51 protein-coding genes and 1 pseudogene (1 of these 52 running past the window's edge) are annotated in these 57203 nt (G+C 73.0%); 35 read left to right on the plus strand and 17 right to left on the minus strand.

The window, feature by feature from the left end; genetic code table 11:
* Positions 1 to 52 precede the first annotated feature (52 nt).
* A pseudogene (locus tag ABFX46_RS07295) lies at positions 53 to 994 on the minus strand (RNA polymerase sigma factor); the annotation flags it as partial.
* Positions 995 to 1151: 157 nt separating this feature from the next.
* Here ABFX46_RS07295 and ABFX46_RS07300 point away from each other — a divergent pair.
* Positions 1152 to 1772, plus strand: coding sequence for a TetR/AcrR family transcriptional regulator (locus tag ABFX46_RS07300; protein ID WP_346040560.1), 621 nt, complete (start codon positions 1152 to 1154; stop codon positions 1770 to 1772).
* A gap of 62 nt (positions 1773 to 1834) precedes the next feature.
* Here ABFX46_RS07300 and ABFX46_RS07305 read toward each other — a convergent pair whose 3' ends face one another.
* The 3 genes from ABFX46_RS07305 to ABFX46_RS07315 form a co-directional block, all read right to left on the minus strand.
* Positions 1835 to 5212, minus strand: coding sequence for a pyruvate carboxylase (locus ABFX46_RS07305; RefSeq protein WP_346040561.1), 3378 nt, complete (start codon positions 5210 to 5212; stop codon positions 1835 to 1837).
* Between the two features lie 234 nt (positions 5213 to 5446).
* The gene (locus ABFX46_RS07310; protein ID WP_346040562.1) at positions 5447 to 6199 is read right to left on the minus strand and encodes a hypothetical protein; all 753 of its coding nucleotides are present in this window, start codon (positions 6197 to 6199) and stop codon (positions 5447 to 5449) included.
* Positions 6196 to 6534, minus strand: coding sequence for a PadR family transcriptional regulator (locus ABFX46_RS07315; protein WP_346040563.1), 339 nt, complete (start codon positions 6532 to 6534; stop codon positions 6196 to 6198). Before ABFX46_RS07315 ends, ABFX46_RS07310 begins: the two co-directional genes overlap by 4 nt.
* A gap of 219 nt (positions 6535 to 6753) precedes the next feature.
* Between ABFX46_RS07315 and ABFX46_RS07320 the strand changes: the two genes are divergently transcribed.
* Entirely contained in the window at positions 6754 to 6936 is a 183-nt protein-coding gene (locus tag ABFX46_RS07320; protein ID WP_131943490.1) for a hypothetical protein, read from the plus strand.
* An 84-nt stretch (positions 6937 to 7020) separates the two neighbouring features.
* On the opposite strand, the gene ABFX46_RS07325 is transcribed toward ABFX46_RS07320, so the two are convergent.
* The gene (locus ABFX46_RS07325) at positions 7021 to 7656 is read right to left on the minus strand and encodes a TetR/AcrR family transcriptional regulator (protein WP_346040564.1); all 636 of its coding nucleotides are present in this window, start codon (positions 7654 to 7656) and stop codon (positions 7021 to 7023) included.
* Between the two features lie 174 nt (positions 7657 to 7830).
* Between ABFX46_RS07325 and ABFX46_RS07330 the strand changes: the two genes are divergently transcribed.
* Entirely contained in the window at positions 7831 to 9720 is a 1890-nt protein-coding gene (locus tag ABFX46_RS07330) for a serine/threonine protein kinase (protein WP_346040565.1), read from the plus strand.
* A gap of 145 nt (positions 9721 to 9865) precedes the next feature.
* Here ABFX46_RS07330 and ABFX46_RS07335 read toward each other — a convergent pair whose 3' ends face one another.
* Together ABFX46_RS07335 and ABFX46_RS07340 are read right to left on the minus strand one after the other, a co-directional pair.
* The gene (locus ABFX46_RS07335; protein WP_203596865.1) at positions 9866 to 10117 is read right to left on the minus strand and encodes a DUF397 domain-containing protein; all 252 of its coding nucleotides are present in this window, start codon (positions 10115 to 10117) and stop codon (positions 9866 to 9868) included.
* Complete coding sequence (locus ABFX46_RS07340; protein ID WP_428831225.1) at positions 10117 to 10938, minus strand: helix-turn-helix domain-containing protein; 822 nt, start codon at positions 10936 to 10938, stop codon at positions 10117 to 10119. The genes ABFX46_RS07335 and ABFX46_RS07340 overlap by 1 nt, the downstream gene beginning before the upstream one ends.
* Positions 10939 to 11209: 271 nt before the next feature.
* Here ABFX46_RS07340 and ABFX46_RS07345 point away from each other — a divergent pair, with 271 nt between their 5' ends.
* The 6 genes from ABFX46_RS07345 (at position 11210) to ABFX46_RS07370 (ending at position 18818) form a co-directional block, all read left to right on the plus strand.
* A complete protein-coding gene (locus ABFX46_RS07345) occupies positions 11210 to 11830 on the plus strand; it encodes an ATP-binding protein (protein ID WP_346040567.1) in 621 nt (206 codons plus the stop codon).
* 129 nt (positions 11831 to 11959) lie between these two features.
* Entirely contained in the window at positions 11960 to 12313 is a 354-nt protein-coding gene (locus ABFX46_RS07350) for an anti-sigma factor antagonist (protein ID WP_163059840.1), read from the plus strand.
* Positions 12314 to 12644: 331 nt separating this feature from the next.
* The gene (locus ABFX46_RS07355) at positions 12645 to 13901 is read left to right on the plus strand and encodes a M16 family metallopeptidase (RefSeq protein ID WP_346040568.1); all 1257 of its coding nucleotides are present in this window, start codon (positions 12645 to 12647) and stop codon (positions 13899 to 13901) included.
* Positions 13898 to 15262 carry a M16 family metallopeptidase gene (locus ABFX46_RS07360; RefSeq protein ID WP_346040569.1) on the plus strand — a complete coding sequence of 455 codons (1365 nt, stop codon included), beginning with the start codon at positions 13898 to 13900 and terminating at the stop codon, positions 15260 to 15262. Before ABFX46_RS07355 ends, ABFX46_RS07360 begins: the two co-directional genes overlap by 4 nt.
* Positions 15263 to 15923: 661 nt before the next feature.
* Positions 15924 to 17816, plus strand: a complete 1893-nt coding sequence (locus tag ABFX46_RS07365; protein ID WP_346040570.1) for a sporulation protein — start codon at positions 15924 to 15926, stop codon at positions 17814 to 17816.
* Positions 17817 to 17939: 123 nt separating this feature from the next.
* The gene (locus ABFX46_RS07370) at positions 17940 to 18818 is read left to right on the plus strand and encodes a hypothetical protein (protein ID WP_346040571.1); all 879 of its coding nucleotides are present in this window, start codon (positions 17940 to 17942) and stop codon (positions 18816 to 18818) included.
* Here ABFX46_RS07370 and ABFX46_RS07375 read toward each other — a convergent pair whose 3' ends face one another.
* The 3 genes from ABFX46_RS07375 to ABFX46_RS07385 all read right to left on the minus strand — a co-directional run bounded on the left by ABFX46_RS07375 (position 18819) and on the right by ABFX46_RS07385 (position 24689).
* The gene (locus ABFX46_RS07375; RefSeq protein WP_346040572.1) at positions 18819 to 19505 is read right to left on the minus strand and encodes a hypothetical protein; all 687 of its coding nucleotides are present in this window, start codon (positions 19503 to 19505) and stop codon (positions 18819 to 18821) included.
* A gap of 1854 nt (positions 19506 to 21359) precedes the next feature.
* Entirely contained in the window at positions 21360 to 22199 is an 840-nt protein-coding gene (locus ABFX46_RS07380) for a hypothetical protein (protein ID WP_346040573.1), read from the minus strand.
* Positions 22200 to 22310: 111 nt separating this feature from the next.
* A complete protein-coding gene (locus tag ABFX46_RS07385; RefSeq protein ID WP_346040574.1) occupies positions 22311 to 24689 on the minus strand; it encodes a SpoIIE family protein phosphatase in 2379 nt (792 codons plus the stop codon).
* 209 nt (positions 24690 to 24898) lie between these two features.
* Here ABFX46_RS07385 and ABFX46_RS07390 point away from each other — a divergent pair, with 209 nt between their 5' ends.
* The 7 genes from ABFX46_RS07390 to ABFX46_RS07420 all read left to right on the plus strand — a co-directional run bounded on the left by ABFX46_RS07390 (position 24899) and on the right by ABFX46_RS07420 (position 31687).
* Positions 24899 to 25642, plus strand: a complete 744-nt coding sequence (locus ABFX46_RS07390) for a TetR/AcrR family transcriptional regulator (protein ID WP_346040575.1) — start codon at positions 24899 to 24901, stop codon at positions 25640 to 25642.
* A 68-nt stretch (positions 25643 to 25710) separates the two neighbouring features.
* Positions 25711 to 26073 (plus strand): M14 family zinc carboxypeptidase, encoded by a 363-nt coding sequence (locus ABFX46_RS07395; protein ID WP_346040700.1) that lies wholly within the window; start codon positions 25711 to 25713, stop codon positions 26071 to 26073.
* Between the two features lie 575 nt (positions 26074 to 26648).
* Entirely contained in the window at positions 26649 to 27335 is a 687-nt protein-coding gene (locus tag ABFX46_RS07400) for a sigma-70 family RNA polymerase sigma factor (protein WP_346040576.1), read from the plus strand.
* Between the two features lie 304 nt (positions 27336 to 27639).
* Positions 27640 to 28062 carry a CBS domain-containing protein gene (locus tag ABFX46_RS07405; protein WP_163053130.1) on the plus strand — a complete coding sequence of 141 codons (423 nt, stop codon included), beginning with the start codon at positions 27640 to 27642 and terminating at the stop codon, positions 28060 to 28062.
* A gap of 117 nt (positions 28063 to 28179) precedes the next feature.
* Positions 28180 to 29016: an ANTAR domain-containing response regulator gene (locus ABFX46_RS07410; protein ID WP_346040577.1), complete on the plus strand. Its 837-nt coding sequence runs from the start codon at positions 28180 to 28182 to the stop codon at positions 29014 to 29016.
* 131 nt (positions 29017 to 29147) lie between these two features.
* The gene (locus ABFX46_RS07415; protein ID WP_346040578.1) at positions 29148 to 31112 is read left to right on the plus strand and encodes a SpoIIE family protein phosphatase; all 1965 of its coding nucleotides are present in this window, start codon (positions 29148 to 29150) and stop codon (positions 31110 to 31112) included.
* 65 nt (positions 31113 to 31177) lie between these two features.
* A complete protein-coding gene (locus tag ABFX46_RS07420) occupies positions 31178 to 31687 on the plus strand; it encodes a DUF6328 family protein (RefSeq protein WP_346040579.1) in 510 nt (169 codons plus the stop codon).
* Positions 31688 to 31720: 33 nt separating this feature from the next.
* Here the strand turns inward: ABFX46_RS07420 and proS are convergent, their stop codons facing one another.
* Positions 31721 to 33169, minus strand: coding sequence for a proline--tRNA ligase (proS, locus tag ABFX46_RS07425; protein WP_346040580.1), 1449 nt, complete (start codon positions 33167 to 33169; stop codon positions 31721 to 31723).
* A gap of 58 nt (positions 33170 to 33227) precedes the next feature.
* On the opposite strand from proS, the gene ABFX46_RS07430 reads away from it, so the two are divergent.
* The 3 genes from ABFX46_RS07430 (at position 33228) to ABFX46_RS07440 (ending at position 37314) form a co-directional block, all read left to right on the plus strand.
* The gene (locus ABFX46_RS07430) at positions 33228 to 34928 is read left to right on the plus strand and encodes a proline--tRNA ligase (protein WP_346040581.1); all 1701 of its coding nucleotides are present in this window, start codon (positions 33228 to 33230) and stop codon (positions 34926 to 34928) included.
* A gap of 48 nt (positions 34929 to 34976) precedes the next feature.
* Positions 34977 to 36620 (plus strand): ABC-F family ATP-binding cassette domain-containing protein, encoded by a 1644-nt coding sequence (locus tag ABFX46_RS07435; RefSeq protein WP_346040582.1) that lies wholly within the window; start codon positions 34977 to 34979, stop codon positions 36618 to 36620.
* A 304-nt stretch (positions 36621 to 36924) separates the two neighbouring features.
* Entirely contained in the window at positions 36925 to 37314 is a 390-nt protein-coding gene (locus tag ABFX46_RS07440; RefSeq protein ID WP_346040583.1) for a nuclear transport factor 2 family protein, read from the plus strand.
* A 12-nt stretch (positions 37315 to 37326) separates the two neighbouring features.
* On the opposite strand, the gene ABFX46_RS07445 is transcribed toward ABFX46_RS07440, so the two are convergent.
* Positions 37327 to 38256 carry a rhomboid family intramembrane serine protease gene (locus ABFX46_RS07445; RefSeq protein WP_346040584.1) on the minus strand — a complete coding sequence of 310 codons (930 nt, stop codon included), beginning with the start codon at positions 38254 to 38256 and terminating at the stop codon, positions 37327 to 37329.
* A gap of 178 nt (positions 38257 to 38434) precedes the next feature.
* On the opposite strand from ABFX46_RS07445, the gene ABFX46_RS07450 reads away from it, so the two are divergent.
* Together ABFX46_RS07450 and ABFX46_RS07455 are read left to right on the plus strand one after the other, a co-directional pair.
* On the plus strand, positions 38435 to 39550 hold the full coding sequence (locus ABFX46_RS07450) for a WD40/YVTN/BNR-like repeat-containing protein (RefSeq protein ID WP_346040585.1): 1116 nt from the start codon (positions 38435 to 38437) through the stop codon (positions 39548 to 39550).
* A complete protein-coding gene (locus tag ABFX46_RS07455; RefSeq protein WP_346040586.1) occupies positions 39547 to 39843 on the plus strand; it encodes a MoaD/ThiS family protein in 297 nt (98 codons plus the stop codon). Before ABFX46_RS07450 ends, ABFX46_RS07455 begins: the two co-directional genes overlap by 4 nt.
* Positions 39844 to 39908: 65 nt before the next feature.
* On the opposite strand, the gene ABFX46_RS07460 is transcribed toward ABFX46_RS07455, so the two are convergent.
* The gene (locus ABFX46_RS07460; RefSeq protein ID WP_346040587.1) at positions 39909 to 40283 is read right to left on the minus strand and encodes a hypothetical protein; all 375 of its coding nucleotides are present in this window, start codon (positions 40281 to 40283) and stop codon (positions 39909 to 39911) included.
* A gap of 196 nt (positions 40284 to 40479) precedes the next feature.
* Between ABFX46_RS07460 and ABFX46_RS07465 the strand changes: the two genes are divergently transcribed.
* From ABFX46_RS07465 to ABFX46_RS07495, 7 genes are all read left to right on the plus strand, one after another.
* Entirely contained in the window at positions 40480 to 40968 is a 489-nt protein-coding gene (locus ABFX46_RS07465) for a YcxB family protein (protein WP_346040588.1), read from the plus strand.
* Between the two features lie 64 nt (positions 40969 to 41032).
* Complete coding sequence (locus tag ABFX46_RS07470) at positions 41033 to 41995, plus strand: NAD-dependent epimerase/dehydratase family protein (RefSeq protein WP_346040589.1); 963 nt, start codon at positions 41033 to 41035, stop codon at positions 41993 to 41995.
* Complete coding sequence (locus tag ABFX46_RS07475) at positions 41992 to 43149, plus strand: glycosyltransferase (RefSeq protein WP_346040590.1); 1158 nt, start codon at positions 41992 to 41994, stop codon at positions 43147 to 43149. Before ABFX46_RS07470 ends, ABFX46_RS07475 begins: the two co-directional genes overlap by 4 nt.
* A 22-nt stretch (positions 43150 to 43171) precedes the next feature.
* A complete protein-coding gene (locus ABFX46_RS07480) occupies positions 43172 to 43900 on the plus strand; it encodes a hypothetical protein (RefSeq protein ID WP_346040591.1) in 729 nt (242 codons plus the stop codon).
* Entirely contained in the window at positions 43897 to 44250 is a 354-nt protein-coding gene (locus ABFX46_RS07485; protein ID WP_346040592.1) for a hypothetical protein, read from the plus strand. The genes ABFX46_RS07480 and ABFX46_RS07485 overlap by 4 nt, the downstream gene beginning before the upstream one ends.
* Positions 44250 to 45365: a glycosyltransferase family 4 protein gene (locus ABFX46_RS07490; protein ID WP_346040593.1), complete on the plus strand. Its 1116-nt coding sequence runs from the start codon at positions 44250 to 44252 to the stop codon at positions 45363 to 45365. The genes ABFX46_RS07485 and ABFX46_RS07490 overlap by 1 nt, the downstream gene beginning before the upstream one ends.
* A complete protein-coding gene (locus ABFX46_RS07495; protein ID WP_346040594.1) occupies positions 45362 to 46147 on the plus strand; it encodes a hypothetical protein in 786 nt (261 codons plus the stop codon). The genes ABFX46_RS07490 and ABFX46_RS07495 overlap by 4 nt, the downstream gene beginning before the upstream one ends.
* Here the strand turns inward: ABFX46_RS07495 and ABFX46_RS07500 are convergent.
* From ABFX46_RS07500 to ABFX46_RS07510, 3 genes are all read right to left on the minus strand, one after another.
* A complete protein-coding gene (locus ABFX46_RS07500; protein ID WP_346040595.1) occupies positions 46131 to 46652 on the minus strand; it encodes a YceI family protein in 522 nt (173 codons plus the stop codon). The genes ABFX46_RS07495 and ABFX46_RS07500 overlap by 17 nt on opposite strands.
* 55 nt (positions 46653 to 46707) lie before the next feature.
* Positions 46708 to 47505: a VanW family protein gene (locus tag ABFX46_RS07505; protein ID WP_346040596.1), complete on the minus strand. Its 798-nt coding sequence runs from the start codon at positions 47503 to 47505 to the stop codon at positions 46708 to 46710.
* A gap of 332 nt (positions 47506 to 47837) precedes the next feature.
* The gene (locus ABFX46_RS07510) at positions 47838 to 49409 is read right to left on the minus strand and encodes a bifunctional phosphatase PAP2/diacylglycerol kinase family protein (protein WP_346040597.1); all 1572 of its coding nucleotides are present in this window, start codon (positions 49407 to 49409) and stop codon (positions 47838 to 47840) included.
* Positions 49410 to 49549: 140 nt separating this feature from the next.
* Here ABFX46_RS07510 and ABFX46_RS07515 point away from each other — a divergent pair, with 140 nt between their 5' ends.
* The 7 genes from ABFX46_RS07515 to ABFX46_RS07545 all read left to right on the plus strand — a co-directional run bounded on the left by ABFX46_RS07515 (position 49550) and on the right by ABFX46_RS07545 (position 56396).
* Positions 49550 to 50518 (plus strand): ABC transporter permease, encoded by a 969-nt coding sequence (locus ABFX46_RS07515; RefSeq protein WP_346040598.1) that lies wholly within the window; start codon positions 49550 to 49552, stop codon positions 50516 to 50518.
* A gap of 13 nt (positions 50519 to 50531) precedes the next feature.
* Positions 50532 to 51317, plus strand: coding sequence for an ABC transporter ATP-binding protein (locus tag ABFX46_RS07520; RefSeq protein ID WP_346040701.1), 786 nt, complete (start codon positions 50532 to 50534; stop codon positions 51315 to 51317).
* A 182-nt stretch (positions 51318 to 51499) separates the two neighbouring features.
* Positions 51500 to 52900 carry an ABC transporter substrate-binding protein gene (locus ABFX46_RS07525; protein WP_346040599.1) on the plus strand — a complete coding sequence of 467 codons (1401 nt, stop codon included), beginning with the start codon at positions 51500 to 51502 and terminating at the stop codon, positions 52898 to 52900.
* Positions 52901 to 52904: 4 nt separating this feature from the next.
* On the plus strand, positions 52905 to 54005 hold the full coding sequence (locus ABFX46_RS07530) for an ABC transporter ATP-binding protein (RefSeq protein ID WP_346040600.1): 1101 nt from the start codon (positions 52905 to 52907) through the stop codon (positions 54003 to 54005).
* Positions 54002 to 54937, plus strand: a complete 936-nt coding sequence (locus ABFX46_RS07535; protein ID WP_346040601.1) for a carbohydrate ABC transporter permease — start codon at positions 54002 to 54004, stop codon at positions 54935 to 54937. The genes ABFX46_RS07530 and ABFX46_RS07535 overlap by 4 nt, the downstream gene beginning before the upstream one ends.
* Complete coding sequence (locus ABFX46_RS07540) at positions 54934 to 55827, plus strand: carbohydrate ABC transporter permease (protein ID WP_346040602.1); 894 nt, start codon at positions 54934 to 54936, stop codon at positions 55825 to 55827. Before ABFX46_RS07535 ends, ABFX46_RS07540 begins: the two co-directional genes overlap by 4 nt.
* Before the next feature lie 50 nt (positions 55828 to 55877).
* Positions 55878 to 56396, plus strand: a complete 519-nt coding sequence (locus ABFX46_RS07545; RefSeq protein ID WP_346040603.1) for a YbhB/YbcL family Raf kinase inhibitor-like protein — start codon at positions 55878 to 55880, stop codon at positions 56394 to 56396.
* Between the two features lie 39 nt (positions 56397 to 56435).
* On the opposite strand, the gene ABFX46_RS07550 is transcribed toward ABFX46_RS07545, so the two are convergent.
* Positions 56436 to 57203 carry the 3' portion of an ArsR/SmtB family transcription factor gene (locus ABFX46_RS07550; RefSeq protein WP_346040604.1) on the minus strand. 210 nt of this gene lie beyond the right edge of the window, so the window shows 768 of its 978 coding nt (coding positions 211-978); the start codon falls outside the window, past its right edge; it ends in the stop codon at positions 56436 to 56438.

Genomic DNA, 57203 nt, shown 5'->3' on the forward strand with positions numbered 1-57203 from the left:
CCGGTTCATCACAGGACCGGACCGCGCGGGGCCCCGCGGACGCCGGCGGGCGTCAGCCGAGCAGGTCGGCGAGGGTCTCCCGCCGGGACGGGTGGCGCAGCTTGTGCATGCCCTTCGACTCGATCTGCCGGATGCGCTCGCGCGTCACCCCGTAGACCTTGCCGACCTCTTCGAGCGTCTTCGGCTCGCCGCCGGAGAGCCCGAACCGCATCGAGATCACGCCGGCCTCGCGCTCGGTGAGCGTCTCCAGGACGGCGTCGAGCTTGCCGCGCAGCATGGAGGACGCGACGACGTCGGCGGGGTCGCCGCCCTCCGGGTCCTCGATGACGTCGCCGAGCTCGCCGTCGCCGTCCTCGCCGAGCGGGGTGTGCAGGGACAGCGGCTCGCGGGCCTGCCGCCGCAGCCACTCCACCTTCTCGGGGGTGATGTCCAGCTCGACGGCCAGTTCGCGCGAGGTGGGCTCGCGGCCGAGGTCCTGCATCATGCGCCGCCGGACGCGCGTCATCCGGTTGAGGACCTCGACGACGTGCACCGGGATGCGGATGGTGCGGCTCTGGTCGGCGAGCGCGCGGCTGATGGCCTGCTTGATCCACCAGACGGCGTAGGTGGAGAACTTGAGGCCCCGGCGGTACTCGAACTTCTCCACGGCGCGGATCAGCCCGAGGTTGCCCTCCTGGACGAGGTCGTTCAGCGGCAGGCCGTGGCCCATGTAGCGCTTGGCGAGCGACACGACGAGGCGCAGGTTGGCCTCGACCATGTGCTGCTTGGCGCGTGCCCCGTCGGCGGCGATCCACTCCAGGTCCTCCTTGTCCTGGAGGCTGAGGTCGTCGCCGAGGGTCTCAAGGCGCTCGCGGGCGAACAGGCCGGCCTCGATGCGCTTGGCCAGGTCGACCTCCTGCTCGGCGGTGAGCAGCGCGGTGCGCCCGATGCGGGACAGGTAGTCCTTCATCGGGTCGACGAGGTTCACGGTGGCGCGGGGGGACGCGCTCGGCGCGTGGCTGGCGTTCAGGGCGGTGTCCTTTGCTCGTCCGGCCGGGGGAGGGAACGGGGTCACGCGATCTCGGTACCCGCCTGCCCCGCGACATAAACTTAGGACGAACCTAGAACTAGGTCAAGCACAAATTTAGGTCGAACTATGCAATGATGGCCGCATGGGACTGCGGGAGATGAAGAAGCAGCAGACGAGGCAGAACATCTCGGACCAGGCGACGCGCCTCTTCCTGCGGCACGGCTTCGACCGGGTCACGATCGCCGACGTCGCCGCGGCGGCACAGGTCGCGAAGATGACCGTGACGAACTACTTCCCGCGCAAGGAGGACCTCGCACTCGATCTGCACGAGGAGTTCGTCGGCCTGCTGGGCCGCACCGTCGCCGGCCGGGCGCCCGGCGAGTCCGCGCTCGCCGCGCTCCGCCGCGCCTTCCTGGACGCCGTCCACCGGCACGACCCGGTCATCGGCTTCTCCGGCCCCGACTTCGCCCGCATGATCACCGAGAGCCCGGCGCTGGTCTCCCGGCTCCGCGAGTTCCACGAGGAGCGCGAGGACGCCCTGGCCGCCGTCCTCGCGCGGGAGACCGCCGCCGCCCCGGACGACCCGCTCCCCCGCCTGGTCGCCGCCCAGCTCGGCGCCGTCCACCGCGTCCTGTTCCAGGAGACCCTGCGCCGCACCCTGGACAACGAGCCCCCGGACCAGATCGCCGCCGTCCTCGCCAAGTCCGCCCGGACGGCGTTCGACCTCCTGGCCCCCTCGCTGAACGACTACGCGGTGCGCTGACGCACGGCCCCCGGGGTCTTGCGGCGCCGCCCTGAGCGCCGCAAGACCCCGCCGGGCCGTGCTCACCCCTCCTGGATGACCAGCAGCAGGTCGCCGGCCTGGACGGGGGTGGCCGCGGGGACGGCCAGGCGGGCGACGGTCCCGGCGACCGGGGCGGTGATGGCGGCCTCCATCTTCATGGCCTCGATCGTGGCCACCACATCGCCGGCCGCGACCCGGTCGCCCTTGGCGGCGCGCAGGGTGACCGAGCCGTCGAACGGGGCGGCGACGTGGCCCGGTTCGGACGGGTCGGCGCGCTCGACCGGCGGCGCGTCCGACACGACCGACTTGTCGCGGACGGACAGGGTGCGCAGCTGGCCGTTCACCGAGCAGATGACCTGCCGGACGCCCGCCTCGTCGACGGCGCCGACGGCCTCCAGTCCGGCGAGCACGCGGACGCCGGGTTCGAGGTCGAACGCGACCTCGTGCCCGGTGCGGAGCCCGTAGAGGAACGGGCCGGTGGGCAGGACGGACAGGTCGCCGTACGCGGCGCGGGCCTCGCGGTAGTCCTTCGCGGGACCGGGGAAGAGCAGGCGGTCGAGGGTGTCGCGGACCTCCGGGCCGGCCAGGGCCTTCTCCTCCGCGCCGTCCAGTTCCGCCCTGGCGGGCGTGTACTGGCGTCCGGCGAGGGCCTTGGTGCGGAAGGGCTCGGGCCAGCCGCCCGGCGGGTCTCCCAGCTCGCCGTTGAGGAACCCGATGACGCTGTCGGGGATGTCGTAGCGGTCCGGGTTCTCGGCGAAGTCGCCGGGGTCGGCGCCCGCGGCGACGAGGTGCAGGGCGAGGTCACCGACGACCTTGCTGGACGGCGTCACCTTCACGAGCCGTCCGAGGATCGCGTCGGCCGCCGCGTAGCAGCGTTCGATCTCCTCGAAGCGGTCGCCGAGGCCGAGCGCGACCGCCTGCTGCCGCAGGTTGGACAGCTGCCCGCCCGGGATCTCGTGCCGGTAGACGCGGCCGGTCGGCGACGGGAGCCCCATCTCGAACGGCGCGTACAGCTTGCGGACGGCCTCCCAGTACGGCTCCATCGCGGTGAGCGCGCCGAGGTCGAGCCCGGTGGCGTGGTCGGTGAAGTCGGTCGCGGCCACGATCGCCTGGAGCGGCGGCTGGCTCGTGGTGCCCGAGAGCGGCGCGGCGGCTCCGTCGACCGCGTCGACTCCGGCTTCGATGGCGGCGATGTAGGTGCCGATCTGTCCGCCGGCCGTGTCGTGGGTGTGGAGGTGGACGGGCAGGTCGAAACGCTCGCGCAGGGCCTTGACGAGGGTGCGCGCGGCAGGCGCGCGGAGCAGGCCGGCCATGTCCTTGATGCACAGGATGTGGACGCCCGCCTCGACCAGTTCCTCTGCGAGCCGCAGGTAGTAGTCCAGCGTGTAGAGGTTCTCGCCGGGGGACGAGAGGTCGCCCGTGTAGCAGAGCGTCCCCTCCACCAGGGCGTGGGTCTGGAGCGCGGCGTCGATGGCCGGGCGCATGCGTTCCACGTCGTTCAGCGCGTCGAACACACGGAAGATGTCGACGCCCGTACTGGCGGCCTCCTTCACGAAGGCGCGCGCCACCGAGTCGGGGTACGGCGTGTAGCCGACGGTGTTGCGTCCGCGCAGGAGCATCTGGATGCACAGGTTCGGCGCGGCCTCGCGGATCGCGGCCAGCCTGTCCCAGGGCGACTCGCCGAGGAAGCGGAGCGCGACGTCGTACGTCGCCCCGCCCCACGCCTCGATGGAGAGGAGCTCCGGTGTCATGCGGGCCAGGTAAGGCGCGGCCGTGAGCAGGTCGTAGGTGCGTACTCGCGTCGCGAGGAGCGACTGGTGCGCGTCCCGGAACGTGGTGTCGGTGACGGCCAGCGCGCTCTGGTTCCGGAGCCGCTCGGCGAACGCGCGCGGGCCGAGGGCCAGCAGCCGGTCGCGCGACCCCTCCGGGAAGGGGCCGGCCAGGTCGAGGGGCGGCAGCTTCGCCGCCGGGTCGAGGTCGGTCGGCGCCTCGCCGTGCGGCTTGTTGACGGTCACGTCCGCCAGGTACCGGACGAGGCGGGTCGCGCGGTCGCCGCTCGACCGGGCCGTCAGCAGCTCCGGGTGGTCGGCGATGTAGGACGTCGTGACGCCGCCCGCGCGGAAGTCGGGCTCGTCCAGCAGCGCCTGCAGGAACGGGATGTTCGACGCGACCCCGCGGATGCGGAACTCGGCGACGGCCCGGCGCGCCCGCCGCACCGCCTCCTCGAACGTCCTGCCGCGGCAGGTCAGCTTGACCAGCAGCGAGTCGAAGTGCGGCGACACGATCGCGCCGCCGTAGGCGGTGCCGGTGTCGAGCCGCACCCCGGCGCCGCCCGGCGACCGGTACGCCGAGATCTTCCCGGTGTCGGGGCGGAAGCCGTTCGCCGGGTCCTCGGTGGTGATGCGGCACTGCACGGCGAAGCCGCTGACGGTCACGTTCTCCTGCGCGATGCCGAGGTCGGCGAGCGTCTCGCCGCCCGCGATGCGCAGCTGGCTCTGCACGAGGTCGACGCCGGTGACCTCCTCGGTCACGGTGTGCTCGACCTGGATGCGCGGGTTCATCTCGATGAACACGTGCTCGCCGCGCTCGTCCACGAGGAACTCGACGGTGCCCGCGTTCTCGTAGCCGATCTCGCGGGCGAACGTCACGGCGTCCTCGCAGAGCCGCGCGGCGACGGCCGCGTCCAGCCGGGGCGCGGGCGCGATCTCGACGACCTTCTGGTGGCGGCGCTGCACCGAGCAGTCGCGCTCGCGCAGGTGGACCATGTGCCCGGCGCCGTCCGCGAGGACCTGCACCTCGATGTGGCGGGGGCGGTCGACCGCCTGCTCCAGGAACACGGTCGGGTCGCCGAACGCGCTCTCGGCCTCGCGGCGCGCCGTGTCGACGGCGGCCTCCAGGTCCTCGCGGTGGTCGACGCGGCGCAGGCCGCGCCCGCCGCCGCCGGCGGCGGCCTTCACGAACAGCGGGAACCCGACCTCGTCGGCCGCCGCCAGCTCCTCCCCCGGCGCGGGCGTCGCCGACCGCAGCACGGGCAGGCCCGCGCGACGCGCCGCCGCGACCGCCTCGATCTTGTTGCCGGCCAGGCTGAGCACGCGGGACGGCGGGCCGACGAACTTGATCCCGTTGCGCTCGCACGCCTCGGCCAGCTCCGGGCTCTCCGACAGGAACCCGTACCCGGGGTACACGGCGTCGGCGCCGACGCGCAGTGCGGTCTCCACGATGCCGTCGACGTCGAGGTACGCGCGGACGGGGTGGCCGTGCGTCCCGATCTCGTACGCCTCGTCCGCCTTCTGCCGGTGCAGGGACAGCCGGTCCTCGTGCGCGTAGACGGCGACGCTGGCGATGCCGAGTTCGTAGGCCGCGCGGAAGGCGCGCACGGCGATCTCGCCCCGGTTGGCGACGAGCAGCTTTCTGATCAACGTATCTCTCCCAGGAGACGCTCGGGCGCGTCCGCCCGCGTCCGAGGCCTCCCGGGCTCCACGCTGAGCCGCTCAGGGCGCGGCCACCCCGGCGGGCGAACCGAATCTTGCGATACCTACCCAGTTGAGCGGTCGGAGCAGCCTCGCAGAGCGGCCGAGATGTGTGAACAAAGTGATAGATAGCACTTAGAGGGAAAAACGCACGATTGTTCCTATCGCGGGGCGTTACCCCTTCTAGCGCGCGCGGTCGCGCCAGAGGCGCAGGCCCAGCAGCCCGGCGGCGATGACGGCGCCGGCGACGAGGCCGCCGAGGAGGGCGACCGGGAGGTCGTCCATCGCCAGGGCGCCCCACGCGACCGCGAGGAGGACGAGAAGGGCGAGGTAGCAGACGACGAACAGGTGGAAGCGCCCGCTCCAGAAGGCCCGCCGGGCCGGGGCCTCCGGCGGCAGGGCGACCTCGCCCTCCAGGCCGAGCATGACCGCCTTGGGCCGCTTGAAGTACTCGAAGTGGAACCAGGTGCCGCACGGCTCCCAGCCGTCCGGCGCGAGGCGCTCGGCGACGGCGGCGCGGGTGCGGGGCAGCGCGATCTCGCGGCGGTACTCCCAGCGCAGCGGGTGGTCGCCGGCGCGGCGGCTGACGAAGCGGCCGGCCGGGTCGACGCGCTCGACCTCCCATCCCTCGTCGCCGTAGCGGTTCAGCACCTCGCGCTCGTGGAACGCGTCGGCGCGCCATGTCCAGGTCTCGGCCGCGTCCGGGGGGACGGCGCCCGCGCTCGTCCCGGCACCGGGGCCGGCATCGGGGTCGGGGTCGGTGTCGCGGGCGAGCCGCGCGGCGAACTCCTCCGGCGCGCCGAACTCGCGCACCGGATCGGTGCCGGACTCGGCCGCGAAGGCCGCGAGGTCGGCCACGGTCCGGTCGACCTCGGCGGCGGGGAGGCCGCGGCCGCGGAGCCGTTCCGCCAGCTCGTCGAAGTAGGGGTGCGTCATCGGTCGGCTCCCTGGGTGAGCATCGTCCGGACTGATGCGTCGAACTCCAGCCACAGGCCGCCCTGCTCGGCGAGCGTCCGGCGCCCCGCGCCGGTGAGGCGGTAGTAGCGGCGGCCGGGGCCGCGCTCGGCGGCGCGGAACTCCGCGGCGACCAGCCCCGCCTCCTCCAGCCGGTTGAGGACGGGGTACAGCGTGCCGCCCTTGATCTGCCCGAGGCCCGCGCCCGCGAGCGTCTTGGCGATCTCGTACCCGTAGCTCTCGCCGCCGGTCAGGCTGGCGAGGACCAGCAGGTCGAGGACGCCCTTGAGCCAGCTGGCGCGGCGATCAGCGGCCACTGCGGTCACTCCCGGAGGGTGTGTCGGTTCAACGAGCTAGACCGTACTGCTAGCTAGTTAGCATTGCAACCTAGAGAGCGGAGCGGTCGGCCGCGTCCGGATCCGGACGTGAATAAAAGCGCCGATCGCTCGGAATAGCGAGAAGGATCTTGCGGTTGCAACTACCGTGCGAACACCGGCGATCCGGGTAGCACCCGTCCACGACCCACGGAGGTGACCGTGCCGAGCAGCATCCCCCGCACCCGTTCCAATCGCGAACGCAAACATCTGAAGACGACGTCGCTGCGCGCCCTCGCGGTGGCGGCCCAGTTGGAACGCAACCACGCCCTGGAGGGTCCACCGGGCACAGAGAACGGCCGGGTGGAGTCCGTCCCTGAGCGTCGGACGCCCGACCCGGCCTGACACCCGCTCCGCCTGGACCGATCTCCGTCTGGGCGCCGCAAGCCCCCGTGCACCGCGCACGGGGGTTTCGTCGTCTCGGAGGGTCTAGGCAGTGGCCGCGTTGAAGAGCGTGTGGACGGCGGCGCGCGCGCGTTCCCTGCCCACGCTCTCGACCATGGCGGCGATGTGCTCGGCGCCGAGCACGGCCAGAAGCGCGTGCGCGGCCGCTTCGCTGTCCGGGACGGCGTCGCCCATCTGATCGAGCAGGATCACCACGTGCCGATGCCAGAATCTGTAGGCACCGATGCGGTACCGCGCCCCAGGCGAGGCGGTCTCGGACATGCGCACCAGGGAGAGATGGTCCAGCGCGTAGTCGAGATAGGCGTCGGCGAAGGCGTGCAGACGGTCGGACGGCGAGACCGCGGCGTCCCCCTTACCGGGGCCGAGCGGGGCGGGGCCGGACAGGATCGCGTCCTGCAGGTCGCGCTCGCGCTGGTTCAGCAGGGCGGCGGCCAGCCCCGCCTTGTCGCCGAACCGGCGGAAGAGGGTGCCCTTGCCGACGCCCGCCGCGGCGGCGACGGCGTCCATCGAGACCGACTCGACCCCGTGCCGCGCGAAGAGCACGGCCGCCGCGTCCAGCACCTTCACGCGGTTGCGCGCGGCGTCGGCGCGCTCCTTGGGCGGCGGCGTCCGCATCAGCTCGAGGTCGACGCGCCGCCCGGTCGCGGCTCCGCGGTCCATCGGCGGCCTCCTCGTCGGGGTCAACCGGACTATAGTCCTATTCGATCTCGGCGGTCGCGCGGGCCGGGATGCCGCGGACTGGAGATCACGTACGGCGCGGAGCGCCTACCATCGTGTGGCCATAGTCTTGCCCAAGGTGTGCGGACGAGGCGCGAGCGACGGGGAGCGAGTGGTGTGACGGACAGGACGATGCCGGACGCCCTTCCACTGCGGTCGGGCGACCCGACCGAGCTGGGCGGATACGAGATCCTCGGCCGCCTCGGAGAGGGCGGCCAGGGCGCGGTCTTCCTGGGCCGTAGGGCCGGCGAGACCGGAACGGTCCGCGCCGCCGACCACGTCGCCATCAAGCTGCTGCACGGCGGGCTCACCGGCGACGAGTCCGCCCGCGCGCGCTTCGTCCGCGAGCTGGAGGTCGCCAAGCGGGTCGCGCGGTTCTGCACCGCGCAGGTGCTCGACGCGGACGTCGCCGGCGACCAGCCCTACATCGTCAGCGAGTACGTGCCCGGCCTGTCCCTGCACCACGTCGTGCGGTCGGAGGGCCCGCGCACGGGCGGCGCGCTGGAGCGGCTCGCCGTCAGCACCCTGACCGCGCTCACCGCGATCCACCAGGCCGGGATCGTCCACCGCGACTTCAAGCCGCACAACGTGGTGATGGGCCCGGACGGCCCGCGCGTCATCGACTTCGGCGTCGCGCGCGCGCTCGGAGCGGCCGGCGAGACGCAGAACGTCGGCACGCCCGCCTACATGTCGCCCGAGCACTTCACCGGCGGCGAGGTCGGGCCCGCGTCGGACATGTTCGCGTGGGGCACGACGATGGCGTTCGCCGCGACCGGGCGTCCTGCGTTCGGCAACGACGAGATGGCCACGGTCATGCACCGGATCCTGACCATGGAGCCCGACCTCGGCGACCTGCCCGAACCGATGCGCGAGCTGGTGCTGGCCTGCCTGAACAAGGAGCCCGCGCAGCGTCCCACCGCGCGCCAGGCCCAGGAGCGCCTCGTCGGCGCGGCCAGCGGCATGACCTCGGCGGGGGTGCCCGTGCCGCCGCTGCCCGCCTTCCCCGGGCTGCCGGTGGACCCGGCCGCGTCCGGGGGCGCCGGGACGCCGCACAGTGCGACGGACCCGCACGCGTCGCCGTCCGCGATGGCGGGCGCCCTGCTGCCTCCCGACCACGTCACGGACCCGTCCGGCATCAGGCACAGGACCGCTCCGCAGCCGCCGCCCTACGACGCGCTGACCCCGCCTCCGGGCGCACCCGGCGAGATGCACGGCGGCATGCCGGGCGGGATGTCGGGTGGGATGCAGAATGTGCCGCCGGCGATTCCGCCCGTCCCGCCAGGGCCTCCCGGGGCATCACATCCTGGCCGGCCGGACGGCAGGAGGCGCGGGCGGCTGATCGTGCCCATCGCGGCCGCGGCGGCCGTCGCGGTCGTCCTGGGAGGCGGCGCGGCCTGGGCCGCGACCCGGGGCGGCGACGACCAGGGCAAGAAGCAGCAGGTCGCGGCGGCGGATCAGAACCACGACGCGCAGGGCGGCGCCGGAAGCTCGGACGGCTCCGGCAACGCGGCCGAGAACCCGGCCAAGAAGAAGAGCGGGCAGCCGCAGACCGGCAAGAGCGGCGTGCCCGCGTCCCCCGGCACGTCCAAGAAGCCCGGGGCACCGCAGCAGCCGAGCGGGTCGAAGCCCACGACGGGCACGGGCGGCACCGGAGGCGGAGGCTCCACGCCCGTCCAGGAGCCCGCCAACAAGTACACCCCGCAGCAGGCGTGCAACAGCGGCGGCCACGGGGGCGGCTACTACGTGCAGCGGTCGCTGAGCGTCTCCGGGGGCGTGGCCTACCTGCTCTACAACAGCTCCGGCTACAACTGCGCGGTCACCATGAAGACCAAGAACGTCGGCAAGGCGTCACCGGTCTCGGTGTGGATCCAGAGGCAGGGCGGCAGTTCCATCGCCGACAGCGGATCGTTCGCCTGGTATGCGGGGCCCGTATACGTGAAGGCCCCCGGGGTGTGCGTCAGGTTCGGCGGCAACGGCCGCAGCGCGCCCTACGGGAACTGCGGGTAAGTCTCCCGGGCAAAGCGAAAGGCCACCCTCGCGCCTGGGTGGCCTCTTGTTCTCTGTCGGCGGGTTCTTCCGGACGGACGGGCCGACGTTCGGTGTTCCGGTGCCGACCCGCCGCTGTTCACCTGTTTGGCGGTTTTCCGATGGTTCAGTTCCGGGAGGCGATGAGATGGTCGAAATCGCCGTCCTTGGCGCCAAGGATCAGCGCCTCGATCTCGGGGCGGGTGTAGATCAGGGCGGGACCGTCGGGATGGCGGGAGTTCCGCATCGCCACCCGCCCACCGGGCAGTTCGGCGATTTCCACACAGTTCCCCTGGGAGTTGCTTCGCCGGGACTTCAGCCACCGCGCTCCGGCGAGGTCGGCGGCCGGCATCCCGTTGTCGTAATCGGTTTGGAGCATCATGTCTCTCTGAGAAGATCACCGAGAAGCTCGACGGTGCGTTCCGGGGTCGCACTGTCGACGCACAGGCGTTCCATCGCCTGCAGATAGGTGTCGACGTCGTCGCGCTTGTCCAGGTACATCGCGCCGGTCAGGTTCTCGACGTAAACCACGTCCGGCAGGTCCTGCTCGGGAAAGCGCAGGATGGTGAAGGCCCCTCCCTCGGCGGCGTGGCCGCCGAACCGGAACGGCATGATCTGGATGGTGACGTTGGGCAGCTTGGACATCTCGATGAGGTGCTCGAACTGGCCCCGCATCACCTCCGGACCGCCGATCGGACGGCGGAGCGCGCCCTCGTCCACCACGGCCCACAGCCGCGGGGCGTCCGGGCCGGTGAGGCGTTCCTGACGTTGCATGCGCAGTTCCACGCGCTGGTCGATCTCGTGTTCGGCGGCACCGGCGTTGCCCAGGCGGATCACCGCTCGCGCATACCCCTCCGACTGCAGCAGTCCCGGGACGAACTGCAGTTCATACGTGCGGATCAGCGCCGCCGACTCCTCCAGGCCCACATAGGTCTGGAACCAGCCGGGCAGCACGTCGTTGTACCGGTGCCACCAACCGGGGGTGTTGGCCTCCCGCGCAAGCTGTAGCAGCGCCTCGCGTTCCGTCTTGTCGCTGACGCCGTACAACGTGAGCAGGTCGTCCACGTCGCGTTCCTTGAAGCTGACACGTCCGAGCTCGAGGCGGCTGATCTTCGACTCCGACGCACGGATGACGTAGCCGGCCTCCTGACGGGTCACTCCCCGCTGCTCGCGCAGACGGCGCAGCTGGGACCCGAGCAGGATCCGACGAACCGTCGACCCGCTTCCCGGCGTCTCTGGAGTCACGCCCAACCTCCCGGCTATTCGGCGGACAGCGAACCTAGTGTGCCACTGGCCTGAGTGTCCTGCGGTTACCTCCGTTCACCCGGACGCGATCCGCGTCGCCCCACACCCTCACAACGCGGATGCACGTGCATTGGGCCTTGCATTCGCACGCTACGATGCGCAGGATAACGCACGAGACTTCCGAGCCACGGCTGCACAACGAGATCACTCTGCGGGGTCCGGTGGAATGACGTCACGCCACGCGCACGACGACACGCGGTGGGAGCTCGGCCCCCTCGCGGGGCCGGTCGACCCACGGGACCACGCTGGGCGTTCGACGCCCGTCCCGGAGTCGGTGGACCTGCCGCCGCGGCTGGAGACGGCCGTCACGGCGCTCACCCGGCTGCGCGGCTCGACCGTGTCGTTCACCGTGGAACCCGATCCGGAATCGGTCACCGCGGCCCGCCACTTCGCGCTCTGCCGGCTCGCCGAATGGAACCTCTCCGAACTCGCCGACGACGTCGGCCTCGTCGTCTCCGAACTCGTCACGAACGCGCTGCGGCACAGCGGAGGGGTGAACTCCGGCGGGCGGCCGGGCGTCGACGTGCACCGCGAGGGCGTGTACGGCGACCCGGCCGACCCGCTGGGCTCCGCACCGTCCGCGATCCGGCTGCGGCTGGGGCACGAGGCCCCGTGGCTGCTCTGCGGGATCATGGACGCCAGCCGCACCGCGCCGCGCCGCAAGGAACCCGACTACATCGCCGAGACGGGACGCGGGCTGCACCTCGTCGAGTCGTTCAGCGTCCGGTGGGGGTGGCGTGCACTGCACCAGGGCAAAGTGGTGTGGGCGCTGTTCCGTTCTCCTTGAACGGGATGCGCCCGAAGTGGGATGCGCTTGACCTGAGGGCGTAACGGAGCGCGACTGGGGTAACTATCCATTTCCCCCGGCGGGCACCCGCGATGGGCCCGACGAGACGCGCGGACGAAAGGAGCACCGGTGGACTTCGCCGTCGAGCACCGCGTCGAGAAGGGCCTCACGGTCGTCAAGATCAGCGGTGAGATCGACGTCTTCACCAGCCCCCGGCTGCGGGAGGCGCTGCTCGACATCATCGACAACGGCGGCACGCACCTCGTCATCGACCTCGGCGAGGTGACGTTCCTCGACTCCACGGGCCTCGGCGTGCTGGTCGGCATCTACCACCGGCTCCGCGCACGCGACGGCTCGATGTCGTTCATGGGCGTGAACGACCGGGTGCGCCGGGTCTTCCACGTGACCCAGCTCACCAAGATCTTCGTGCTGCACCGCTCCCTGGAGGACGCGATCGCGGCCCACGAGTCCGCCGCCCCCTGACCCCTTAACTCCGGCTCCTTCACGCCGACTCCTCTACTCCGGCTCCTTCACGCCGACTCCTTCACGCCGACTCCTTCACGGCGGCTCCCGAACCCTGCTCCCCTCGCTCCTCCGACACCCCCGCCCCGCCCCTCCGGCACCGCGCCGAGCTCCCTTTTGCCCCTGCCCGTCCTGCTTTGCCGACGGAGTTATCCACAGGTCGCGATGGACGCGCCCGAGGCGCGACGTACCCGGTACGGTGAGACCGAGATCAAGCCCGCCGCCCGGGCAGGTCCCGCCGACGCGCGCGGTGCTGTCCGCCGGGGAACCATCGAACGGACGGGAGCGCTCCGTGGCAGAACAGCCGCTGCATGAGCACACGCTCGGCAATGGCCTGCGCGTGGTGGTCTGCGAGGACCACGTCGTACCTCTGGCCGCCGTGAACATCTGGTTTGGGGTGGGCTCGCGGCACGAGCGGTCCGGCCGGACCGGCCTCGCCCACCTCTTCGAGCACCTGATGTTCCAGGGCTCGGCGAACGTCGCCGAGGGCGAGCACGCCGCGCTGCTGGAGAGCGCGGGCGCCGCCTTCAACGCCAGCACCTCGTTCGAGCGCACGAACTACTACGAGACGGTGCCGGTCAGCCACCTGGAGCTCGCGCTCTGGCTGGAGGCCGACCGCATGGGCACGCTGCCCGCCGCGCTCACCCAGGCCAACCTCGACAACCAGCGCGACGTCGTGAAGAACGAGCGCCGCCAGCGCTACGACAACCAGCCCTACGGGACGGCGTTCGAGCGGCTGTGCGCGCTGACGTTCCCCGAGGGCCACCCCTACGCGCACACGCCGATCGGCTCCATGGAAGACCTGGACGCCACCACCCTCGACGACTGCACCGACTTCTTCGCCACCTGGTACGCGCCGGGCAACGCCGTCCTGTCCGTCGTCGGCGACGTCGACCCCGCCGCGACCATCGAGGCGGTCGAACGCTACTTCGGCGGCATCCCCACCGGGCCGCAGAAGCCCGCCGCCCGGCCCGGCGAGCTGGGGCCGCTGGCCGGCGTCCGCGAGGAGACGCTGACGGAGGACGTCCCCTCCCCCGCCTACTTCGCGATGTTCACGCTGCCGACCGACGGCGGTGACGACGTCGAGGCCGCCGAGCTCGCGGTCGAGATCCTCGGCGGCGGCTCCGGCTCCCGCCTCTACGACCGGATGGTGCGCCGCGACCAGATCGCCACCGAGGTCTGGGCGGGCGTGACCCGGCTCGCCTCCGGGCCGTCCCTGGCGATCGTCGACGCCATCGGGCCGGAACCGGACAAGATCGCCGCCGTCCTGGACGAGGAACTGGAGCGGTTCGCCAACGAGGGCCCCTCCGCCGACGAGACCGCCCGCGCCACCGCGCAGGCCGAACGCGGCTTCCTGGAGCAGACCGAGACGGTGACCGGCCTCGCGAACGCGCTGTCGCAGAACGCCACCCAGTTCGACGACCCGGCCCGGGTCTTCACCGCCCCCGGGCGCGCCGCCGCCGTCACCGGGGACGCGATCAAGCAGATGGCGGGCCGCTGGCTCGCCCCGGGCGGCCGCACCGCCCTGACCTACGGAGGCACCTCGTGAGCAGCGGCCTGGCACTGCAGCCCCGTCCCGTCCCCGGTCCCGTCCCGGCCTGGGCGTTCCCGGCCGGCACCGAGGGCCGCGTCCCGGCCGGCCCGGCGACGCTCCGCTGCGACCTGCCCGGCCGCCGGCTCGCCGCGGTCCGGCTCGTGCTGAACGCCGGCGCCGGCCGCGAGCCCGCGGGCCTCGACGGCGTCGCGACCCTCACCGCGCACGCCCTGATGGAGGGCACCGAGCCGGGCGGCGGCACCGCGCTCACCGCCGCGTTCGAACGCCTCGGCGCCAGCTTCTACGCGCACGCCGACCTGACCGCGCTGCGCATCGCCCTCGACGTCCCCACCTCCCGCCTCGGCGCCGCCCTCGACCTGTTCTCCGACGTCGTCCGCCGCCCGGCGCTCGACGACGGGGACGTCCGGCGGCTCGTCCGCGAGCGCCTGGAGGAGATCGCCCAGGAGGACGCCGACCCCGCCTCGCGCGCCATGCGCGAACTGCGGGCGGTGATGTTCCCGTCCGAGGCCCGCGCGTCCCGCCCGACCGGCGGCACCCGCACCTCGGTCGGCGGGCTGCAGGGCTCCGACATCCGCGCCTTCTACGGCTCCGCGGTCCCGGCCGAGGCCACCGCGGTGGTGACCGGCGACCTCTCGGGCACCGGCGCCGACGCGGCGCTCACGGAGGCCCTGCGGTCCTGGGCGGCCACCGGCGAGCCGCTGCCGACCGCCGACCGCGTCCTGCCCGAGTCGGCGGCCCGCATCGTCGTCGTCGACCGTCCCGGGTCCGTGCAGACCTACCTCAGCTTCGGGCACGGCGTCCCCGACCGCTCGCACCACGACTGGCCGTCCCTGACGGTCGCGGCCCACGTCCTCGGCGGCGGCCTCACGTCCCGTCTGAACGCCGTCCTGCGCGAGGAGAAGGGCTACACCTACGGCATGCGGGCCGGGCTGCTGCGCATGCGGCACTGCGGCCTCTTCATCGCCCAGGGCTCCGTCCACACCGAGGTCACCGCAGACGCCGTCGCCGACGCGCTGACCGAACTGCGCGGCGTCGTCTCCCGCGGCATCGACGCGGAGGAGCACGGCATGTCCGTCCGCGCGCTCGCCGACCGGGCCCCCGCCGAGTACGAGACGGCCCGCGCCGTCGCCGCCGAACTGGCCGACGCCTCCGCGAACGGCCTGGGCTCCACCTACCCGAGCGCCTACCTGGCCGCCGTCCGCGCCTCCACCCCCGACGGCGTGGCCCGCGCCTACCGCAAACACGTAGACCCGGAAGCCCTGACCGTCATAGCCGTAGGCGACGCCGCCCAGATCCGCGAGCCCTTGGAGAAGCTCGGCTACGCCACGGTGACCGTAACCGCAAAGGAATCCTGACCCCGAGAACCAGCCATCCGCGGGGGCGCCGGCACCCCCCACCGGCACCCCCGCGGACCACCGCTCCCCAGCGGCGTAACACCAGACGGCGCAGCCACACCAGCCCACCCCCACACCAGCCCACCGCCACACCGGGCCGCCCCGAACCGGGCCGCCCCGAACCGGGCCACCGCCACACCGGCCCGCCCCCAGACCGGCCCACCGCCACACCGGCCCGCCCCCAGACCTGCCCACCGCCACACCGGGCCACCGCCACACCGGGCCACCGCCAGACCGGCCCGCCCCGAACCGGGCCGCCGCCAGACCGGGCCGCCGCCAGACCGGGCCGCCCTCGGACTGGGCCGCCGCCGGAACGGGCTGCGGCCCACGGTGCATCCGCTCCAGCCGACTCGACCACCACCGCGCCAACCGCGCCCGCATGAAGGCCGGAGAGCGATGTGTGGGCGCGGAGAGGTCTTCGGTGGGGGTGGGGCGGGCTGCGGATGGGTGAGGTGATGGTGAGTGTTCTGTTGGAAAAAGGGGTCGGGTTCCGGTTCGTGGCGTGAACCGATGGCATGGTGAAGTAGGTCTAACTTGTATGGGCCAACGCGCGCGGTCTAGGTTGCGGCGGGCCGACTTGCGCGGGGAGGACGTCCTCGCGGGCGGGAGAAGGGAACGGCCGGTGTCCTACGGGCAGATGGCGGGTGGCGGGCCGTCCGTCGACACGATCCTCGCGGAGCCGAACTGCAAGCCGGGCGGGGTCGTGGCGGGCAAGGTGCATCTGCGCGGCGGCTCCGGGCCCGTGGAGATCCGGCACGTGACGCTGGCGCTGATGCCGCGCATGCGGAACGGCTACGGCGGCGAGACCGCCGGGCCCGAGGTGTACCGGGGCGCCCTCACCCGCGGGTTCCGGCTGGACGCGGCGCAGCAGCGCGACCTGGCGTTCTCCATCCCGCTGCCGTACGAACTGCCGTTCACGACCGTCCTCGGCCACGAGCTGCCCGGCTTCACGATCGGGATGTGCACCGAGGTCGACGCGGCCGGGCAGCCCGACCCCGGCGACATCGACCCGATCTCGGTGGAGCCGCTGGAGTCCCAGCAGTGGGTGCTCGCCTCGATCGCACAGCTCGGCTTCCAGGTCGCGAACGTGACGTTCGAGGAGTCGAAGCTGCGCGGCGTCGCCCAGCAGCTCCCGTTCCACCAGGAGATCCACCTCAACCCGCCGGCGGCGTACCAGGGCCGGATCGACAAGGTCGGGCTGAGCTTCGTCGCCAGCCCGCGCAGCATGGCCTTCGTCCTGCGCGCCGAGGACCGCGACACCCCGCGCGACGAGTCGTTCGGCGTGTTCCAGGTCGCGCACGCCGAAGCCGCCGAGACCGACTGGAACGCCAAGATCGGCGAATGGCTGGAGGCCGCGGCGGCGCTGCCGCGCTCGTCCGCCGGGCAGGGCGGGGCCCCGCTCCCGCCGCCCGGCGGCGCGACGCCCTTCCCTCCCCCGCCGCCATCACCGTCGCCCGAGCCGGCGGCGTCCTACGGGCAGGCGGGCAACGCTCAGTTCCCGCCGCCTGCCCCCGCCCCCGGTCAGGCGCCCGGCCCCGCGTACCCGGCGGACCCGGGCCTCGGCTACCCCGGCGGACCGGCCCCCGCCTACCCGGGCGCCAACGCGCCCATGCCGGGCCACGGCGCCCCTGCGCCACTGGGCCAAGCCGCGAACTCCCCCATGCCGGGCCACGGTGCACCGCCTCCGGGCGGAGCCCCGGCCCCCGGCCCCCTTACCCCACCGCCCGGCGCCTTCCCGCCTCCCGGCGGACCGACACCCGGTCATTCCCCTCATGGGGCCACGCCCCCCGGCGGCTTCGGCCATGGCGCGCCGCCGCTGACGCCGGGCCAGCCCCCGTACGGTTCAACGCCCCCGCCCGGCCCCAACACCCTGCCGCCTCCGCCCGGCCAGTTCCCGTACGGGGCGCCGCCGCCGCCGGCACCCGGTGGCATGTCCGCTCCCGGCCACGGCGGCCCACCACCCGCGCCCGGCGGACCGTCCGTCCCCGGCGGGCCGCCCGTGCCGGGGCAGGTCCCGCACGGCGCCGTCCCTCCGCCGCCCGCGCCCGGTGGGCCGTATCCTCCGGCGCCGGGTCCCGTCGGTCCGCCGCCGCCCGCTCCGCCCGGCCCGGCGGGCTACCCGCCTCCACCGGCGCACGGTCAGGCCGGGCCACCGCCCATGCACGTGCACCACGGCCCGCCCGGCTACCACGGGCACCACCGGCACGGGCACCACGGCATCGCCGCGGCCGGCCTGGTCGGCGGCGCCGCAGTGGCCGGTGTCGCCGGAGGCATGGCGATCGGCGCCATGGGCGACGCGGCGGGCCAGGCCGCGAACGTGGCGGGCTACGTCGCCGGCGCCCCGGTGGACGCGTTCGGCAACGCCGTCGCCGGATACGCGGGCAACGTCGCCGGCGGCATGATCGCGGACGCGGCCGGCGGCGTCGCCGGGGACATCGCGGGCGACGTGGCCGGGGAGATCGCCGGCGGCGCCGCGGAGGTCCTCGGCGGCCTGCTGGGCGGCCTCTTCGGCTGACCGCCCGCGCCCTCCCCGGCGACGGGAAATGCGGGACCATTCGGACGAGATGCGCCGCGTCCTCGTCCGATCCGGCCACGTCTGGTTATCGTCGAGAGCGCAGCCCGCTTCCCGAGGAGTCCGATGACCACCGTGATCCTGGTTCTGCTCTGCCTCGCGATCGCCGGACGCGAGCTCTACCTGGCGTCCGACAAGCGGCTCCCCCGCGCCCAGGAGGACCTGCGCATCCTGCAGGACCGGCTGGACAGGCTCGCCCGCGACCACCAGGACCTCAAGACCGTGGTGGACAACGCCACCGAGCCGGCCGGCATCCCCATCCCGCCCCAGCCGGAGGAGCCGCCCGCCGCCGTCCTGGAGAAGCTGGACTCCGTCACCGGGCGGGTGGAGCGGCTGGAGAAGCAGTTCGGCGACATCTCCGAGGAACTGGCCGGCATCGACCTCGACCGCGACGCCCAGCGCGCCCTGGCCCGCTCCCTCGACGCCGTGGAGCAGGACGTCCTGGAACTGCACCGCGAGATGCTCGACCGGCTGGACCGCGAGGAGGGCGTCGTCACCGGCGTCCTGCTCAGCGAGGAGGGCGAGGGCGAGGCGCTGCTCGCGGAGGCGTACGAGAAATGCGCGGCCGAGTGCGGGCTGCGCGTCCGCATCCGCGACCAGCGCTCCGCGCAGGCCACCGGCACCTACTGGGGCACCGTCTACCACATGTCGGGACGGCGGCCCGACGTCCTCGCCGAGGACCTGTTCTCCTACGTGCGCGGCCTCTACGACCCGCAGGACGCGTCCGCCGTCAACGCGCTGCTGACCGAACTCGCGTCGCTGCGCGGCGGAGGAATCGCCCAGTTCGGCCCGTTCGTCGCGGTCAGCACGCAGAGCGCGCTGCTCTGCGGCGTGCTCCCGGACGAGGAGAGCACGCCGCCGGAGCCGTGGCAGCTCGTCGACCACATCCGCGAACTGCCCGCCGACCGGCAGCGCGACCTGACCTGGCTGCGCTCGGACGACTGATCACGGCCGGACGAACCGGACCACCCCGTCCTCGTCCACCCCGAACGCGAGCAGGCACCGCGGCACCCGCGCCGCGTCGATCTGCAGGCACAGGCCGAGCCGCAGATCCGGGTCGACGAACACGACCCGCCGCAGCGCCCGCAGCGCCCGCCGCACCCGCGCCCGCTCCGGTTCGCGCAGCGTCCCGGTGACGACCCGGCCCGCGTACCGCCACAGCGCCGCCGAGTCCAGCACCCGCACGCCCGCCTGCGTGAGGTTCGCGACGATCACGACGCCGCTGTCGTCCTCCTCCGTCCCGGACGGCACCGGCAGCGCGCCCTCCCCCGGCAGGTCGCGCGGTGCCCTCGGCCCGCCGACCGCCCGGTGGTAGCGCAGCGGATCGAGCGTGTCGATGACGAACGCCCCCGCGTAGGGCCTGGACGCCCGCGCCGTACCCGTCCGCGCCCGCGCCCGGACGGTGCGCACACCGAAACGGGCGCTGAGGTCGAACACCATCCCGGGGTCGTCCGTCCACACCGGCACGCCGAGCTTCGCCGCCGCCTTCCGGTCGAGGACGTCCATCGCCACATCACTGCGCCGCGCGAGCGCCGACGCGATCCCCATCCCGGGGAACGCGCCCTCCAGCACCGCGAGCATCGCCCGCCACGTCGCCCCGCCGACGAACTCGCCCACGAACGCGTCCACCATGCCCCTGCGATCCAGCGTGCGCCCGGGCCGAGGCACAACGGCATCCGCAACGACCGGAGGCCCGGCAGCCAACCCTTTCCCAGGCAAGAACGGCTCGTCCCTCCCATCCCACGTCGGACGCCCCACACCGGCACCGGCACCCGAACCCCCCGCAGACAACTCACCCTCCACCGCAGCCACGCCCGACTCTGGCCGCGCCCACGACGCCCCAGACTCGCCCCCTACCGAACGCTCCGCAGAGACCTCACCCTCCCCCTCACGCGCCCCCGCATCACGGCGCGTCCACGACGATGCAGGTTCGCCTGCTGCCGGACGAGCCCAGGGTGATTCACCCTCTGCCTCACCCGCCCCGGCATCATGGCGCGTCCAAGACTCCCCGCTCCCGGTTGGCGGACGTCCAGCGGCGGCCTCCGGCTCCGGCTGCGCCCACGATGACTCGGACTCGCCCACTACCTGAGGGTCCGCAGGTGATTCACTTTCCGCATCCCGACCCTCCGCATCGTGGCGCGTCCGGGACGCCCCACCACCGGCCGGAGAACCACCCACAGCCGCGCCCGACTCCGGCTGCGTCCACGACGGCTCGGGCTCACCGACTACCGGACGGTCTGCAGGTGATTCACCCTCTGCCTCGCGCGCCCCCGCATCATGGCGCGTCCAAGACTCCCCGCTCCCGGTCGGCGGACGTCCTACGGCGGCATCCTGCTCCGGCTGCGGCAACGATGACTCGGGTTCTCCTGCCGCCGGACGGTCTCCGGCTGAGCCGCCCTCCATCGCTGGGGCACTCGCATCATGGCGCGTCCACGATGCCCCACTACCGCCCGACGAACCGCTCGCAGCCGTTCCCGACTCATGCTGCGTCCACGACGGCGCAGGTTCGCCCGGTGCCGGACGGTCTGCGGGTGGCTCGCCTTCCGCATCCTGCGGTGCTGCATCGTGGCGCGTTCTGGGTGGCGGGTTCGTGGGTGTGGACGAGGACGCCGGGCGGCTGGTGGCGGAGTCGTGTGGTGCCCAGGGCTGGGTGGTCGCGCCCGGCGACTGTGGCGACGTTCCGGGGGGCGGTGTTTCCTCGTCCTGGTACGGGGTCCAGGTTGGGACGGGGTCGGCTGCCGGGCCCTCCGATGCGGGTCCGCCAGGGGCGCCGGCTTCTTGTCGTTGCCACGACGGCGGCTCGCCTGGCGGGGTGTGGCCTTCGGCGGCGCTGCCCGGTGGCGATGACTCTTGTCTGGGGCCAGGTGCGCTCGCCGTCCAAGGTCGTGTTGTGGACGCCGATGGGCCTGGTGCGGTCGGCTTCGGCGGCTCTGGCCACCCCGTCCCCTCGGGCGAGGTTGGCGGACGACCTGTCGAGCCACCGCCTGTGCCGTGCGGCTCCCACTGTGGCCCGGACGGCGTTGGGCTCGTCGGTGGCGGTGGCTGTGGGGTCTGCCGATCCTCGGGCGGGGTCGTCGGACGGCGCATGGGCCTGTCGGTCCAGGGCCGGCGAGGTGCCGGCGGCCTCTGGGGTGGGGGCTGGTGCTCGGGGCCCGGTACCGGGCCGGCGGTCCGGTCGTGCTGCGGCGCGCCCGGCAGGGGCTGGGGGCGGGTCGGTTCGGGAGGTGTCCAGGACGGCCTTCGGGGGGCCGGGGGGCGCTCGTGGCGGGGGGACGGCCGGGGTGGGGCCTCCGGGGCCGGGGGCACGGGGGTGTCCGGCGGGGGCGGCGTGGGGTGGGGGGTCCAGTCGGACGTGCTCCTGCCCGCCACGTGGACGTCGCCCGGGTGGGGAGGTTCGACCTCCGGGGGCGGATGGTCCTCGGGCTCGGGGCTGGGGCGGTCACGCGGGCCGAATCTCACGGTGTCGATCCTGCGCTCTCTTCAAGATCATCGGCAAGGTGGGGTACCGAAGAGGGCCGTGCACAGGGCCTGCGGGTCGTCGCCGGCGGTGAGGACGGGGCCCGGGGCCGGGCGGAGGCGGACGGGCACCTCGCGGTGCGACGGGTCCTCGGCGCCCTGGGCGGCGGCCACGTCCCGCAGGCCGACGGTGATGGTCCCGGGGATGTCGGCGGTCAGCGCGTCGACGGGGAGTTCGTCCAGCCAGAGGTCCAGAAGGCGGTGCGCCAGGCCGTTCAGGAGGCGGCCCCAGGGTTCGACGAGGCCGGCCGGGACGTTCTCCGTCCGCAGTTCCGGGAGGCCGAAGCGGGCGAGGCCCTTGGTGGTGACGAAGAAGCCGCCCGGCCCGGACGTGTGCGGCAGCAGCATCCAGTCGGTGAGCCGGAAGGTGCCCAAAGAGCGCCGCAGGTGGGACGGTGCCAGGACCTGCGGGGTGAAGACGTCGACCACCGGGGCGCGGGCGATCGTGCCGAGGGCGCCGGCGACGGCGCGGGACGCCAGTTCGTGCGCGGGCGGGCGGCCCGGGCGGTAGGCGGCGCGGACGGCGATCACGTGGGCGGCGGATGCGATCGCCTCCAGGTCGGGTGCGGCGGCGCCGTAGGCGGCGAGGAGGTCGGCGGGCAGCGGCGGGAAGTCGGCGGTGGGACGCTGGTCGAGGGTCATCATCGGGCTGCCGAGCATGCCGAGGACGAGGTCGCGCAGCGGCGGCGGGGTGTGCCGCGCCACGTGGTCGCGGGCGAGGGACACCGGGTCGGTGAGCGGCTCGGCGAGCGCCACGGCGTAGGTTCCGAAGAGGGTCTCCGGAACGGGCAGCGTCAGATGTTCACCCAAACTCGTCCCCCGCGGGTAGCCGGCACCCTTCGATCACAGCCGATGGGGCCCCGGAGAGTACCTGGCGGCAACGGGACATTTACCTCCCGAACGGGCGAGACGGGCCCACGATCAGCGCGGCAGCCGCTGCTCCACCCACACGATCTTGCCCGCGTCGGTGCGGTGCGTCCCCCAGCGGGTCGCGAGATGGTGGACGAGCTGGAGCCCGCGCCCCGACTCGTCGGTGGCGTCGGCGTGCCGCAGGTGCGGCAGGTCGGTGCCGTCGTCGTGCACCTCGCACAGCAGCGTCCGCCCCTTGATGAGCCGGACCCCGAGGGACCCGGCGCCGTGCACGAGGGCGTTGGTGACGAGCTCGCTGACGAGGAGCTGCGCCGTGTCGGTGAGGCGCTCCAGGCCCCAGCCGGCGAGCCGGGCGGCGACCTGCGCGCGGATCCACGGGACGCTGTTCGGCACGGGTTCCAGCTCCCACGTGACGACCTCGTCCAGGGGGATGCCGTCGAACCCGACCGCGACGATGGCGATGTCGTCGGCGGCGGTGTCCGCGGCGAGCGTGTCGAGCAGGTCGTCGCAGGTGCCGTCGAGGTCGGCGGACGCCCCGGCGAGCCGGGCGCGCAGCGCCTCCAGGCCCTCCTCGATGTCGCGGCCGCGGCGTTCGAGGAGCCCGTCGGTGCACAGCAGGAGCTGCGACCCGTCCTCGACCTTGACCTCCATCGTCTCGAACGGCTCGCCGCCCACCCCGATGGGCACGCCCGGCGGGACGGCCAGGACCCGGCTCTCGCCGTCCGCCGCGACGAGGACGGGCGGGACGTGCCCCGCATTGGCGAAGGTGCACCGCCGCTCGACCGGGTCGTACACCGCGTACAGGCAGGTGGCGAGGTAGTCCTCGCCGAGTCGGCGGGCGAGCCCGTCGAGCCGGCGCAGCAGCCGGTCGGGCCGCATGTCGTCGCCGGCGAGGGTGCGCACGGCGGTGCGCATCTGCCCCATGATCGCGGCGGCGGTGAGGCCGTGCCCCATCACGTCCCCGACGACGATGCCGAGCCGGCAGCCGGGCAGCGGGATGGCGTCGAACCAGTCGCCGCCGACCTGCGCGGCCTGCTCGGCGGGCCGGTAGCGGTAGCGGACGCGGGCGCCGGCGACGTCCGGCGGGTCGTCGGGCAGCATGCTGCGCTGCAGTTCCTCGGCGACCTGGACCTCGCGCCGGTACAGCCGCCCGTTGTCGATGCACAGCGCGGCGCGGCGGGCGAGCTCGTCGACCATGGCGAGGTCGACCTCGTCGAACCAGGGCCGGTCGGACTTGCGCAGCAGCTTGAACGTGCCGAGCACCCGCCCGCGCGCGATCAGCGGGGCGATCAGCAGCGCCCGCCCGGTGAACAGCGGGCGCAGGTCGCGGTCGCCGAACGCGGCGGCGAGCCGGGCGGCCTGGGCCGGGCCGACGCGCCGGATGTGGACCGGGCACCCGGTCCGCATGGCCTGGACGAACGGCGTCCCGGACGGCAGGAACAGCGCCTCGCCCTCGGGGACGTCCTCGTCCCAGCGTCCGGGCTCGTCGTTGTGGGCGACGGCGACGCGGCGCATCAGCGTCGGCTCGTCGATCTCGTCGGCGGGCGGGGCCGAGTCGGCGACGACGCGTTCGAGCAGTTCGACGGCCGCGAAGTCGGCGAGCCGCGGGACGAGGACCTCGGCGAGCGTCCGGGCGGCCTGCAGGTGGTCGAGCGAGCTGCCGATCTGCTGCCCGGCCTCGCTGAGGTAGGCGAGCGGCTCCAGGGTCTCGGGGACGCCGCGCGGGAGCGGGCGGGACCGGCGCGCCCGCGCGGGCCGCGGCGGCGGGACGACCGGGGACGCGGCGACGGGCGGCACGACCGGCAGCCGGATCGTCAGCCCGAGCGAGACGGCCGGGCAGCCGAGCCCGAGCACCCGGGAGGCGATCTTCTCGGACGCGGCCGGGTCGAGCGCGGGCAGCAGCCCCGCGATCCGGTCGGCGAACGCGGCGGTGGACGCGTCGCGCCCGTTCCCGGCCGGCGGGGTGAGCGCGGGCTCGACCCGCAGCAGCCGGCCCGCGGGCCGGCGGACCGCGGTGGCCGCGGCACCCGGCCGGTCGGACGGGGCGAGCGGCAGGTCGCCGATGGTGACGCCGAGCCCGTTGCGGCGGAGCCGGCGCAGGTCGGCGGCCAGCGCGAGCACGCTGACGCCGTGCTCGCCGGGCGCCCGCTCGATCGGGTAGACCCACCAGCCGACCTCGGCCGGTTCGCCGGTGTCGACGCGCGGCAGGGTGCAGGCGCCGCACCAGACGTGCCCGAAGCTCTCCGGCTCGAAGACGCCGCGGTGCTCGCGGGGCAGCCGCAGCAGCGCGGCGGGCGTCCGGCCGAGCGCGCGGGGCGGGCCGACGCCGAACAGCTCGGCGGCGGTCTCGTCCCAGTGGCTGATCCGTCCCCGTTCGTTCAGGGTGATGGCGGCCATGCTCGCCACTCCCAGCAAGTCCGCGATGACCATGCGGTCCCCCTCCCGGGCGAGCGACGCCCGAAGTCCCCGGCAACACGCGGTAAAGGGGACGTTACCTTGTGTAAGTCGGGTGTGCCGAGACTCTTTCAAAAAGCATCGGGTGAGCGCTCACTCAGCCGCCCGCGGGTGCTAGCGTCCACGGCGAAGGGCACGGCGACATGGGAAGACGGTGAGTCGGGTTGGCGGCACGGACGGAGCCGATGCGGGACCGGATCCTCGCCGCGGCCGTCGCGGTGATCCGGGCGCGCGGGATCACGGCCGCGACGACCAAGGAGATCGCGCGCAGCGCCGGGGTGTCCGAAGGCAGCCTCTACAACCATTTCGCGAACAAGACGGCGCTGTTCGCGGCGGCCCTGGCGGAGGTCACGGGAACCGCGCGGACGGCGATGGCGGCGCTCGCGGCGTCGGCCGGCCGGAACACGGTGGAGGAGAACCTCGTCCGGCTGGCCGCCGACATGGTCCGCTTCTATGGCGAGCTGCTGCCGATGACCGGGCCCGTCCTCGCCGATCCGGAGCTGATCGCCTGGTTGCGCGACAACGGCCCGGTCAGCGAGCAGAGGCGGGCCGCCAAAGCACAGAACGGGGTGTCCGCCAAGGCGCGCGCGCGGACCGGACCTGGCCAGGACGCTGGAGCACCGCCGTCCGGGGCTCCCGGTGGACCTCCGGCCGACCCCGCCGGGGGCGCGGTGACCGGTCCAGTGCTGGGGCACTCCGCCCTGATCGGCTACCTGGAGGCGGAGCGGCGGGCGGGACGCGTCACGGCGGACGCGCCGCTCCCGTCCCTCGCGGCGGCCCTGCTCGGCGGCTGCCAGCAGCACGCCTTCCTGACCCGGCTCGCCGGACCGGAGGCGGTGGCGGCAGGGGCCGGGCTCCCGGCGGCCCCGGAGGAGTTCGCGGCGGGGCTCGTGCGCGCGGTGCTGTCCGGCCATCTACCGCCCGAATAATCCACTAAGCCCCAGAGTCGACGCGATGCCCTAATACGCACATAGTCCTCGCCACGGGCGCACTCCTGATCGGGACGCTCGTCCCCGCCCCCGCGGACGCCGCGGGCGGGGAACGGCGCGGGCAGCGCAAGCGGCCCGTGGTCGTCTACCAGGCCGCGCAGCACGCCCGCGAGTGGATCACCCCGGAGATGGTCCGCCGGCTGCTGCACCACTACGTGGACGGGTACGGGACGGACGCCGAGCTCACCAAGATCGTCGACACGACGGAGCTGTGGTTCATCCCGGTCGTCAACGTGGACGGCTACGACCTCACGTTCCAGGACGGCTTCCGCCTCTGGCGCAAGAACGTCCGCGACAACAACGGCGACGGCCAGATCACCGGCGCGGACGGCACCGACCTCAACCGCAACTTCCCCTACAAGCGGCGGTGAGCGCTTCGGCCGCGACAACAAGACCTACTACGCCGAGCACCGCGGCGAGATCGAGCCCTGATCGACTCCGTCTCCCCGGTGGCGACCAGGGACACCGTGCTCCTCGGCTTCGGCCCGGAGCAGTCCCCCGACAGGGCCGCCGGCACGCGGCGAATCAGGCGGGGAGCCGGGGCGGGAATAACGTGCGCGGGCCGTGCGCTCTACCTCATCCGGCCGGGCGGTTCGGACGACACGCCGCCGGGTGTGATGAGCAACACCGAGGTCAAGGCAACCTTTTGGACCCCTCCAGGCGTCTTACATAGCAGGAAGACCACCGGCGGGTGGTGAAGGCGCTCGATCCGGCAAGGCCCGCGACGTCCCGGAGAACGGGGTCGCCCTGGCTCATCACCGATCCCGCGCACGGCTTTCGGCCCACTCTCCATGCGGGGCCGGGTTCCGTCCCGAACCCGCCGGGAACGGTGGCACGTACCACTCAACGGGGGGCGGCTTCGTCCGCCCGGTCCGCGCGTGCCCCCGACCACGCGCCATGCAACCGGCCCCTTCACCGGGGGCACTACCAACGGGGAGCGACGACGATGACCGCTGTCACCGCGCCTGTCCGCGACAACGGCCGCGACGCCAGCCGCAGCACCGCCATCCGCAACACCGCCGTCCGCACGACCACCGGCCCGAAGACCGCCGGCCGTGACGACAGGAGCACCACGAACATCGAGAGCACCCGGCGCTACGAGCGCGACGTCCTGCCCCTCGCCGACCCGCTGTACGCCAGCGCCGTCCGCATGACCCGCAACACCGCGGACGCCGAGGACCTCGTGCAGGAGACCCTCGCCAAGGCCTACGTGAACTTCCACCAGTTCCAGGAGGGCACGAACCTCAAGGCCTGGCTGCACCGGATCCTCACCAACAACTTCATCAACACCTACCGCAAGAAGCAGCGCGAGCCCCAGCGCGCCGGCTCCGAGGAGCTGGAGGAGTGGCAGCTCGCGCAGACCGAGGCGTCCTCCGCGGGCTTCCGGTCCGCCGAGTCCGAGGCGCTGGACCGCATCCCCGACTCCGAGGTGATCGCCGCGCTGCGCGCCCTGCCGAAGGACTTCCGGGACGCCGTCTACCTCGCGGACGTCGAGGGCTACGCCTACAAGGAGATCGCCCAGATGATGGGCACCCCCATCGGCACGGTCATGTCCCGCCTGCACCGCGGCCGCAAGCAGCTCCGCGAGTCCCTCGCCGACCACCGCCGCGCCGCGCACATCCTGGCCGCGTAACGCCTCCCGCACGTCGCTTCCCCCGTCGCGATCCCGCAGTTGCCCCGTGACTGCGGGATCGTCCCTTTTTCTCCCAGAATTTGCCTGCACGATTCTCCTGCACGTTCCGTGGCCGATCGGTTACCATCGGCTTGCCCTGCGTGACCACGCCGGTCCCCGGTCCCGGCCGCCGGACGGCTTCGGGTGGCACTGAGCTTGCGAAACGGTGACCGAAGCTGGAACGGCCCGCATAGGCGCGGCGACCGTGGGTAAGGCGCGCACACGGGCCCGCGAGCCGCCGGCGATTCGGGAGGATGTGCGCGCGATGCCACCAAGGGTCAGCGACGTGATGACGGCGGCACCGCTGTCCCTGCCGCTGGACGCGACGCTGTACGAGGCGGCCCGCGTGATGCGGGACGAGGGGATCGGCGATGTCCTGGTCACCTATGCCGGACGGCTGTGCGGCGTGGTGACCGACCGCGACATCGTGGTCCGCGCGGTCGCCGAGAGCCGCGACACGTCGCTGACGCCCCTCGGCGACGTGTGCACGGCGGAGCTGACGACCGTCCATCCGGACGACGACACCGGGACCGTGGCGCGCCTGATGTGCGAGCAGGCGGTCCGGCGGCTGCCCGTCGTGGACGCCGAGCAGCGCCCGGTGGGCATCGTGTCCATCGGCGACCTCGCAGTGGCCAACGGCGAGGCGGGGCCGCTCTCCGAGATCAGCAAGGCGCCGCCCAACAATTAGCCCCCGCACCGTGCCGACGACGACCCCGCCCGCCGATGGACGACGCCGATGAACTGCCGGGGAGGCGGAGCGGCCGGGCATGTCCCGCAGCCGGCCGGCCAGGATACTCTCGGAGGGGTGACGCCCACCGAAACGGTTCTGACCGACCAGCTGGCGCTGGAGATCGCCCGCCTCGGCATGGTCGGGGAGTCCTCCGATGTCGGCACCCTGCACCGGGTGACCGAGCTGGCCGCGCGGGCCGTCCCCGGCTGCGCGGGCGCCGCGAGCGTGCGGTGGGCGCTGCCCCGGTCGATCGGCACGGCCGCCGGCGCGGGCGCCGAATGGGCCCTCCCCGGGACCGTCCCGCCCCTGGACGACGGGCCCGCGGCCGCCGAGACCACCGTGGACTCCGGGGCAGTGGAGGAGCCTCGCCCGGAGCCGCTGGCGACGGCGGCGAGCCATCCCGATCTCGCCGAGGTCACCGACCGGCAGCTGTCCCGCGGGCACGGGCCGGTGTTCGACGTGGTGCGCGGGCGCCGGGTGCTGACCTCCGACGACATCCTCGCCGAGACCCGCTGGCCCGAGTCGATGTCGGACATGCTGCGCCGCGGGGTGCGCTGCTTCACCACGACCCCGCACCTGAACCCGCCCGTGCTCGTCACGCTGACGCTGTACGGGGTGACGCCGAAGGCGCTCGGGCACGGCCGGCACGCGCTCGCGTCGCTGCTGATCGCGCAGGGCACCGCCGCCGTCTCCAACAGCCAGCAGTACGACGACGTGCACCGGACCGCCGTCCAGCTGCAGGAGGCGGTCGAGGCGCGCGCGATCGTCGACCAGGCGAAGGGCATTCTCATGCACGCGCTGGGGTGCGACGCCGACGAGGCTTTCGCCGAGATGCGCCGTATCTCGCAGACGCGTCATGTGAAGCTGACCGCTCTCGCGCAGCGTATCGTCGGTCATCAGGGCATTCCTTAAGCCGCGCTTACAGACGCATGCCGATGTTGCGAATAGGCTGCCCGAAGCGGCCCCGTGGATCGTGGCCCGGCCCGGTCCGGGACGGGAGCCGAGCTGGTTCCACCGTGTGACGCGGACGAGAGGGAGACCAGATGCACGATCAGCCCGACCAGCTCGAACCCGAGTCCCTGATGCGGGAGATCTCGGACCTCGAAGGACGCATCGGGGAGCTGCGCCAAGCCGCCGGCATCCCCGAACCCGACCTGCGCGCCACCCTGGACGCGGCGCTGGTCGAACTCGAGCTGGCGCTGACCGTGCTGCGCACCATGGGCGGCGAGCAGACCGGCGAGCCGGGCGGATCGGCCGCGGCGGAGAACGAGCGCCGGGTGCTGCGCACCGTCTTCCAGGACGCCCCCGTCCCGCTGTTCCTGCTGGACCGGACGACGAGCATCCGCCGCGTCAACCGGCAGGCGGCGACGATGCTCGGCACGTCGTCCGGCTACGTGTCCGGCAAGCAGTTCACCGCGTTCTGCGACATGGCGACCCGCGCGGCGGTGCGGTCGCAGCTCGCCGCCGTCGTCCGGACGGGGCGGCGCCGCCGCGTCAGCGTGCGCTTCCTCGGCCGCGACCACCCCGTCGACGCCGTGGTGACGCTGGCGCGGGTGTGGATCCGCGGCGAGCCCGACCCGATGGTCGTGGTGGCGGCGGGCCCGACGACCACGCCCACCGACGACCGGCCGCAGAAGGGCGTCGCGAAGAACCAGGCGCGGGCGGCGCAGGGCGCCCCGGTCGACGACGAGGCCGTGGCCACGATCGTGCACCGGATGGACGTCCTCGCCACCGCCAGCGAGCTGCTGCTCGACGAGCCGGTCTTCAACGAGACGGTGGCCGTCCGGCGCTGCGCCCGGCTGCTGGCCGCCGAGCTGGCCGACTGGGCGTTCATCGACCTGACCGGCCCGAACGGCGGCCCCGGCGGGCAGCTCCAGGGCGGCATCCACGCGGCCGGCGCGCCGGAGCTGCGCCGCCAGGTCGTGATGGGCCCGGAGGACGAGCACTCCGTCGAGGCCGCGCGGATGCTGGAGGAGGTCGAGCCCGCGCAGGGCACGCTCCCGCACACCGTCTTCGTCACCCGGCAGAGCGCGCTGCGGCCGCACGTGGAGAACCTCGACGTGCTCGGCGTCTGCCCGGACGGGCACCCCGTCTGCGGCAAGATCGGCGCGACGTCGGTGCTGAGCGTGCCGATCGAGGACGGCGACCGCGCCATTGGAACGATCACATTGGCGGCGAGCGGCGAGTACGGCCCGTTCGACCTGATGGACCTCGGCGTCGTGCAGCGGCTCGGCCGCTACCTGGCGCTGGTGATCCGGGCGGCGCGGCTGTACCGGCGGCGCGCCGAGGTCGCGGACACGCTCCAGGCGGGGCTGCTGCCGAAGTCGCTGCCGGCGATCCCCGGCGTGAGCGTGGCCGCCAAGTACCTGACGTCGACGCACGGCTCGGACGTGGGCGGCGACTTCTACGACGTGTTCCGCACGGAGAACGGCTGGGGCCTCGTCCTCGGCGACGTGTGCGGCAAGGGCGAGGACGCGGCGGCGGTGACGGCGACGGCGCGGCACTGCGTCCGGCTCGCCTCGCGGTGGAAGGCGTCCCCCGGCGACGTCCTCGGCATCGTGAACGAGGCGCTGCTGGACGAGGACCGCTTCGTCACGGCGGTCATGGCGGGCCTGACGCTGGAGACCGAGCGGATCCTGGTCTCGCTGGGCACGGCGGGCCATCCGCCCGCGATCGTGGTGCGCGCCGACGGGGTGATCAGGTCGGCGTCCCGGGGCGGCGTCCCGCTCGGCCTGTTCGAGGACTTCGAGGCCGGCCTGGACACGATCGACCTCACCGTCGGCGACACGCTGATCCTGCACTCCGACGGCGTCCTGGAGGCGTGCGACATGACGCGGCAGGAGTTCGGCCAGGAGCGCCTGCTGGAGGCGCTCGCCGGGCACGCCGGCGACACGCCGGAGGGCATGCTCGCCGGGGTGGAGCGGGCCCTGCTGGACTTCTGCGACGGCGATCTGCGGGACGACGTCTCCATGCTCGCGCTGCGCGTGGAGCCGCCGAGCCTGGGGTAGGACGGCGCCGCCCGGCGTGGGAGAAATGTCGGGATGATGATCGTTCGCCGGGGTAGATCGGGGACATGACCGTCGATCCCGCGGACAAGCCGCGCAACGAGACCGAGCACGAGCGGCTCGACCGCCAGCTGATGGAGCTCCTCCAGGGGTTCCGGGTCGCGACGACCGGCGTGCAGGTGCTCTTCGCGTTCCTGCTGACCGTCCCGTTCTCCGCCGGCTTCGACAAGGTGGACGGCACGGGCCTGCCGCTGTTCTACATCGCGCTGTTCGGCGCGGCGCTCGCGTCGATCTGCTTCATCGCCCCGGTGTTCCAGCACCGGATCCTGTTCCAGCTCGGCCAGAAGCCCCTGCTGATCAAGCGCGCCAACCGGTTCGGGATCATGGGCGCGTTCGCGCTGGCGGCCTCGATCACCTCGGCCACCATGCTGATCGTGGAGTCGCTGTCGGAGCGGACGGCCGCCGTCGTCCTCACGGCCGTGGCCATCCTGGCGCTGTGCGGCTGGGCGTGGTTCGTCCAGCCGTACATGACCCGCATGACGGCGAACGCCCGCGCGACCGAGACCGAGGACGGCTGATCGCGCGGGCCTCCCGTGCCGCGCGTGCGCGGCCTAGTACGCCTTGCCGAAGATGACGCGCTTGCCGTAGGCGGACGGCGTGCCGCACTTCACGCAGGTGCCGGTCTCCTCGGGCGCGTCGGCGGGGATGACGCGCGGGGTCGCGGCGGTGTCGGCCTTGATCGCGTCCTCGCACTCGGCCTCGCCGCAGTGGAACGCGCGGGCCCACCCGGTGGCGACCTGCGCCGCGAACGCGTCCCAGGAGTCGACGGCCGCGGTGTTGCCCTCGCGGAACTTCTCGGCCCTGGCCAGCAGGAACGCCTGGAAGTCGGCGAGCATCCCGGGCAGCAGCTCGGGCACCTTGTCCAGCGGGATCTGCTCCTTGCCCTGGCCCTCGACGGTCGGCAGCCGCCGGACGACGGTCGCGACGCCGCCCTCGATGTCGCGCTTGCCGAGCTCGATGCGGACCGGGACGCCGCGCATCTCCCACTCGTTGAACTTGAAGCCCGGCGACAGCTGCGGGCGGTTGTCGTCGACGTGCACGCGGACGCCCGTCGACTTGATCGCCGCACCCAGCCTGCGGGCCTCGGCGGCGGCCTGCTCGCCCTGCTCCTTGCGCCCGATCGGCACGATGACGACCTGGTAGGGCGCGAGGCGCGGCGGCAGCACGAGGCCCTTGTCGTCCCCGTGCGTCATGATCACGCCGCCGATCATGCGGGTGCTCATCCCCCAGGAGGTGGTGTGCGCGTGCGCGAGCTTGCGCTCCTCGTCCTGGTACTGGATGTCGAACGCCTTGGCGAAGTTGGTGCCGAGGTAGTGCGAGGTGCCGGCCTGCAGCGCCCGGCCGTCCCGCATCATGCCCTCGATCGTGTACGTGCGGACGGCGCCGGCGAACCGCTCGCCGGGCGTCTTCTCCCCGGCGACGACGGGCATCGCGGCGAGGTCGCGGGCGACGGCGGCGTAGGCGTCCAGGGCCCACATCGTCTCGCGCATCGCGTCGTCCTCGTCGATGTGCGCGGTGTGGCCCTCCTGCCAGAGGAACTCGGTGGTGCGCAGGAACATCCGGGGCCGCATCTCCCACCGGACGACGTTCGCCCACTGGTTCAGCAGCAGCGGCAGGTCGCGGTGGGAGTCGATCCACTTGGCCATGTACTCGCCGATGACGGTCTCGGACGTGGGCCGCACGACGAGCGGCTCCTCCAGGTCCTTGCCGCCCGCGTGGGTGACGACCGCCAGCTCCGGCGAGAAGCCCTCGACGTGCTCGGCCTCGCGCTTGAGGTAGGACTCCGGGATGAACATCGGGAAGCAGGCGTTGTCGTGCCCGGCGTCCTTGATGCGCCGGTCCAGGTCGGCCTGGAGCAGCTCCCACATCCGGTACCCGTACGGTCGGATGACCATCGTGCCGCGGACGGGGCCGCGGTCGACGAGCTGGGCCTGGACGACCACCTCGTTGTACCAGGCGGAGAAATCCTCGCTCTGCGGTGTCACACCTTCTCGACTCACGGCACACAAGGGTACTGACCGGCGGCGGTGGGCAGGAACCATTGGCTAGGCTCGCGAGATGCGCTGGTCCCAGATGTTCGTGCCCACGCTCCGCGAGGACCCCGCGGAGGCGGACGCGCCGAGCCACCGGCTGCTGCTGCGGGCGGGCTTCGTCCGGCAGCTCACCGCCGGCCACTACTCGCTGCTGCCGCTGGCCGTCCGCGTCCGGTCGAAGATCATCGCCATCGTCCGCGCGGAGATGGACGCGATCGGCGCGCAGGAGATGCTGCTGCCGGCGATGCACCCGGCCGAGCCGTGGGAGCGGTCGGGCCGCTGGGAGCTCATGGGCCAGGAGATGTTCCGGCTCCGCGACCGGCGCGGCGCCGACCTCGCCCTCGGCATGACGCACGAGGAGATCTTCGCGACCGTCGCGCGGGAGCTCGGCTCCTACAAGCGGCTGCCGCAGCAGTGGTACCAGTTCCAGACGAAGTTCCGGGACGAGCCGCGCCCCAAGGGCGGCCTCATGCGGACCCGCGAGTTCACGATGAAGGACGCCTACAGCTTCGACATCGACCGCGCCGGCCTCGACGCGTCGTTCGACGCCTACCACGGCGCCTACACGCGGATCTTCGCCCGGCTGGGCATTCCGGCGCTGGCGTGCGAGGCGTCCAGCGGCACCATGGGCGGCTCCGGCTCGACCGAGTTCATGTGCCCGTCCGACGTCGGCGAGGACCTCGTCGCCCACTGCCCCGCCTGCGGCTACGCGGCGAACACCGAGCGCGCGACCTCCGCCCTGCCCGCCGTCGAAGACGGCCCCGGGCTCCCCGCGCCCGAACGGTTCGACACGCCCGGCGTCCGCACCATCGACGACCTGCTGGCCTACGGCGCGCCCGGCGACCGGCAGGTCAAGACGCTCGTCTACATCCTGGACGGCACGCTCACGCTCGTGCTGCTGCGCGGCGACCACCCGCTCAACGAGCAGAAGCTCGTCGACGCGACGGGCGCCGCCGAGATCCGCGCCGCCGAGCCGTCGGAGATCCAGGACGCGCTGGGCGCCCTCCCCGGCAGCCTCGGCGCGGTCGGCGTGTCGCTCCCGGTCATCGCGGACGAGGCGCTGCGGGGCCGCCGCGGCATGTTCACCGGCGCGAACACCGACGACGTCCACCTGCGCGGCGTGGACGTCGGCCGCGACATCGCCGTGGGCGCCTGGGCGGATCTGCGCGAGGTCGCCGCCGGGGAGCCCTGCGTCCGCTGCGGGTCGCCGCTGGAGATCGTGCGGGCCATCGAGGTGGGCCACATCTTCAAGCTCGGCGACCGCTACTCCCGCGCGCTGGGCGTCGAGGTCCTGGACCCGGACGGCAAGCTCGTCCCGGTGATCATGGGCAGCTACGGGATCGGCGTGGAGCGCGCGATGGCCGCGATCGTGGAGACCCACCACGACGAGCGCGGCATCGTCTGGCCCATCTCGGTGGCCCCGTTCCAGGTCTCGGTCGTCCCGGCGCAGTCCGACAACGCCGAGGTGGCGCGGGCGGCCGAGGACGTCTACGCGGCCCTGTCCGCCGCGGGCGTCGAGGTCGTGATCGACGACCGTCCGGAGCGGGCGGGCGTGAAGTTCCGCGACGCCGAGCTGACCGGCATCCCGTACCGGGTCACGATCGGCCGCCGCAGCCTGGCCGAGGGCGCCGCCGAGATCAGCGTCCGCGCCACCGGCGAGACGTCCGCGGTCGGCTTGGCCGAGGTCACCGCGCACATCGAGTCGCTGCTGGCGAAAACGGTTTGACGCTCGCGGCGCCCCTCCGGAGACTCGGAGGTTCACCGAGGGGGAGCCGTGGGACACGTCGAAGTCGGACATATCAGCCATGTACTGCCGGACGGCAGGGTGCTGCTGGACGACGTCTCCTTCCGCGTCGGCGACGGCGTCACGGCCGCCCTCGTCGGCCCGAACGGCGCCGGCAAGACGACCCTCCTGCGCCTGATCGCCGGTGACCTCGCGCCCCAGTCCGGAACCGTCGGGCACAGCGGCGGCATCGGCGTGATGCGCCAGTTCATCGGCAGCATGCGCGACGACTCGTCCGTCCACGACCTGCTGCTCTCGCTCGCGCCGCCGCGCGTCCGGGCCGCCGCCGAGGCGGTGGAGGCGGCGGAGCTCGCGATGATGGAGCGCGACGACGAGCCCACCCAGCTGCGCTACGCCACGGCCCTGTCGGGCTGGGGCGACGCGGGCGGCTACGAGATCGAGGTGCTCTGGGACGCCTGCTGCGTCGCGGCCCTCGGCATCTCCTACGACGGGTGCCGCTGGCGCGAAGTCCGGACCCTCTCGGGCGGCGAGCAGAAGCGCCTGGCCCTCGAAGCGCTGCTCCGCGGCCCCGACCAGGTCCTTCTGCTGGACGAGCCCGACAACTACCTGGACGTCCCCGGCAAACGCTGGCTGGAGGAGAGGCTCCGCGAGACACCGAAGACGGTCCTCCTGGTCTCCCACGACCGCGAACTCCTCGACCGCTCCGCCGCCCGCATCGTCACCGTCGAGGCGGGCCGCGTCTGGATCCACGGCGGCCGCTTCGCCACCTACGCGGCCGCGCGCCGCGACCGCAACGAGCGCCTCGAAGAGCTCCGCCGCCGCTGGGACGAGGAGCACGCGAAGCTCAAGGACCTCGTCACCATGCTGCGGAACAAGGCCACGGTCAACGACGGCTTCGCGTCCCGCTACCGCGCGGCCCAGACGCGCCTGCGCAAGTTCGAGGAGGCGGGCCCGCCCGAGATCCCGCCGCGCGACCAGAACCTCAAGATGCGTCTGCACGGGGGCCGCACCGGCAAGCGTGCCGTGGTCTGCGAGGACCTCGAACTGACGGGTCTCATGAAGCCCTTCGACACGGAGGTCTGGTACGGCGAACGCGTGGCGGTCCTGGGCTCGAACGGCTCCGGCAAGTCCCATTTCCTGCGCCTGCTCACGGCCATCGCCGAGGCACTCCCCCGGGGCGCGACGCCGGTGGAGCCGGTCGCGCACACCGGCATCGCCCGCCTCGGCGCCCGCGTGGTCCCCGGCCTCTTCGCGCAGACCCACGCCCGCCCCGATCTGGCGGGCCGCACGCCGTGCGAGATCGTCATGACCGAGCACGCCCGCCTGCGCAACGACGCCATGAGCGCCCTGACCCGCTACGAGCTGAACGTCTGCGCGGAGCAGCCCTTCGAGACGCTCTCCGGCGGCCAGCAGGCCCGCCTGCAGATCCTCCTCCTGGAACTGGGCGGCGCCACGCTCCTCCTCCTGGACGAGCCGACGGACAACCTCGACCTGGCCAGCGCCGAAGCCCTCCAGGAGGGCCTGGAATCGTACGAGGGGACCGTCATCGCGGTGACCCACGACCGCTGGTTCGCGCGCTCCTTCGACCGCCACCTGGTCTTCGGCTCCGACGGCTCGGTCTACGAGTCCGCGGAACCCGTCTGGGACGAGACCCGGGTCGCCCGCCCCCGCTGACCGGGGGCGTGCGGCCGCTCGAAGTAGGCGGCGCTCTCCGCGTCGGCCGGGTCGTACGACTCGACGGCGATCTCCTCCAGGGTGATGTCCATCGGAGTGCCGAACGTGGTGATGGTCGAGTCCGGGACCGGAACACCGCGCGCACGTCGGCCAGGTTGACGACCAGTGGAGCGAACCCGCGCGGGTCCAGCCCCAGCCGCACGAGGTTGACCGGCGGCTCGCGCAGCGGCACGTCGAGCTGGTCGGCGAGCCGCAGGACCATGTCGGCGCTCGGGTTGGACTTGCCCGTCTCCACCAGGCTGACGTGGCGCGGGCAGACAACAAGGGCATCGTCCAGCGAGCATTGGCGGAACTGCTGCAGACGGGCAGCGCCGACGGGCTCGGACCGTTCCTGAGCGACGATTTCCTCCACCACCGGCCGGACTCGACGTCCACGACCAAGGCGGAATGGCTCGCCGCCGTGGAGTCGGCGCTCACCCCGCTCGCCGGCATGCAGGTCGAGATCGAGCACCTGCTGGCCGACGGCGACCACGTCGTCATGCATTCGCGGCGGCGCCTCCCCGATGGCGGCCCGGAGACGGCGGTGATCGACATCTGGCGGATCGACGGCGGTCTCATCGCCGAGTGCTGGGAGACCATCGAGCCCGTCGCGCAGGCGGCGGCGAACCTGACGTGGTGGGAGCCCGGACGCTGACCCGCGCGCCCGTCAGAGGAGGGTGCCGCCGAGTTCCGAGGTCTTGACGGCCACCAGGACGGCCAGCAGGACGAGCATGGCCGCGGCGGCGCCCGCCTGGACGAGGGCGCGGCGCTCCCTGGGCGCGTGGGCGAACGCCAGGGCGATGGCGCCGCCCGCCAGGAGGCCGCCGACGTGCGCCTGCCACGCGGTGACCCCGGCCGAGACGACCAGCCAGATCAGCGCGAACACGACGAGCCGGTTGGCCTCGTCCATGGGGTGGCCGATCCGGCGCATGAAGATCCAGTAGGCGGCGGTGAGCCCGAAGACCGCCCCCGAGGCGCCGACCGCGTTCATGTCCGGGTCGATGAGGTAGCCGAGCACCGAGCCGCCGAGCGCGCCCAGCAGGTACAGGGCGAGGAAGCGCCACCGGCCGAGCATCTCCTCGGTCGGCCGGCCGAGCCGCCACAGCCACCACAGGTTGAAGACGATGTGGAGGAAGCCGATGCCGCCGTCCGTCGGCGGGAGGTGCAGGAACGCGGAGGTGATCAGCCGGTACGGCTCGCCGTAGGCGACGCCGACGGGCTCGTAAGCCGAGGGCGCCGACGGGTCGAACGTGAACAGCACGCCGTCCGGGCCGACCATTCCGATGCCCAGCGACCCGAACTTGTCGATCAGGTCGTCCTTGGCCAGTTCACCCAGGTACACCAGCACGTTCAAGGCGATCAGCACGTAGGTCACCCAGGGCGTGACCGCGACCTTGCCGCCGAAGACCGTGCGGCCCTGCCGGACGGTCCTGTTGCCCTCGCGCACGCAGTCGACGCACTGCTGGCCCACCGCCGCCGTGCGCATGCAGTCGGGGCAAATGTAGCGGTCGCACCGCGTGCAGCGGACGTACGTCTCGCGCTTGGGGTGCCGGTAGCACGCGGGGGCCTCTTGCCGCTCGCCCTGGGTCGTCGTCATGATCCAACCTCTCCGAAGGCCGGTGATCATACCGGCGCCCGCAGGCGGGTCGCGTCCGGCCGCCGCCCCCGAAACCGGGCGGCCTGAAGTGGCCAGTGGCGGAGCGATGAGTTCTGTCGGTGGCGGGGGTCAGTATCGGCGGTCGAAGCATGCCGGACGGCGCTCGGAGGGAGCAGCCATGAGCGGAGTGCGGGTTCTGGTCGGGACGCGGAAGGGCGCGTTCCTCCTCACCGCGGACGGGGCGCGCAAGGACTGGAAGGTCAGCGGGCCCCATTTCGGCGGCTGGGAGGTCTACCACGTCGCCGGGTCGGCCGCCGACCCGGCGCGGCTGTACGCGTCGCAGTCCACGGGGTGGTTCGGGCAGCTGATCCAGCGGTCCGACGACGGCGGCGAGACGTGGCGGCCGATGGGCGGCGAGTTCGCCTACGAGGGCGTGCCCGGCACGCACCAGTGGTACGACGGCACGCCGAGGCCGTGGGAGTTCAAGCGGGTCTGGCATCTGGAGGCGTCACCCGCCGATCCCGACATCGTGCACGCCGGCGTCGAGGACGCCGCGCTGTTCCGGTCGGCCGACGGCGGCGCGTCCTGGCAGGAGTTGCCGGGGCTGCGCGAGCACGGGTCCGGGCCGTCCTGGCAGCCGGGTGCGGGCGGAATGTGCCTGCACACGATCGTCCGCGACCCCGTCGACGCCGCGCGCATGTACGTCGCCATCTCGGCGGCCGGCGTGTTCCGGACGGACGACGCCGGCAAGACCTGGCGGGCGATCAACCGGGGCCTCCAGTCGGAGGGCATCCCCGACCCGGACGCCGAGGTCGGGCACTGCGTGCACCGCATCGCGATGCACCCGTCGCGTCCCGAGGTGCTGTTCATGCAGAAGCACTGGGACGTCATGCGCAGCGACGACGCGGGCGAGTCGTGGCACGAGATCAGCGGCGACCTGCCGAGCGACTTCGGCTTCCCGATCGCGGTGCACGCCCACGAGCCCGACACGGTGTACGTCGTCCCCATCAAGAGCGACTCCGAGCACTACCCGCCGGAGGGCAGGCTCCGCGTGTACCGGAGCCGCGCCGGCGGCAACGAGTGGGAGCCGCTGACCGCCGGTCTGCCGCAGGAGCACTGCTACGTGAACGTCCTGCGCGACGCGATGGCCGTCGACTCGCTCGATTCCTGCGGGATCTACTTCGGCACGACGGGCGGGCAGGTGTACGCGTCCGCCGACGCCGGCGACACGTGGGAGCCCATCGTCCGCGACCTGCCGGCCGTCCTGTCGGTGGAAGTCCAGACGCTGCCATGATCCGCGTCGTGCTGCCCGCGCACCTGCGGGTGCTGGCCGGGGTGCGGGGCGAGGTGGAACTGGACGTCCCCGCCCCGGTCACGCTGTGCTCCGTCCTGGACGCCCTGGAGGCGCGGTACCCGGTGCTGCGCGGCACCATCCGCGACCGCGCCACCGGCCGCCGCCGCGCCTTCGTCCGCTTCTACGCCTGCGAGGAGGACCTCTCCCACGCCCCACCCGACACCGCGCTCCCCGAACGCGTCACCAGGGGCACCGACCCCTTCATGGTCATCGGCGCCATGGCCGGCGGCTGAACACCAGGGGCCGGACGGCCTGAGGGGCAGGGGCGGCGAACCGCCCCCGCCCCCTTTCGGCTCCGCTAGCAGCGGGTGACCCGGCCCTTCACGATCTTCACGTAGGCGCCCGAGACGTAGTCCTTGGGGCTGCTGTAGCCCATGCGGTACCAGACGCGGGTGTGGCGGACCTTCTGACCGCGCGTCCAGCACTTGATGAAGAACCGCTGGTGCGGCTTCAGCCAGCCGACCCGCTTCGAGTGCGAGGTCGGCCTCGACCGGATCGCGAGCTTGTGGCGGCTGATCACCTTCCCCGTCGCGTACTGGTACGCGGCGGCGGCCGGCGTGCTCGCCCCCTCGGCGGCCGGCGGAGCCGACGCCTGCGCGGCGGGCGCACCGGCGAGGCCGGCGCCCACGGCGCCCGCGAGCAGCAGGGTTGCGAAACTATGGCGCAGTTTCACGAACTCTCCCTTTCAAGAGTGTGTTGACAGGCACGACGGTCCTGCCCCTCTGCAACTGAAAACTAACCCTAAGTAATGACAGTGGACGGCTATGTCGGCTTTAGCCGTTTGCCGTCGCGATCACCTGCGGGCCGCTCGGGCCGACCGTTAACGTTCCGCCCCGAAGATCCGCACATCTCGGCGGGAGCGAGCCGCAGTGAACCTGGACCTGAGCTACGTCCCGACCGCCCGCGAACGCCGCCGCGCCGTGATGTCTCCGTGGTTCGTCCGGCTCCACTACGCCGGGTTGGCAGGCGGCGTCCTCGCCCTCGTGGGCGGCCACGCCCTGTCCGGCGCGGCGGCGCGGCATGGTGAGACGCAGGATGCGGCGGCGCTCGCGATCCTGGGCGGCGTCATTCTCCTGGCCTACCCCGTCATGCTGAGCCTGTGGGCGTTCCACGCCCAGCTCCGGCGGCGGGCGGAGTGGCACGTCCAGCTCACCCCCGCCCACATTCGAGTAGAGGTCGAAGGGATCGTCACGGAGATTCCCTGGGACCGGATGGAGCGAGTGCGGGAGTTGCGCAATCTGTGGGTCCTCAGGGGGCGTTGCTTCTGTGTGGCGCTGCCTAAGCGGGCCGTGCCCGCGGAGAAAGTGGACGAACTGGGGGGCTTCCTCCGCTCGGCGGCCGACGCGGCGTCCCGGTGACAGTCCTGGCCGAACCGGGACGGGAGCCCTGTCCCGGTTCGTGGTGGGCGGTTACAGTGCCCGCGTGCGGGTGGTTGTTACTGGGGCGGCGGGGTTCATCGGGAGCCATGTCGTCGACGCGTTCTCGGACGCGGGGCATGAGGTGCTCGCCGTGGACACGCCGGAGCGGTCGCTGACGCCGGAGGTGGCGGGGCGGACGTGGGCCGAGGTCGCGGCGAGGCCGGGGGTCGTCGCCGTCGACGTCGACCTCGCCGTGGACGATCTGGACGTCGTCGCGGCGGCGGACCTCGTCGTCCATCTGGCGGGGCGGCCGGGCGTGCGCGACTCGTGGGGGCCCGGACGGGCCGTGGTCGAGCGGGACAACGTGGCGGCGACGCGGCGGCTGCTCGCGGCCTGCACCGGCGCCCGGTGCGGGCCGAAGGTCGTGGTCGCGTCGAGTTCGTCGGTGTACGGGTCGGCGGGGCGGCGGCCGAACCGGGAGGACGACCCGCTCAGGCCGGAGAGCCCGTACGCGGTCAGCAAGGTCGAGGTGGAGCGGCTCGCGGGCCTCGCGGCCGGCGACGGCCTCCGGGTCGTGCTGCTCAGGTACTTCTCGGTGTACGGGCCCCGGCAGCGGCCCGACATGGCGTTCAACCGGTTTGTAGAGGCGGCGCTGGACGGGCGCCCGCTGCCGGTGTTCGGCGACGGGCGCAGGTCGCGGAGCTTCACGCATGTCGGCGACGTGGTGTCGGCGACGCTCGCGGCGGCCGCCGCGGACCTGCCGCCCGGTATCGCCATCAATGTCGGACACGGCGAGCACGTCGCGGTGCGGGACGCGATCGCGATGCTGACGGACGCCCTGGGCATCGAGGCGGAGATCCAGCGGGAGACGCCCGTGGCCGGTGACGCCTCCCGGACGTGGGCCGACATCACGCGCGCCCGACGGCTGCTCGGCTGGACGCCCGCGATCGGCCTCCGGGCCGGGCTCGCCGACCAGATCTCCTGGCATCGGGCGCTCCGGACGATGGAGGAGGTGCGAGTCGGGTGAGGCATAGGGCGGCCTATGTCGCGTTCGACCGGTTCCCGTCGAGCAAGGGGTCGGCGGTGCACATCGCGCAGATGGCCGACGAGCTGTTCGCGCACTACGGCGGCGGGCTCCTCGGCGTCATCGGCGGCGGCGACCTGCCCCGCTACCAGCGCGAGGGGACGCGGGAGATCGCGCGGTTCGACGCGCCGATCCCGAACCTCATCGACCGGGCCGAGGCGTTCTCCGGCTGGGTCGCCGACCACCTTGCGCCGCACTGGGAGACCCTGGAGGTCTGCCATGTCCGCGACCCGTGGAGCGCGCTCCCGGCGGTCGCGGACGGACGGCGCCACAGGGTCGTCTACGAGGTCAACGGCCTGCCGTCCATCGAGATGAGCCACACGTGGCCGTGGGCGGCGCCGAGCACGCTCGGCAAGATCCGCGAGCTGGAGCGGTTCTGCCTGGAGCGCAGCGACGCGGTCGTGGTGCCCTCGCGGGTGATCGGCGACGCCGTCCGGGAGCGGGGCGTCCCCGAGGGCAGGATCCACCTGGTGCCGAACGGCGCCGACGTTCCGCGTGAAACCGAACGGCCGGCCGATGCGCCTGAACGGTATGTCGTCTATGTCGGCGCGACGCAGCCGTGGCAGGGCCTGGACGTGCTGATGCGCGCGTTCGCCCGCCTCGCCGACCTCGACGGGCTGCGGCTGGTGGTCTGCGCGTCCGTCCCGGAGCGGCGGGCCAAGCATGTGCGGCGGCTCGCCGAGCGCCTCGGGGTCGCCGAGCGGGTCGACTGGCGGTTCGCGCTGCCGCACCACGAGGTCGCCGCGTGGCTGGCGCACGCGCGGGCGTCCCTCGCCCCGCTGACCGGCTGCGCCCGCAACCTGGACCAGGGCTGCGCGCCGCTGAAGGTGATCGAGTCGATGGCGGCGGGCGTGCCGGTCGTCGCCTCGGACCTGCCGGCGGTCCGCGAGCTGATGGCGGACGGGGTGCACGGGCGGCTCGTCCCGGCCGACCGCCCCGCCGAGCTGGCCCGCGCCGTCCGCATCCTGCTGGAGTACCCGGAGGAGGCCGCCGCGATGGGGCGGAGGGGCCGCGAGCACATCGAGGAGAGCCTGACCTGGGCGCGGTCGCGCGCCCGGCTGGCCGAGGTCTACCGCACGCTCACCGAGGTTCGATAGGTGGTTGGACAGGTGGTACGTCATGTTCTGGCGTAAGCAGAAGGCCGCCATCGAGCGGTTCCATCCGCTGCACAAGGCGCTCACGCTGGAGAAGGGGATCTCGGTCTCACTGCGGCGGGACGACTGGGAACCGGTGATCGCGAGCCTCGCCGGGCACGGCACCGCCGTGAAGCGGCGCAAGTGGCAGCTGCCGAAGCGGGTCCCGGCCGTCCTCGTGCCGCTGCTGCGGGTGCTCGCCGCCGACATGCCGCCGGACGGGGTGCTGTCGGTCGCGGCGGACCTGCGCGGCGGCGACCTGCCCGAGAAGCGCGGGCCGCAGCACGACCTGCCCGTCCAGCGTCCGGTCATCTCGCTGACGCAGTGGTACGCGGTGGACCCGTGGCTGCGGATGCGGGCGGAGCTGCGGGACGGCAGCGTCCTGGAGCTCGCCGTCACCGACCGGATCCGCTACCGCAGGCGCAAGAAGCGCAACCCGCGCGGCAAGCTCAAGGTCAAGACCAAGACGAAGACCACGCAGCTCGTGCGGGTCACGCGGCGGCTGGGCAAGGACGCGGCCGTCCAGCGGCCCGCGGCGCCGCCGCCGCGCTGGGTGCGGGTCCAGGTCAAGCCGGGGAAGCGCATGGTGATCCGGGTCAACGGCAAGCTGCGCGGGGTGCAGGAGGGCAAGGCCATGCTCGACCGGATCCTGGACGTGTCGACGGAGCCGTTCCGGTGGACGCCGCCCGGCACGGCCGCGAGGAGGACGACGTGACCCGCTGCACCGTCACCACCGGATTCTTCGTCCTCGGGCGCTGCGGCCAGGCGGCGGTGGCGTCCTGCCCGCACTGCGCGCGCCCCGTCTGCGCGGAGCACGCCGCCCCGGGCGGGATGTGCCCGGAGTGCGCGGCGGCGCGCGGGTACGGGACGCAGGACCCGCACCACCCGGCGTGGACGGGCGGGTACCGGCGCCACTACTACCAGCGCAGCTCGCAGACCTACAGCGACACCTACTGGTACTCCTCGTTCGACGATTACGACCGGGGCGCTTTCAACCCGGGCGACGACTACTCCTACGGCGGCGACTGGGGGCCGGACGGCGACACCGGCTTCGTGGACAGCTGATGCCTCGCGTCCTGTGGCTCACCGAGCATTACCCGCCGAGCCAGGGCGGCATGGCGCAGTCGTGCGACCGGATCGTGCGGGGGCTGCGCGGCGCGGGCGTCGAGGTGGACGTCGTCCACCTGACCCGCCGGGCCCGCCCGTGGGGGGTGCGGCGCGAGCTCGGCGGGCGGCTGGTGACCGCGCCGCTCGGCGACGACGCCGAGCACGCGCTGCGCCGGCTCTGGACGACGATCACCGCGGAGAACCTCACCGGGTACGGCCATGTCGTGGCGTTCGGCGGCGTGTACGCGATGCTCGCCGCGCCCGTCCTGTCCTCGCTGCTGGACGCACCGCTGGTCACGCTGCTGCGCGGCAACGACATCGACGCCGGCGTGTTCTCGGTGCGGCGGCGCGGCGTGCTGGCGGACGCGCTGCGCGCCTCGTCCCGCGTCTGCGTCGTCGCCCGGTCGCACGCGCCGCTGGTGGCGGCGCTCGCCCCGGACGCGCCGGTGGCGTTCGTCGCGAACAGCGTCGACACGGCGCAGTGGCGGATCCTGCCGTCCGAACGGGCCAAGGGCCGCGCGTGGCGGGCGGAGAACGTCGAGCCGGGCCGCCGGACGATCGGCCTCATCGGGCAGCTCAAGGTCAAGAAGGGCGTCGGCTTCCTGCTGGACGCGCTCGGCGCGTCCGGCCGCACCGGCGCGTTCCACCTGCTGCTGGTCGGCGAGGTCGAGGAGTCCGTGCGGGAGTGGCTCGCCGGGCACGACGTCCCGCACTCGTTCCTGCCGTTCATGGAGCGCTACGACCTGCCGGCCGTCTATGCGGGCTGCGACCTCGTGGCCCTGCCGTCGTTCTACGACGGGATGCCGAACGTGGCGCTGGAGGCGGCGGCGCTGGGCGTCCCGCTGATCGCGTCGGACGGCGGCGGGCTCGCCGACCTCGTCGACGACGAGATCGGGTTCACCTTCCCCGCCGGGGACGCGCACGGGTGCCGCGCGGCGCTCGACCGGGCCGCGCGGGCGGGCGCGGAGGAGCTGGCGAAGCTCGGCGCGGCGGGCGCGGAGCGGATCCGGCGCGACTTCACCCCGGCGGCCGAGACCGCCGGGTACCTGGCCGTCCTCGACGCGGCCCGGTGATCGTCTGCTACGCGGCCGGGGAGGGGCTCGGCCATCTGACACGGCTCCGGTCGGCTCTGCCCACGCTCGCGATGGACGGGCCGGTGACCGTGGTGACCGGGTCGCGCTTCGCCGGTGACCCGCGCGTCACGGGCGGCTGGGACGTCGTGGAGAGCGCGGCGGGCCTCGTCCCGGACGAAGTGATCGTGGACGCGTTCCCCGCCGGCCTCAAGGGCGAACTGACCCGCTTCCCGCCCGGGACGAGGGTCACGCACCTGGCCCGGCTGCTGCGCTGGGACGTGTACCGGCCGCTGCTGCCCGCCGACCCGCCGCACTTCGACCGCACGTTCGTCCTGGAGCCGCTGGACCCTGCCCATGAGACCTACCTGCACGACGTGTCGGACGAGGTCACACCCCTGACGCTGACCGATCCCCCATCGGAGCCGGTCGACGTCGACGGCTGGCTCATCGTCCACAGCGGGCCCGACCTGGAGACACTGGAACTCGTCTCCTACGCGCAGGACATGGCGTCCGCCGAAGGGGTGAGCCCACCCATCACGCTGGTGTCGCCCCAAAGGCCGCATGGCCTTCCCCCGGGCGTCGCCCACCTCGACATCTACCCGGCTTACACGCCGGGCCCGAATGTCGAGCGCATCATCACCGCGGCGGGGTTCAACGCCGTCCGCCAGTACGCGCCCTGGCGCGAACGGCACCGGATGCTGCCGTTCCCGCGCAGCCTGGACGACCAGTTCGCGCGCGCCGCCCGCGCCAGACGCGAAACCGGCGCTACACGGGCAACGTGAGGTCGAACTCGATCTCGACGTCGTCGGCGAGCCGCAGCGCGCCGAAGAACGCCGAGTACGGCTTGATGCCCCAGCGTGACTGCGTCACCGTGGCACCGCCCCGCACGCGATCACCGTCCAGGGCGGCGCGGATCCGCACCGGTTTCGTCCGGCCCATGATCGTCAGGTCGCCCTCGACGGCGTCGTCCCCGACCGCCGTGGAGACGAAGGTGATCTGCGGATACCTCCCGGTGTCGAGGATCTTGCGCAGGTTCTTCGTGATGTCGGCGCGGTCCCCGTCGGACAGCGGCAGCGCGCCGCCGGTGCCCTCCCGGACCTCCAGCCCGTCCACCTCGACCGCGACCTCGGCGGACGACTCCTCCAGCGGCTCGCGGGCCGTGACCGACGCCGACCACCGGGTGGCCTCGATGGTGAGGTCGTGCCCCGCCCGCCGGCCGAGCCCGCTGCGGCCCGTGCGGAGCAGCAGCCGCCCATTGTCCGGTCCCAGCTGAAACGTTCCCTCCATGCCTCCCACCCTGCCACCCGCACGGCCGGAAGGCGCCCGCGCCCCCCGCTCCCGCCTAGACGCACTTCACCTTCGGCTGGGAGCGGTACTCGGTGTGGAACTTCTCTCTGCGCACCTTGCGTCCGCCGGCGTACAGCGTCCGCCAGACGTCGATCGCGAAGCCCTTCCGGCCCGCCATCGGGACGCACGTGCGGCCGTGGCCGACGCCCGTCCGGTAGGGGGTGAACCCGTACCGCTTGGACGTCCGCGACCGCACCTCGTACTTGCGCTCGCCCCACAGGGTCACCGTCAGCGACGACCCCGTGTAGGCCGCCTGGATGCGGACCGGAGCGCCGGTGTCGTTCTTCCAGGTGAAGTCGAGCTGCGGATAGGAGACCGCGGCCTCGCGGCCCTCCGGGTACTCCGGCATCCACATGGTGTGCGCGCGCGACTTCCGGATGTCCAGCCCGGCCCGGAACACCGCGTTGAACAGCGTCGTCGAGACCTGGCAGATGCCGCCGCCCACGTCCTTCACCAGCCGCGCCCCCATGATCGCGGGTGCGGGCACGTACCCGCGGCTTCTGGTCCGCGGCCCGACGACGTCGTTGAACGAGAACGTCGCTCCTGGCTCGACGATGTTCCCGTCCAGGATCCGGGCCGCGAGCTCGATGTTGCGGACGCGCGGCTCACCCGGCTGGAAACGCGTGGTGTAGCTGCTCATCGGCCGCTGCCGCGCCGCGTCCGGCCGCTCCGGGACGGGCCGACCGGGGGCGGCCCCCTCGGGGACGGCCAGCGCCGCCGACGCCCCCTGCTCGCGCGGAACCTCCAGGTAGGCGCCGAGCAGCAGCCCGGTCGTCGCGAGGGTCCCCGCCACGATCGGCCACCACTGCCGGACGTACTGCCCGAGCTGCGGCTGGCGGCGCGTCCGGCGGTTCGGCCGCCGGCCCCGCCGCTCGCTCGGCTGATCGCTCGGTCGCTCGTCCGGCCGATCGCTCGGCCGGCGGCTGCGCCGACATCGGCCCGGCCGGGTCCGTCCCACGGCTCACACCCCCCTAGGTCCCACCGGGATCCTCACGGACCCTGCCGTGCCTCCGGGGACGACTCCCACGCCTTTACGCGAAGAAGACCGGCACACCACCAACCGGGGTACCGGCCTTGACCCGCGGGCCCCCGGTCACCCGGTCACGCGGTAACCCGGTCACACGGTCACACGGCGGCCGCGGGGCGGAACACCGCGAGCGCGCCGGTGTGCTTGCCGAACCGGATCGCCGCCGGCAGCGCGGAGACCTCGCCGTCGCGGGCGAGCCGCAGCCCGCCGTCCGGGGAGACGATCTCCAGTCCGCTCGTCCGCCACTCCCGGTAGCCGGGCGTGACGTGCAGGTGCCCGGCGAGGACCGCGGCGACCGCGCGGGCGCGCGGGACGCGGCGCCCGGTGACGACCATCCGGACGTCGAGCCGCCCGTCGTCCAGCCGGCCGCGCCAGGTCGGGGCGGCGCCCCGCGACCCGAACACGCCGTTGCCGACGAACGCCAGCCACACCCGCAGGGGACGGCCGTCCACCCGCAGGTCGACCGGCTCGGAGTGCCGCAGCGTGCGGATCGCGGCGACCGCGAGCGCCGGCCACTTCCCGATCCGCCTCTCCAGCCGCTCGCGCCGGTCGACCAGCTCGGTGTAGGCGCCGAAGCTCGCCGTGTTGAGGAAGAGCCGCTCCTCGTCCCGGCCGGCGCCGGCGTGCACGGGCACGACGTAGGACACGTCCACCCGGCCGAGCCGGCCGCTCCGGTAGGCGCTGATCGCGTCGGCGGCCGACTCCACGCCGAGCGCGCGGGCGAAGTGGTCGAACGTCCCGCCGGGGACGACCAGGAGCGGGACGTCGTGGTCCAGGGCGGCCCGCGCCGCCGCGTTCACGCTGCCGTCGCCGCCGACGACCGCCAGCACGTCGGCGCGTCCGGCGGCCTCGTCGAAGACCTTGGCGACGTCGCCGTCGGGGTCCAGCCGGACGATCTCCGCGGCGGGCAGCTCGCGTTCGAGCAGGCCGAGCGTCGCCTCCGGGCTGCCCGGCAGCGAGATCCCGGCGGGCGCCGCGCCCCCGGCGCCGGAGCGGGTGTTGACGACCACGACGAGGCCGCGGCCGTCCTCGGCGACCTTCGCCGGCTCGTCGGCCGGCCCGACGCGGGCCACCGGCGGGCGCGCCGGCCACACCATCCGCGTCCCGATCCCGGCGAGCGCGCCGATCCCGAGCCCGGCGAGGACGTCGCCCGGGTAGTGGGCGCCGGTGTAGACGCGGGAGAACGCCACCGCGGCGGCCGTCGCCGCGACCGGCACCGCCACCCGGCGCGGCGCCTCCAGCGCGACACCGGTCGCGAACGCCGCCGCGGACGCCGAATGGCCGGACGGGAACGCGTGCGAGGTCGGCAGCTTCCAGCGGATCCGGATCGGCGGCACGAGGTCCACGACGGGGCGCTTGCGGCGGAACGCCTGCTTGCCGATGAGGTTCACCGTCGGGCTCGCCACCGCGATCGCGATCGAGCCGCGCAGCGCCGCGCGCCGCAGCCGGGGGCGTCCGGTCAGGCCCATCACTCCGGCCGAGGTGAACCAGAGCACGCCGCGGTCGGCGATCCGGGAGAGCCGCGGCAGGACGTACTCGAGCCCGCGCAGCCGCGCCGCCGCCACCCGGTCGAACGCCCACCGGTCGGCGCGCCCGAGCCTGCGCAGCAGCCGCGACCGGGGCGCCGGCACCGGCTCGCGGCGGCGGGGGATGACGAATCGTGACGGCACGGTGATGCTCCGTGAGTGGTTGACCCGCATGTCCGGGGTATCCCCTGGGACGCCGACATGATTCCGTAAAGATCTCAAATCGGGGGTCACATGCGGGCGAACGTCACTCTCGACTCACCGACTGCAATAGGCTTCGCGACATGAGTCACCCGGAACGGCTCGGTTCCCCGGGTGGCGAGTCGGTCGACACGATCGCGGAGCCTTTCCACGTGAACGGGACCCTGGCCGACTACGCCGCACGACACGGGCTGAGGCAGAGCGCTGCGCGCCCCCCGCTGCGCAAGTACATCCAGGATGTGTGGGCTCGCCGGAACTTCATCTGGGCGTTCGCATCCGCCAAGAACATCTCGATGTACACCGACTCGCGGCTCGGGCAGGTATGGCAGCTGCTGACACCGCTGCTCAACGCGGCGGTGTACTACCTGATCTTCGGCCTGCTGCTGAACACCAGCCGCGGCGTACCGGACTTCATCCCGTTCCTGGTGACCGGCGTCTTCCTCTTCGGCTTCACGCAGCGGTCGGTCACGGCGGGCGCCAAGTCGGTCGGCGACAACCTCTCGCTGATCCGGGCGCTGCACTTCCCGCGCGCCACGCTCCCGCTGGCGATCGCCGTCGTGGAGCTCCAGCAGCTGCTGCTCGCGCTGGTCGTGCTGTTCGCGATCGTGTTCGCGTTCGGTGAGCCGGTCAGCTTCAACATGCTGCTGTTCGTGCCCGTGGTGGCGCTGCAGCTCATGTTCAACGTCGGCATCAGCATGGTGATGGCGCGGCTCGGCGCGTTCAACCGCGACATCACCCAGCTGCTGCCGTTCGTCATGCGGACGTGGCTCTACATGTCCGGCGTCATCTTCAGCCTTCCGGCGCTGATGAAGTCGGGCAGCAGGCTCGCCGAGTACCCGATCCTGGGCGAGCTGCTGAAGGCGAACCCGGCGTACGTGTACGTCGAGCTGAGCCGGCACGTCCTTCTGGGCGAGTACCGTGAGCACGTCCAGAAGGGCGGGGTCGCCTCGACAGGCCAGCTCTGGTTGTACGCCGTCGTCTGGGCAGCGGTGATGCTGGTCGGCGGATTCATGTACTTCTACCGTGCCGAGGAGCGATACGGCCGTGGCTGACACGAAGGTGCGCATGGACCCTGCTGCGAACCCCGTGCAGATCGACCCGTCCAGGGAGCCGATCGTCGTCGTGGACGACCTGCACATCGTCTACCGCGTGTACGGCGCCGGCGGGAAGGGCAACGCCGCGTCGGCGTTCTCGCGCGTCCTGCGGCGCCAGCACCGTCCCTCGATGACCGAGGTCCACGCCATCAAGGGCCTGTCGTTCGTCGCCTACCGGGGCGAGGCCGTCGGGATCATCGGCACCAACGGGTCCGGCAAGTCGACGCTGCTGAAGGCGATCGCCGGGCTGCTGCCCCCGCACCGCGGCGGCGTCTACACCAACGGCCAGCCGTCCCTGCTGGGCGTGAACGCCGCCCTGATGAAGGACCTCACCGGCGAGCGCAACATCGTCCTCGGCTGCCTGGCCATGGGCATGTCCCCGGCGGAGACCAAGTCCAAGTACCAGGAGATCGTGAACTTCGCCGGGCTCAAGGAGGGGTTCATCCAGTACCCGATGCGGACGTACTCGTCCGGCATGGGGGCCCGGCTCCGGTTCGCGATCGCGGCCGCCAAGACCCACGATGTGCTGCTGATCGACGAGGCCCTCGCCACCGGCGACGCCAAGTTCCGGCGCAAGTCCAAGGCCCGGATCGACGAGCTGCGCAAGGACGCCGGCGCGGTGTTCCTCGTCGCCCACCAGCTCGACACGGTCAAGGACATGTGCGACCGCGTCATCTGGATCGACGAGGGCCGCATGCACATGGACGGCGACCCCGAAGAGGTCATCGCCGCCTACACCGAGGCCACCGGCAAGTAGCGGGCGCGCGGCAAGGAGCCGGCAAGCGGCGCGCAGCGGGCGCGCGGTAACGCGGGAGTGCCGCCGGGGCTGCCGTTTCCGGTGGGGTCAGAGTGACGCAGAGTTACCGGATCGTCTCTGGATGAGACGTCCTCGCCGATCTACCTTCGAGGGGAGACCTTCAGCGGCGAGGGAGACCCCCCATGGCCGAGCGGCTGAGCAGACGCGGATTCCTGTCCTCCACGGCCCTCGCGGCGGGCGCCTACGGCGTCCTGGCGGGATGCGCCAGTGAGTCCAGCGGCCCGCAGGCGAAGAGCACCGGGAACGCCCCGAAGGAGGTGTTCACCGCCCCCGCGAAGAAGCTGAGCGGCTCGCTCAGCATCCTGATGTGGAGCCACTTCGTGCCCCGGCACGACAAGTGGTTCGACGCGTTCGTCTCCGACTGGGGCAAGAAGGTCGGGGTGGACGTCCGGGTCGACCACATCAACACCGTCGACGTCCCGCGCCGGGCCGCCTCGGAGATCCAGGCGGGGCGCGGCCACGACCTCATCCAGCACATCGCGCCGTTCTCGCAGTACGAGCCGTCCGTCCTCGACATGGCGGACGTGGTGCAGGAGGCGAACCGGCGCTGGGGGCAGCAACTGGAGCTGTGCCGCAAGTCGAGCTACAACCCCAACACGAAGAAGTTCTACGCGTACTGCCCAGGCTGGGCGCCCGACCCGGGCGACTACCGCAAGTCGATGTGGCAGAAGGTCGGCATGCCGAACGGCCCGTCGAGCTGGGACGACCTGCTGCGCGGCGCCTCGGAGATCAAGAAGCAGACCGGGGTGCCGTGCGGGATCGGGCTGTCCCCCGAGACCGACTCCAACATGGCGGCGCGGGCGCTGCTGTGGTCGTTCGGCGGGTCCGTCCAGGACCAGAACGAGCGGGTCGTGCTCGACTCGGACGCGACCGTCGCGGCCGTGGAGTACATGGCGCGGCTGTTCCAGGGCGCGGAGACCAGCGAGGTGTTCTCCTGGACGCCGGCGTCCAACAACCAGGCGCTCATCGCCGGCAAGTCGTCCTACATCCTGAACTCGATCTCGGCGTGGCGCACCGCGATGGGCACCAACCGGGCGATCGGCGACGACATCTTCTTCGTGCCCGCGCTGCGCGGACCGAAGGCGGCGATGGCGGCGCAGCACGTCATCCAGCAGTGGATCGTGCCGAAGTACGCGGGGAACGCGGACGCGGCGAAGGAGTTCCTGCTGCACTACACGGCGAACTTCGCGTCCGCGTCGTACTACTCGGAGATGTACGACCTGCCGGGCTGGCCGTCGATCGTCCCGCAGCTGAACGGCTGGCTGGACAGCGACCCCTGGGGCGCGAAGCCGGCGAACAAGCTGTCGCTGCTGAAGACGGCGACGTCGTGGAGCGCGAACATCGGGTATCCGGGGCCGTCCAACCCGGCGATCGGGGAGATCTTCAACACCAACGTGCTGCCGACGATGTTCGGGCGCGCCGCCCGCGGCCAGACGTCCCCGAAGCAGGCGGTCGCCGAGGCGCGGAGCCGCGTCGACAAGATCTTCGAGAACTGGCGCGGCCGCGGTCTCGTGGGCGGCTGAGCCCATGAAGACCGTCGAGGTGAAGGGGCTCGTCAAGAGCTTCGACGGGCACGTGCGGGCCCGGCGCGGGCGGGCGGAGCACGTGCGGGCGCTGGACGGCGTCGATCTCGCGGCCGAGCCCGGCGAGTACCTGGTGCTGCTCGGGCCGTCCGGGTGCGGGAAGACGACGCTGCTGCGCACGATCGCGGGCCTGGAGCAGCCCACGGAGGGCGAGGTGCTGATCGACGGGAACGTCGTGAACGGGCTCCCGCCGAGGGTGCGGCAGATCGCGATGGTGTTCCAGTCGTACGCGCTGTACCCGCACAAGACGGTGCTCGACAACATCGTCTTCCCGCTGCGGGCGGAGGGCATGGCCCGGGACGAGCGGGAGAAGAAGGCGCGCTGGGCGGCGGAGCTGCTGGAGATCGAGCCGCTGCTGCGCCGCAAGCCGCGCCAGCTGTCGGGTGGCGAGCGGCAGCGGGTGGCGCTGGCGCGGGCGCTGGTGCGCGACCCCGCGGTGTTCCTGCTGGACGAGCCGCTGTCCAACCTCGACGCGAAGATGCGCGCGACGGCGCGGGACGAGCTGAAGCGCTTCCAGGAGCGCGTCGGCACCACCACCATCTACGTCACCCACGACCAGGCGGAGGCGATGGGGCTCGGCGACCGGATCGCGGTGCTGGAGCACGGCCGCGTCCGCCAGGTCGGGACGCCGCAGGAGGTGTACGACGACCCGTCCGACACGTTCGTGGCGACGTTCATCGGGTCGCCGCCGATGAACCTGGTCAAGCGCGGCGACGTGCTGGTGGGGTTCCGCCCCGAGCACCTGCTGCCGGCCGAGAACGTCGTGTCGCCGGAACGGGTGACGATGCCGCTGCGGGTGGAGCGGATGGAGTACCTGTCCGGCGACCGGCACGTGTACGGGACGGTGACCGGGATCGGCGAGGAGACCCGCGTCATCGCCCGGCTGCCCGCCACGGTGAGCACGCCCATCGCGGCCGGGGAGACGCACGAGTTCGCGGTGCCGGCGGAGCGGTTCCGGTTCTTCGACGCCGCGGCCGGCACCCGCCGGGCCGCCGTCCCGACTGGGGGGCCCGGGGGTCGCCCCCCGGAAGGGCGGGGCCGATGACGCAGGCGCCGGCGGCGCCGAAGGCCGCCACCGAGACCCGGCCGGCGAAGGCGGGCCTCGCCGACCGGGACGGGTTCCTCGCCTGGGCGATGCTGCTGCCGTCGGTGGTCTACATCATCGCGCTGGTCGGCGTCCCGTTCCTGCTCGCCATCGCGTTCGCGTTCTCGGACGTGACGACCGGCGACCCGTCCTTCGACTGGGTCGGGTTCCAGAACTTCGACGCGGTGTTCGCGGACGGGGTGTTCTGGCGGGCGCTCCGCAACACGCTGGTCTTCACGCTGGTGAGCATGGTGCTGATCGTCCTGTTCGGGAAGATCCTCGCCAACATCCTGGTCGCCGACTTCCGCGGCAAGTGGTTCGTCCGGTTCCTGGTGCTGCTGCCGTGGACGACGCCGGTGGCGCTGTCGACGATCTCCTGGCTGTGGTTCCTCGACTCGATCTACTCCCCGGTCGACTGGGTGCTGCGCCACCTCGGGCTGATCGACGCGAACATCGTGTGGCTCGGGCAGCCGGGCACCGCGATGGCGTCGGTGATCGCCGTGCAGACGTGGCGGCTGACCCCGCTCGCCGCCGTGATCGTCATGGCCGGCCTCGTCGCGATCCCCCGCGACATCGACGAGGCCGCGCGGATCGACGGCGCCGGGTTCTGGCGGCGGATGTTCGAGGTGACGATCCCGCTGACGCTGCCGGTGATCGCGGTGGCCGGGCTGTTCGGCGCGATCATGACGTTCACCGACATGACCGTCCCGTACGTGCTGACGCGCGGCGGCCCCACCCACGCGACGGACGTCCTCGCCTCGTGGGCGTACTTCCGCGGCATCGAGGGCGGCGACGTCGGCCAGGGCGCGGCGATCGCGCTGTTCCTGTTCCCGCTGCTGCTCGCCGGCGCGATCGCGATCCTGCGCGCCGTCCGACGTCTGGAGGCCGGGTGAGTACCGAGGTCGCGGTGAGTACCGAGGTCGCGGCGCTGCGGCGGAAGTACGCGCGCCGGCATGCGGCGGCGCGGTGCGGGGTGTACGCGGCGGCGGTCCTGTCGGCGCTGGTGTGCGCGCTGCCGTTCCTGTGGAGCGTGATCAGCGCGTTCAAGCAGAACCAGGACCTCTACAACCCCGAGAGCAACCCGTTCTTCTTCAACAAGCCGGCGACGCCCGACCACGTGACGTTCCTGTTCACCGACACGCCGTTCCTGACGTTCGTGGTCAACACGCTGATCGTCGGCGCGGCGGTGGTGGCGGTCACGCTGGTGCTCGCGCTGCCCGCCGCGTACTCGCTGGCGCGGCTGGACCGGCCGTGGGGCACGCCGATGGGCATCGCGATCTTCATGGTGTACCTGGTGCCGCCGTCGCTGCTGTTCCTGTCGCTGACCCGCGTCGTCGTGGCGCTGCACCTGGAGGACACGCTCTGGTCGATGATCGTCGTGTACCCGACGATCACGGTCCCGGTGTCGGTGTGGCTGCTGATCGGGTTCCTGAAGGCCGTCCCGAAGGACGTCGAGGAGCAGGCCATGGTGGACGGCTACAGCCGCCTCGGCGCGTTCCTGCGGACCGTCCTGCCGCTGGTGTTCCCGGGCATCGTCGCGGTGGTCGTGTTCAGCTTCACGCTCACCTCCAGCGAGTTCGTGTACGCGCTGGCGTTCGTGTCGGCGAGCCCCGAGATGGTGGTCAGCACGGGTGTGCCGACGCAGCTCGTCCGCGGGGACGTGTTCTTCTGGCAGTCGCTCCAGGCGTCGACCGTGATCACCGCGGTGCCGATCGCGTTCCTGTTCAACCTGTTCCTGGACCGTTTCGTCACCGGGTTCACGATGGGCGCGGTCAAGACCTGATCACCCTGGTAGAGATGGAGGAAACGCACATCCTGATGTAGGAGGTCGCCATGGCCAGGCCGCCGCTTCCGAGCGAGTACCTGCCCGAAGTACCCTCGTTCACCGTCACCAGCGAGGACGTCGCCGAGGGCGAGCGCCTCGCCGACAGGCACGTGTTCAACGACTGGGGGTTCGGCGGCGGCAACGAGTCCCCGCAGCTGAGCTGGTCGGGGTTCCCCGCCGAGACCAAGAGCTTCGCGGTGACCTGCTACGACCCGGACGCGCCGACCGGCAGCGGTTTCTGGCACTGGTCGCTGTTCGACATCCCGGCGACCGTGACCGAGCTGCCCGCCGGCGCCGGCACCGAGGACTCCAAGATCGGCGTGCACGCCCGCAACGACTACGGCGTGAAGGCGTTCGGCGGCGCCGCCCCGCCGCCCGGCGACCCGCACCGCTACGTGTTCACCGTCCACGCGCTGGACGTGGAGTCGCTCGGGCTCGGCTCCGACACGTCCCCGGCCGTCGTCGGCTTCAACATCACGGCGCACACGCTGGCCCGCGCGGTGATCGTCCCCGTCTACGGGTCCTGACGGTCCGGAGAGGCCGCCCCGGACGCGCCCGGGGCGGCCTCAGCCGGCGCCGGCGAGGACGTCGCCGACGGCGGTGCGCCGGTAGAGGACCGACCGCCCGCTGCGCTCGCGCGTGACGAGGCCCGCCCCGCGCAGCACCGCGAGATGGTCGCCGACCCCGCCAATGCTCATCCGGAGGTGGGCGCTCAGCCAGGTCGTCGTGGCGGGTTCGGCGAGGAGGCGCAGCAGTTCGGCGCGCGTGCGGCCGATCAGCCGGTCCAGGGCGGCGTCGTCGCGCGGCGGGCGGCTCTCCCAGAGGGCCGCCACTCCCCTCGCCCGGTACATGAGCGTGTGCGGCCAGCCCTGTTCGAGCGCCGTGGCGAGCTCGGTGAAGACCACGGGCACGAAGGTGAGCCCGGCGCCGCCGAGGCGGTAGGTGCCGTCGGCGCGGATGTCGGCCTCGATGACGCCGTCCCGCCAGCGCACCTGCCGGGACAGGCCGTCGAGGGCCGCGGCCCAGCCGTAGGCGGCGAGCCGCCCGGCGCGGTGGACGATGTCGCGCTCCAGGATCGACCGCACCACCGGCCAGTCCGGCTCCAGCAGGGCGCGCCAGGCGGTCTCCAGGCCGGCGGCGAGCCGGTCGACCATGTCGGGCGCGTCCAGGACGTCGCGGATCTCCGCGGCCGGTTCCGGCATCCCGGCGAGGTTGCGGGCGATCTCCCGGCGGGCCTGGTCGAGCGGCGTCGCCCGGACGGTCGCGAGCTGCTCGGCGACCGTGAGGTTCGGCCGGGCGGGCGGCGGGACGACGAAGTCGGCCATGTACCCGAC

The sequence above is a fragment of the Actinomadura chokoriensis genome (assembly GCF_039529475.1).
Lineage (GTDB): Bacteria > Actinomycetota > Actinomycetes > Streptosporangiales > Streptosporangiaceae > Spirillospora > Spirillospora bangladeshensis.

What these genes read in the sequence shown, in the direction of transcription:
- ABFX46_RS07400 (WP_346040576.1), top strand. Translation starts at nt 26,649, where the DNA reads ATGACCGCTGTCACCGCGCCTGTCCGCGACAACGGCCGCGACGCCAGC.
- ABFX46_RS07525 (WP_346040599.1), top strand. Translation starts at nt 51,500, where the DNA reads ATGGCCGAGCGGCTGAGCAGACGCGGATTCCTGTCCTCCACGGCCCTC.
- ABFX46_RS07480 (WP_346040591.1), top strand. Translation starts at nt 43,172, where the DNA reads ATGTTCTGGCGTAAGCAGAAGGCCGCCATCGAGCGGTTCCATCCGCTG.
- ABFX46_RS07450 (WP_346040585.1), top strand. Translation starts at nt 38,435, where the DNA reads ATGAGCGGAGTGCGGGTTCTGGTCGGGACGCGGAAGGGCGCGTTCCTC.
- ABFX46_RS07490 (WP_346040593.1), top strand. Translation starts at nt 44,250, where the DNA reads ATGCCTCGCGTCCTGTGGCTCACCGAGCATTACCCGCCGAGCCAGGGC.
- ABFX46_RS07530 (WP_346040600.1), top strand. Translation starts at nt 52,905, where the DNA reads ATGAAGACCGTCGAGGTGAAGGGGCTCGTCAAGAGCTTCGACGGGCAC.
- ABFX46_RS07520 (WP_346040701.1), top strand. Translation starts at nt 50,532, where the DNA reads ATGGACCCTGCTGCGAACCCCGTGCAGATCGACCCGTCCAGGGAGCCG.
- ABFX46_RS07535 (WP_346040601.1), top strand. Translation starts at nt 54,002, where the DNA reads ATGACGCAGGCGCCGGCGGCGCCGAAGGCCGCCACCGAGACCCGGCCG.
- ABFX46_RS07325 (WP_346040564.1), bottom strand. Translation starts at nt 7,656, where the DNA reads ATGGACCGCGGAGCCGCGACCGGGCGGCGCGTCGACCTCGAGCTGATG.
- ABFX46_RS07345 (WP_346040567.1), top strand. Translation starts at nt 11,210, where the DNA reads ATGACGTCACGCCACGCGCACGACGACACGCGGTGGGAGCTCGGCCCC.
- ABFX46_RS07430 (WP_346040581.1), top strand. Translation starts at nt 33,228, where the DNA reads ATGCGCTGGTCCCAGATGTTCGTGCCCACGCTCCGCGAGGACCCCGCG.
- ABFX46_RS07375 (WP_346040572.1), bottom strand. Translation starts at nt 19,505, where the DNA reads ATGGTGGACGCGTTCGTGGGCGAGTTCGTCGGCGGGGCGACGTGGCGG.
- ABFX46_RS07500 (WP_346040595.1), bottom strand. Translation starts at nt 46,652, where the DNA reads ATGGAGGGAACGTTTCAGCTGGGACCGGACAATGGGCGGCTGCTGCTC.
- ABFX46_RS07390 (WP_346040575.1), top strand. Translation starts at nt 24,899, where the DNA reads ATGCGGGACCGGATCCTCGCCGCGGCCGTCGCGGTGATCCGGGCGCGC.
- ABFX46_RS07545 (WP_346040603.1), top strand. Translation starts at nt 55,878, where the DNA reads ATGGCCAGGCCGCCGCTTCCGAGCGAGTACCTGCCCGAAGTACCCTCG.
- ABFX46_RS07300 (WP_346040560.1), top strand. Translation starts at nt 1,152, where the DNA reads ATGGGACTGCGGGAGATGAAGAAGCAGCAGACGAGGCAGAACATCTCG.
- ABFX46_RS07385 (WP_346040574.1), bottom strand. Translation starts at nt 24,689, where the DNA reads ATGGTCATCGCGGACTTGCTGGGAGTGGCGAGCATGGCCGCCATCACC.
- ABFX46_RS07370 (WP_346040571.1), top strand. Translation starts at nt 17,940, where the DNA reads ATGACCACCGTGATCCTGGTTCTGCTCTGCCTCGCGATCGCCGGACGC.
- ABFX46_RS07455 (WP_346040586.1), top strand. Translation starts at nt 39,547, where the DNA reads ATGATCCGCGTCGTGCTGCCCGCGCACCTGCGGGTGCTGGCCGGGGTG.
- ABFX46_RS07310 (WP_346040562.1), bottom strand. Translation starts at nt 6,199, where the DNA reads ATGACGCACCCCTACTTCGACGAGCTGGCGGAACGGCTCCGCGGCCGC.
- ABFX46_RS07420 (WP_346040579.1), top strand. Translation starts at nt 31,178, where the DNA reads ATGACCGTCGATCCCGCGGACAAGCCGCGCAACGAGACCGAGCACGAG.
- ABFX46_RS07515 (WP_346040598.1), top strand. Translation starts at nt 49,550, where the DNA reads ATGAGTCACCCGGAACGGCTCGGTTCCCCGGGTGGCGAGTCGGTCGAC.
- ABFX46_RS07415 (WP_346040578.1), top strand. Translation starts at nt 29,148, where the DNA reads ATGCACGATCAGCCCGACCAGCTCGAACCCGAGTCCCTGATGCGGGAG.
- ABFX46_RS07405 (WP_163053130.1), top strand. Translation starts at nt 27,640, where the DNA reads ATGCCACCAAGGGTCAGCGACGTGATGACGGCGGCACCGCTGTCCCTG.
- ABFX46_RS07445 (WP_346040584.1), bottom strand. Translation starts at nt 38,256, where the DNA reads ATGACGACGACCCAGGGCGAGCGGCAAGAGGCCCCCGCGTGCTACCGG.
- ABFX46_RS07335 (WP_203596865.1), bottom strand. Translation starts at nt 10,117, where the DNA reads ATGCTCCAAACCGATTACGACAACGGGATGCCGGCCGCCGACCTCGCC.